Origin of the sequence: Myroides phaeus, assembly GCF_900099675.1 — a bacterium.
GTDB classification, from domain to species: Bacteria; Bacteroidota; Bacteroidia; order Flavobacteriales; family Flavobacteriaceae; genus Flavobacterium; species Flavobacterium phaeum.
The window spans coordinates 1-57,671 of record NZ_FNDQ01000004.1 but is presented as its reverse complement, the minus strand read 5'-3'; the positions used below and the strand labels follow the sequence as shown (position 1 = coordinate 57,671).

The 57,671-nt window shown below is 35.3% G+C and carries 50 protein-coding genes (1 of these 50 running past the window's edge); 36 read left to right on the top strand and 14 right to left on the bottom strand.

All coding sequences use genetic code 11. The annotated features are described in order from the left end of the window. The 5 genes from BLT46_RS03175 to BLT46_RS03155 all read left to right on the top strand — a co-directional run. On the top strand, nucleotides 1-3,777 hold the 3' portion of the coding sequence (locus BLT46_RS03175) for a translocation/assembly module TamB domain-containing protein (protein ID WP_245722930.1). It extends 696 nt beyond the left edge of the window; 3,777 of the gene's 4,473 nt are visible here — the last part of the coding sequence; its start codon lies off the left edge, out of view; it ends in the stop codon at nucleotides 3,775-3,777. A gap of 71 nt (nucleotides 3,778-3,848) precedes the next feature. Beyond that, the gene (pfkA, locus tag BLT46_RS03170; RefSeq protein ID WP_090406086.1) at nucleotides 3,849-4,835 is read left to right on the top strand and encodes a 6-phosphofructokinase; all 987 of its coding nucleotides are present in this window, start codon (nucleotides 3,849-3,851) and stop codon (nucleotides 4,833-4,835) included. Nucleotides 4,836-4,854: 19 nt separating this feature from the next. Continuing rightward, entirely contained in the window at nucleotides 4,855-5,856 is a 1,002-nt protein-coding gene (gene gap / locus BLT46_RS03165; RefSeq protein WP_090406084.1) for a type I glyceraldehyde-3-phosphate dehydrogenase, read from the top strand. Between the two features lie 13 nt (nucleotides 5,857-5,869). Beyond that, complete coding sequence (locus BLT46_RS03160; RefSeq protein WP_090406081.1) at nucleotides 5,870-6,715, top strand: BadF/BadG/BcrA/BcrD ATPase family protein; 846 nt, start codon at nucleotides 5,870-5,872, stop codon at nucleotides 6,713-6,715. A 12-nt stretch (nucleotides 6,716-6,727) separates the two neighbouring features. Continuing rightward, the gene (locus BLT46_RS03155) at nucleotides 6,728-7,096 is read left to right on the top strand and encodes a methylglyoxal synthase (protein WP_090406078.1); all 369 of its coding nucleotides are present in this window, start codon (nucleotides 6,728-6,730) and stop codon (nucleotides 7,094-7,096) included. Nucleotides 7,097-7,552: 456 nt separating this feature from the next. Here the strand turns inward: BLT46_RS03155 and BLT46_RS03150 are convergent, their stop codons facing one another. Continuing rightward, entirely contained in the window at nucleotides 7,553-7,933 is a 381-nt protein-coding gene (locus BLT46_RS03150; protein ID WP_090406075.1) for a RidA family protein, read from the bottom strand. A gap of 27 nt (nucleotides 7,934-7,960) precedes the next feature. Next, nucleotides 7,961-10,669 (bottom strand): putative LPS assembly protein LptD, encoded by a 2,709-nt coding sequence (locus BLT46_RS03145; protein WP_090406072.1) that lies wholly within the window; start codon nucleotides 10,667-10,669, stop codon nucleotides 7,961-7,963. A gap of 123 nt (nucleotides 10,670-10,792) precedes the next feature. Between BLT46_RS03145 and BLT46_RS03140 the strand changes: the two genes are divergently transcribed. The 8 genes from BLT46_RS03140 (at nucleotide 10,793) to BLT46_RS03105 (ending at nucleotide 19,985) form a co-directional block, all read left to right on the top strand. Beyond that, nucleotides 10,793-11,935, top strand: coding sequence for an N-acetylmuramoyl-L-alanine amidase (locus BLT46_RS03140; protein ID WP_090406069.1), 1,143 nt, complete (start codon nucleotides 10,793-10,795; stop codon nucleotides 11,933-11,935). A gap of 56 nt (nucleotides 11,936-11,991) precedes the next feature. Beyond that, on the top strand, nucleotides 11,992-12,951 hold the full coding sequence (locus BLT46_RS03135) for an MlaD family protein (protein ID WP_090406065.1): 960 nt from the start codon (nucleotides 11,992-11,994) through the stop codon (nucleotides 12,949-12,951). 55 nt (nucleotides 12,952-13,006) lie between these two features. Further along, nucleotides 13,007-14,332: a 4Fe-4S dicluster domain-containing protein gene (locus tag BLT46_RS03130; protein WP_090406062.1), complete on the top strand. Its 1,326-nt coding sequence runs from the start codon at nucleotides 13,007-13,009 to the stop codon at nucleotides 14,330-14,332. A 53-nt stretch (nucleotides 14,333-14,385) separates the two neighbouring features. Continuing rightward, nucleotides 14,386-15,177 carry a (Fe-S)-binding protein gene (locus tag BLT46_RS03125; RefSeq protein WP_090406059.1) on the top strand — a complete coding sequence of 264 codons (792 nt, stop codon included), beginning with the start codon at nucleotides 14,386-14,388 and terminating at the stop codon, nucleotides 15,175-15,177. Between the two features lie 5 nt (nucleotides 15,178-15,182). Next, nucleotides 15,183-15,668 carry an ABC transporter ATPase gene (locus BLT46_RS03120; RefSeq protein WP_090406056.1) on the top strand — a complete coding sequence of 162 codons (486 nt, stop codon included), beginning with the start codon at nucleotides 15,183-15,185 and terminating at the stop codon, nucleotides 15,666-15,668. Between the two features lie 85 nt (nucleotides 15,669-15,753). Continuing rightward, the gene (locus BLT46_RS03115; RefSeq protein ID WP_090406053.1) at nucleotides 15,754-18,633 is read left to right on the top strand and encodes a serine hydrolase domain-containing protein; all 2,880 of its coding nucleotides are present in this window, start codon (nucleotides 15,754-15,756) and stop codon (nucleotides 18,631-18,633) included. Nucleotides 18,634-19,094: 461 nt separating this feature from the next. After that, on the top strand, nucleotides 19,095-19,619 hold the full coding sequence (locus tag BLT46_RS03110; protein ID WP_090406050.1) for a hypothetical protein: 525 nt from the start codon (nucleotides 19,095-19,097) through the stop codon (nucleotides 19,617-19,619). 6 nt (nucleotides 19,620-19,625) lie between these two features. Beyond that, nucleotides 19,626-19,985, top strand: a complete 360-nt coding sequence (locus tag BLT46_RS03105) for a helix-turn-helix transcriptional regulator (protein WP_090406047.1) — start codon at nucleotides 19,626-19,628, stop codon at nucleotides 19,983-19,985. A gap of 73 nt (nucleotides 19,986-20,058) precedes the next feature. On the opposite strand, the gene BLT46_RS03100 is transcribed toward BLT46_RS03105, so the two are convergent. Next, nucleotides 20,059-21,504, bottom strand: a complete 1,446-nt coding sequence (locus BLT46_RS03100) for a hypothetical protein (protein ID WP_090406044.1) — start codon at nucleotides 21,502-21,504, stop codon at nucleotides 20,059-20,061. A gap of 526 nt (nucleotides 21,505-22,030) precedes the next feature. Between BLT46_RS03100 and bshA the strand changes: the two genes are divergently transcribed. After that, nucleotides 22,031-23,158 (top strand): N-acetyl-alpha-D-glucosaminyl L-malate synthase BshA, encoded by a 1,128-nt coding sequence (bshA, locus tag BLT46_RS03095; protein WP_090406041.1) that lies wholly within the window; start codon nucleotides 22,031-22,033, stop codon nucleotides 23,156-23,158. 462 nt (nucleotides 23,159-23,620) lie between these two features. On the opposite strand, the gene BLT46_RS03090 is transcribed toward bshA, so the two are convergent. The 3 genes from BLT46_RS03090 to BLT46_RS03080 form a co-directional block, all read right to left on the bottom strand. Then, nucleotides 23,621-24,712 (bottom strand): hypothetical protein, encoded by a 1,092-nt coding sequence (locus tag BLT46_RS03090; RefSeq protein ID WP_090406038.1) that lies wholly within the window; start codon nucleotides 24,710-24,712, stop codon nucleotides 23,621-23,623. Nucleotides 24,713-24,895: 183 nt separating this feature from the next. Then, entirely contained in the window at nucleotides 24,896-25,363 is a 468-nt protein-coding gene (locus tag BLT46_RS03085) for a hypothetical protein (RefSeq protein WP_090406035.1), read from the bottom strand. A gap of 87 nt (nucleotides 25,364-25,450) precedes the next feature. Further along, a complete protein-coding gene (locus BLT46_RS03080; protein ID WP_090406032.1) occupies nucleotides 25,451-25,669 on the bottom strand; it encodes a hypothetical protein in 219 nt (72 codons plus the stop codon). Nucleotides 25,670-26,040: 371 nt separating this feature from the next. On the opposite strand from BLT46_RS03080, the gene BLT46_RS03075 reads away from it, so the two are divergent. From BLT46_RS03075 to BLT46_RS03065, 3 genes are all read left to right on the top strand, one after another. Further along, nucleotides 26,041-27,573 carry a SulP family inorganic anion transporter gene (locus BLT46_RS03075; protein ID WP_090406029.1) on the top strand — a complete coding sequence of 511 codons (1,533 nt, stop codon included), beginning with the start codon at nucleotides 26,041-26,043 and terminating at the stop codon, nucleotides 27,571-27,573. Nucleotides 27,574-28,171: 598 nt separating this feature from the next. Then, entirely contained in the window at nucleotides 28,172-29,047 is an 876-nt protein-coding gene (locus BLT46_RS03070; protein WP_245722929.1) for an AraC family transcriptional regulator, read from the top strand. Between the two features lie 118 nt (nucleotides 29,048-29,165). Then, nucleotides 29,166-30,497, top strand: coding sequence for an amidohydrolase (locus BLT46_RS03065; protein ID WP_090406023.1), 1,332 nt, complete (start codon nucleotides 29,166-29,168; stop codon nucleotides 30,495-30,497). 542 nt (nucleotides 30,498-31,039) lie between these two features. Here the strand turns inward: BLT46_RS03065 and BLT46_RS03060 are convergent. From BLT46_RS03060 to BLT46_RS03050, 3 genes are all read right to left on the bottom strand, one after another. Next, the gene (locus BLT46_RS03060) at nucleotides 31,040-31,384 is read right to left on the bottom strand and encodes a DUF2853 family protein (RefSeq protein ID WP_090406019.1); all 345 of its coding nucleotides are present in this window, start codon (nucleotides 31,382-31,384) and stop codon (nucleotides 31,040-31,042) included. A gap of 68 nt (nucleotides 31,385-31,452) precedes the next feature. Then, complete coding sequence (menD, locus tag BLT46_RS03055) at nucleotides 31,453-33,105, bottom strand: 2-succinyl-5-enolpyruvyl-6-hydroxy-3-cyclohexene-1-carboxylic-acid synthase (RefSeq protein WP_090406016.1); 1,653 nt, start codon at nucleotides 33,103-33,105, stop codon at nucleotides 31,453-31,455. A 60-nt stretch (nucleotides 33,106-33,165) separates the two neighbouring features. Continuing rightward, the gene (locus BLT46_RS03050; protein WP_090406015.1) at nucleotides 33,166-33,759 is read right to left on the bottom strand and encodes a glutathione peroxidase; all 594 of its coding nucleotides are present in this window, start codon (nucleotides 33,757-33,759) and stop codon (nucleotides 33,166-33,168) included. 263 nt (nucleotides 33,760-34,022) lie between these two features. Between BLT46_RS03050 and BLT46_RS03045 the strand changes: the two genes are divergently transcribed. After that, on the top strand, nucleotides 34,023-34,868 hold the full coding sequence (locus BLT46_RS03045; protein ID WP_090406012.1) for a prephenate dehydratase: 846 nt from the start codon (nucleotides 34,023-34,025) through the stop codon (nucleotides 34,866-34,868). Nucleotides 34,869-35,176: 308 nt separating this feature from the next. Beyond that, nucleotides 35,177-37,096: an OmpA family protein gene (locus BLT46_RS03040; protein WP_090406009.1), complete on the top strand. Its 1,920-nt coding sequence runs from the start codon at nucleotides 35,177-35,179 to the stop codon at nucleotides 37,094-37,096. A gap of 1,034 nt (nucleotides 37,097-38,130) precedes the next feature. Here BLT46_RS03040 and BLT46_RS03035 read toward each other — a convergent pair. Further along, nucleotides 38,131-38,673, bottom strand: a complete 543-nt coding sequence (locus BLT46_RS03035; protein ID WP_090406005.1) for an NADPH-dependent FMN reductase — start codon at nucleotides 38,671-38,673, stop codon at nucleotides 38,131-38,133. A gap of 125 nt (nucleotides 38,674-38,798) precedes the next feature. After that, nucleotides 38,799-39,605 carry a hypothetical protein gene (locus BLT46_RS03030; RefSeq protein ID WP_090406003.1) on the bottom strand — a complete coding sequence of 269 codons (807 nt, stop codon included), beginning with the start codon at nucleotides 39,603-39,605 and terminating at the stop codon, nucleotides 38,799-38,801. A 193-nt stretch (nucleotides 39,606-39,798) separates the two neighbouring features. On the opposite strand from BLT46_RS03030, the gene pyrR reads away from it, so the two are divergent. From pyrR to BLT46_RS02995, 7 genes are all read left to right on the top strand, one after another. Continuing rightward, nucleotides 39,799-40,347, top strand: a complete 549-nt coding sequence (pyrR, locus tag BLT46_RS03025) for a bifunctional pyr operon transcriptional regulator/uracil phosphoribosyltransferase PyrR (protein WP_090406000.1) — start codon at nucleotides 39,799-39,801, stop codon at nucleotides 40,345-40,347. Nucleotides 40,348-40,373: 26 nt separating this feature from the next. Beyond that, nucleotides 40,374-41,300, top strand: a complete 927-nt coding sequence (locus BLT46_RS03020) for an aspartate carbamoyltransferase catalytic subunit (protein ID WP_090405997.1) — start codon at nucleotides 40,374-40,376, stop codon at nucleotides 41,298-41,300. A 48-nt stretch (nucleotides 41,301-41,348) separates the two neighbouring features. Then, nucleotides 41,349-41,690, top strand: a complete 342-nt coding sequence (locus BLT46_RS03015; protein ID WP_090405994.1) for a ribonuclease Z — start codon at nucleotides 41,349-41,351, stop codon at nucleotides 41,688-41,690. Between the two features lie 99 nt (nucleotides 41,691-41,789). Then, on the top strand, nucleotides 41,790-42,698 hold the full coding sequence (locus BLT46_RS03010) for a ribonuclease Z (protein ID WP_090405991.1): 909 nt from the start codon (nucleotides 41,790-41,792) through the stop codon (nucleotides 42,696-42,698). 11 nt (nucleotides 42,699-42,709) lie between these two features. Beyond that, entirely contained in the window at nucleotides 42,710-43,357 is a 648-nt protein-coding gene (pdxH, locus tag BLT46_RS03005) for a pyridoxamine 5'-phosphate oxidase (RefSeq protein ID WP_090405988.1), read from the top strand. A 7-nt stretch (nucleotides 43,358-43,364) separates the two neighbouring features. Continuing rightward, nucleotides 43,365-43,622, top strand: a complete 258-nt coding sequence (locus BLT46_RS03000; protein ID WP_090405984.1) for a hypothetical protein — start codon at nucleotides 43,365-43,367, stop codon at nucleotides 43,620-43,622. Further along, a complete protein-coding gene (locus tag BLT46_RS02995; protein ID WP_090405981.1) occupies nucleotides 43,612-44,172 on the top strand; it encodes a Smr/MutS family protein in 561 nt (186 codons plus the stop codon). Before BLT46_RS03000 ends, BLT46_RS02995 begins: the two co-directional genes overlap by 11 nt. 622 nt (nucleotides 44,173-44,794) lie before the next feature. Here BLT46_RS02995 and BLT46_RS02990 read toward each other — a convergent pair. Then, a complete protein-coding gene (locus BLT46_RS02990; protein WP_090405978.1) occupies nucleotides 44,795-45,205 on the bottom strand; it encodes a hypothetical protein in 411 nt (136 codons plus the stop codon). Between the two features lie 836 nt (nucleotides 45,206-46,041). Here BLT46_RS02990 and BLT46_RS02985 point away from each other — a divergent pair. Further along, complete coding sequence (locus BLT46_RS02985) at nucleotides 46,042-47,136, top strand: porin (RefSeq protein ID WP_090405975.1); 1,095 nt, start codon at nucleotides 46,042-46,044, stop codon at nucleotides 47,134-47,136. A gap of 174 nt (nucleotides 47,137-47,310) precedes the next feature. On the opposite strand, the gene BLT46_RS02980 is transcribed toward BLT46_RS02985, so the two are convergent. Beyond that, on the bottom strand, nucleotides 47,311-47,553 hold the full coding sequence (locus BLT46_RS02980) for a hypothetical protein (RefSeq protein ID WP_090405972.1): 243 nt from the start codon (nucleotides 47,551-47,553) through the stop codon (nucleotides 47,311-47,313). 290 nt (nucleotides 47,554-47,843) lie between these two features. Between BLT46_RS02980 and BLT46_RS02975 the strand changes: the two genes are divergently transcribed. From BLT46_RS02975 to BLT46_RS02945, 6 genes are all read left to right on the top strand, one after another. Then, nucleotides 47,844-48,395: a hypothetical protein gene (locus BLT46_RS02975; protein WP_090405969.1), complete on the top strand. Its 552-nt coding sequence runs from the start codon at nucleotides 47,844-47,846 to the stop codon at nucleotides 48,393-48,395. A gap of 806 nt (nucleotides 48,396-49,201) precedes the next feature. After that, nucleotides 49,202-49,540, top strand: a complete 339-nt coding sequence (locus tag BLT46_RS02970; RefSeq protein ID WP_090405967.1) for a DUF4878 domain-containing protein — start codon at nucleotides 49,202-49,204, stop codon at nucleotides 49,538-49,540. Between the two features lie 20 nt (nucleotides 49,541-49,560). Then, nucleotides 49,561-50,118: a YiiX/YebB-like N1pC/P60 family cysteine hydrolase gene (locus BLT46_RS02965; RefSeq protein WP_176770712.1), complete on the top strand. Its 558-nt coding sequence runs from the start codon at nucleotides 49,561-49,563 to the stop codon at nucleotides 50,116-50,118. Between the two features lie 197 nt (nucleotides 50,119-50,315). Then, nucleotides 50,316-50,855: a GRAM domain-containing protein gene (locus tag BLT46_RS02960; RefSeq protein WP_090405961.1), complete on the top strand. Its 540-nt coding sequence runs from the start codon at nucleotides 50,316-50,318 to the stop codon at nucleotides 50,853-50,855. Between the two features lie 948 nt (nucleotides 50,856-51,803). Further along, nucleotides 51,804-53,279: an anion permease gene (locus BLT46_RS02950; protein WP_090405956.1), complete on the top strand. Its 1,476-nt coding sequence runs from the start codon at nucleotides 51,804-51,806 to the stop codon at nucleotides 53,277-53,279. Nucleotides 53,280-53,448: 169 nt separating this feature from the next. Continuing rightward, nucleotides 53,449-54,459, top strand: coding sequence for a glycosyltransferase family 2 protein (locus tag BLT46_RS02945; protein ID WP_090405952.1), 1,011 nt, complete (start codon nucleotides 53,449-53,451; stop codon nucleotides 54,457-54,459). A gap of 76 nt (nucleotides 54,460-54,535) precedes the next feature. On the opposite strand, the gene rlmF is transcribed toward BLT46_RS02945, so the two are convergent. Then, on the bottom strand, nucleotides 54,536-55,444 hold the full coding sequence (gene rlmF, locus BLT46_RS02940) for a 23S rRNA (adenine(1618)-N(6))-methyltransferase RlmF (protein ID WP_090405949.1): 909 nt from the start codon (nucleotides 55,442-55,444) through the stop codon (nucleotides 54,536-54,538). A gap of 345 nt (nucleotides 55,445-55,789) precedes the next feature. On the opposite strand from rlmF, the gene BLT46_RS02935 reads away from it, so the two are divergent. The 3 genes from BLT46_RS02935 to BLT46_RS02925 are packed head-to-tail and all read left to right on the top strand — an operon-like array spanning nucleotide 55,790 to nucleotide 57,562. Continuing rightward, nucleotides 55,790-56,476 carry a hypothetical protein gene (locus tag BLT46_RS02935; protein ID WP_090405946.1) on the top strand — a complete coding sequence of 229 codons (687 nt, stop codon included), beginning with the start codon at nucleotides 55,790-55,792 and terminating at the stop codon, nucleotides 56,474-56,476. Between the two features lie 44 nt (nucleotides 56,477-56,520). Further along, nucleotides 56,521-57,054 (top strand): lipocalin family protein, encoded by a 534-nt coding sequence (locus BLT46_RS02930; protein WP_090405943.1) that lies wholly within the window; start codon nucleotides 56,521-56,523, stop codon nucleotides 57,052-57,054. A gap of 16 nt (nucleotides 57,055-57,070) precedes the next feature. Further along, complete coding sequence (locus BLT46_RS02925) at nucleotides 57,071-57,562, top strand: hypothetical protein (protein WP_090405940.1); 492 nt, start codon at nucleotides 57,071-57,073, stop codon at nucleotides 57,560-57,562. Nucleotides 57,563-57,671: the final 109 nt, after the last annotated feature.

Genomic DNA, 57,671 nt, shown 5'->3' with positions numbered 1-57,671 from the left:
CTTGGGGATATGAAGTATTTCGCAGATAAAGTGAATTGGAACTTTGAGATTAGAAATGCGTCTTTGAATACGTCTGATTTGAATGTGTTTACGGGGGTGTTTTCTGAGAATAAAAACGTGTTTGTACGTGGACATATCGATGGTGTGATGAACGACTTCTTTATGAAGAACGTGAACTTGGTGGATGAGAATACGTCTAATGTACGTGGGTTGTTCCACTTTAAAAACGTGTTTGATAAAGACAAGCCGTTCTGGATGAAGGCAAATGTGGATAGATTGTACGTTACGCGTAATAATTTGGTGGGCTTGATGCCGGAGATATTGGGTAGTTTACTGCCTGAGCAATTGTCTGCTTTAGGTAATGTGAACTTACAGGGGGATGTAGAGTTGACCAAGCGTACGTTGGATACAAATGTGCATATTCTGACGTCTATCGGTAAGGGTATTGCTATTGTTGAAATAGATAATTTAGATAATCCGGATAAGGCTGCTTATAAAGGGAACGTGATCTTGGATCAGTTTGACTTAGGGGAGTTTATCAATAACCACAATTTTGGGGTAACGTCGTTGAACTTAGATATTGACGGGGTTGGGTTTAACCAAAAATCACTGAATACTTCTGTAAAGGGAGACGTGTTCTCTTTTGTGTTCAACAAGTATAAGTACACTGGCTTGGCGGTGGATGGTTTTATGAAAATGCCGTATTACCGCGGATTAGTACATAGTCAGGATCCTAACTTGAAGCTGGACTTTAATGGGGTGATTGACTTGAGTGCGGAGGTGAAGAACTACGACTTTGAAGCAGATATCGATTATGCTGATTTGCACGCACTTCGCTTGGTAAATGATACGTTGGCTAAGTTTAGTGGGGCGTTTGAGTTTAAGGCAGCCGGGAATACGCTGGATGATTTAGCAGGAGAGTTTACAATTCACCAAGCGCATTACGAGAATAGTAAGGATATTTACATTTTTGACAACTTTACGTTGACTTCTTCGTTTAATGAGCAAAGAGAGCGCTTGATTTCTATGAGCTCTAAAGAAGCGATTGACGGGTATGTGAAAGGGAAGTTCTCTTTTGCAGACTTAAAGTCGCTGTTTACTAATGCCTTGGGTAGTTTGTACACGAATTACTCGCCTTATAAGATTAAGGAGGGACAGTATCTTGATTTTGATATTACGGTTCACAATAGGTTGATTGAGGTGTTCTTGCCACAATTAACGGTGAGTGCTTTGACTCACGTGGAAGGGGTGATTGATAACGATAACAATGAGTTTAAGTTAAACTTTAATTCGCCAAGCATTGGTATCGACAAGTTTTCGTTTTTCAATATTCTGTTGGATGTAAACAATTCTAACCCGCTTTATAATGCGTATGTGTCGATTGATAGTGTGAAGTCAAACGTGTATAAGATTACAGACTTTAACTTGATTAACCTTACGTATAACGATACGCTTTTTGTGCGTTCAGAGTTTAAAGGGGGGGCGAATAACAAGGATAAGTTTAACTTGAACTTATTCCACACGATTAACGAGGAAAACTTGTCTGTGGTTGGGTTTAAAAAGTCGGAAGTGTTCTTTAAGGATTTCTTGTGGAGTATTAACGAAAAAGAGAACAAAGAGAATAAGTTGGTTTTCAACAAGAAGCTGACAGACTTTATTATAGACGGATTAACGCTTTCACACAAAGGACAGGAGGTAAACTTAAACGGGGTGGTACGTGATTCGACGTATAAGAACTTTGATTTAGTGTTTACCAATGTGGACTTGGCTAAGATTACTCCGGATATTAGCAATATTGAGTTTGCTGGTAACTTAAATGGGGATATTCACTTCTCTCAGAAGAAGGACGTGTTCCAGCCGAGAGCTAATATCGGTATTGATTCCCTATTTATCAATAAAGTTTATACGGGGGATTTGAAGTTTAACGTAGATGGGGATGATCGTTTAGAGAAGTTTACGGTAGAGTCAAGTATCGTTGATAAAGATGAAGAGCGTTTTTATTTAAACGGAAACGTGGATATATTGAATAAACAGACGTATCTGAACTTGGAATCTGGGTTTAGAGGGTTTAGAGTGAAGGCGATAGAACCGCTATTGCAGACGATTGTGTCTGATGTGCGAGGAACGACTTCAGGTAAGATTACTATTCAAGGTACGGTGAGTAAGCCTGATGTGAATGGGCGTTTGCATTTGAACAATGCCGGAATGACGTCTAAGTTTACTGGTGTGGATTACAACTTTGAGGAGGATGCAGCACTGGACTTGACAGAGCGACAGTTTATTTTGCGCAAGGTGAAGATTATAGACAGTAAGTACAAGACCGAAGGGTTTGTGGACGGAGAAATATCGCATAAGATGTTTAACGATTGGTCGCTTAACTTGGGGCTTACATCTACTAACTTGTTGGCATTGGATACGAAGTTTGAAGAGGGGAGTTTGTACTACGGACAGGCGTTTATTAACGGGTCGGCTAAGTTGAGTGGTCCTGTTGAGATGTTGGCGATTAACATTAACGCTACGTCAAACAAGGGAACGGCTATTAAGATTCCGCTTAAAGAAGCTCAGAATACGGGTGAAAACAACTTTATTCACTTCTTGTCGCCTAAGGAAAAGCATCTGCGTTTAATTGGAAAAGACCAAGACTTGTATAAATACCGCAATAGTGGCATAGAACTTGATTTCGAGTTCATCGTTACGCCTGATGCGGAGATTGAGATTATCTTAGATAGAGAGTCTGGTCACGCTATGAAAGGAAAAGGGGCAGGATTTATCACGATGGAGATTAATACCCTTGGGAAGTTCAATATGTGGGGAGATTTCCAAGCGTATGAGGGAGAATACAACTTCAAATACGGAGGGTTAATCGACAAGAAGTTTGTGGTTAAAAAGTATGGTACTATCAGATGGGACGGGGATCCGTTGAATGCAATACTGGATTTACAGGCGATTTACCACACAGATGCTAACCCAAGTGTGATTATAGACAACTCAATTATCAATAGAAAAGTTCCAACGGATGTGGCTATTGTGTTAAACGGTAGTTTGAGTAATCCGGAGGTTGACTTTGAGATTAACTTCCCTAATGTTAGTTCGGTGGTAAAATCGGAGTTAGATTATAAGTTGAGCGATAGAGATACGCGTGAAAGACAAGCGATGGCGCTGTTGGCAACAGGTTCGTTCTTCTCTTCAGACAACTCATCGTCAACGTTAGCGGGTAGTTTGTTTGAACGTGCAAGTAGTATTTTTGACGATATTTTCTCTGATGAAGACGATAAGTTTAAAGTGGGACTTAACTATGCACAAGGAGAGCGTAATCCGTACACAACAACAGAAGGACGTGTTGGAGTAACATTCTCTACAAAAGTAAACGACCGTATTTCTGTAAACGGTAAGTTAGGTGTACCTGTTGGAGGAGTAGAGCAGTCGGTGATTGTTGGTGATGTTGAGGTGTTATTGCGCTTGAATGAAGCAGGTTCTCTAAGTGCGCGTTTCTTTAATAGAGAGAATGATATTAACTACATCGGTGAAGGGATTGGTTATACACAAGGTGTGGGGCTAACGTATGAGGTGGACTTTGATACGTTTAAGGAATTGCTGTCAAAAATCTTACATAGAGCGGATAAAAAGGAACGCGAGAAGAAATCAGATAAAAAACAAGATAATAATCGCTCTGAGGAGCTTCCTGATTCAGATTTTAACCGTGATTTCATTAAGTTTTATGAATCAAGACGCAAGCCTACGTCAAATGAATCAAGCACTTACCCTTTAACAAAATAGTAGCTTTTTTAAGAAACAATTTAATTGTTAAAATCGCAATTAATCACTAAATTTACTCAAAACGATAAAATATGACTAAGGGGATTAGAAAGATTGGTGTTTTGACATCTGGAGGTGATGCTCCAGGTATGAACGCTGCTATTAGAGCTATTGTACGTACTTGTGCTTTTCACGATGTTATGTGTGTTGGAATCTTTAGAGGGTTTCAAGGACTTGTGGAAGGGGATTTTGAGGTATTAGGGCCTCGTGATGTAAATTACATCATTAACAAAGGTGGTACAATCTTGAAAACAGCTCGTTGTTCTGCTTTTAAAACAGAAGAAGGTCGTAAAACAGCTTATGAAAATATAAAGAATGCACAGCTTGATGCTTTAATTGTGATTGGTGGAGACGGTAGTTTCACTGGGGCAATGGTGCTTAGTAAAGAATTTGATATTCCTGTAATGGGAATACCAGGTACAATTGATAATGATATTCACGGAACAAGCCATACAATCGGTTTTGATACGGCGTTAAACACAGTTGTTGATGCGGTGGATAAGATTAGAGATACGGCGAGTTCACACAAGCGTCTTTTCTTCGTTGAGGTTATGGGACGTGATGCTGGGCACATCGCTTTAAATGCGGGTATTGGTGCTGGAGCAGAAGAGATTATCATTCCTGAAGAAAATATGGGACTTGAGCGCTTGTTAGAGTCGCTTCAGAAAAGTAAGTTAACAGGAAAATCGTCAAGTATTGTACTTGTAGCTGAGGGTGAAAGACTTGGTAAGAATGTTTTTGAACTTGGTGCATATGTAGAAGAAAATTTACCTGAGTATGACGTACGTGTGTCTGTGTTAGGCCATATGCAAAGAGGTGGAGCTCCATCTTGTTTTGACAGGGTGTTAGCAAGTAGATTGAGCGTAAAGGCAGTGGAAACTTTGCTGGAGGGTAAACGCAATTATATGGTTGGTTTAATTAACGACCAAGTTGCTTTAACTCCTTTAGAGCAAGCTGTAAAAGGACACTCACAAATAGATGCTGAGTTACTTAGGGTATCTGATATAATTAGTATTTAATAATTAAAAAATTTTGAAGATGAAAACTAGAATTGGTATTAATGGTTTTGGACGTATTGGACGTTTAATGTTGAGAGAAGCAGTAAAATATAATAATGTTGAAATCGTAGCGGTTAATGATTTAATGACTGTAGAGCAATTAGCTTACTTAATTAAGTTTGACTCTGTTCACGGACGTTTTGACGGTACTGTTGAGGTTAAAGATGGAAATTTAGTTGTTAATGGACAAACTATCCGCGTTACTGCTGAGAAAGACCCTTCTTTATTGAAATGGGACGAGGTGAACGTTGATATTGTTGCTGATTGTACAGGTATTTTCAAAGATTTGGCTGGTGCTCAAAAACACATTGATGCTGGTGCAAAAAAAGTATTGATTTCTGCTCCGTCTCCTGATGCTCCTATGTATGTTATGGGGGTTAACCATAAAGAATTAAAAGCGACTGATACTATTGTTTCTAACGCGTCTTGTACTACTAACTGTTTAGCTCCGATTGCTAAAGTTATCAATGATAACTTTGGTATTGTTGAAGGGTTAATGACTACTATCCACGCTGCTACTGCAACTCAGTACACAGTTGATGGGCCGTCTAAAAAAGACTTTAGAGGTGGTCGTTCTGCATTAGTAAATATGATTCCTGCTTCAACAGGTGCTGCTAAAGCGGTTGGAAAGGTTATTCCTGAATTAAAAGGGAAATTAACAGGTATGTCAATGCGTGTTCCTACAGCTGACGTTTCTGCAGTTGATTTAACTGTAAAAGTAGCGAAAGAAACTTCTTATGAAGAGATTATGGCTGTATTGAAAAAAGCAAGTGAGAACGAGTTAAAAGGTATTATGGCTTATGTTGAGGATGATGTTGTGTCTCAAGACTTCGTTTCTGATCCACATACTTGTATCGTTGACTCTAAAGCGGGTATCGCATTAAATAGTACTTTCTATAAATTTATCGCTTGGTATGATAACGAGTACGGATACTCTGCTAAGATGATTGAAATGGCTATTTTAATGAATACTGTTAAGTAATTAAAGAGATTGAATGAAGATAATCGTTGATAGTGGTTCTACTAAAGCCGATTGGATCTTCTTTGACCAGAATAATAATGTAACAACTTCAGTAACAAGCTTAGGGCTTAATCCTGAAGTTGTTTCTTTAGATGAGTTCTTTACTCGCGTAAATACTGTTCCTGATATTTCAAAGAACAAAGACGCGGTTAAAGAACTTTATTTTTATGGTGCAGGGTGTGGATCTGATCGTACGAATAGTATTGTTAGGAACTTTTTTGAAGGGTATTTTACGAATTGTACAGCAATTCACGTTCACGAAGATACGTATGCGGCTATTTATGCTACGGTAGATCGTGGGGAAAGTGGAATTGTGTGTATTAATGGTACGGGGTCAAATGTTTCATATTTTGATGGAGTGAAAGTACACCAACGCATACAGTCGCTTGGTTTTATGGCGATGGATGATTGTAGTGGTAGTTCTTTTGGACGCTTGCTTTTGAAAAGTTATTTTCTGCGAATGTTGCCAATTGATTTGGCTATTGCGTTCTCGGCAAAGTATGATATTGATGCAGACGTTGTAAAGTACAACTTCTATAAAAAGGAGAATCCAAATGCTTATATGGCGTCTTTTTTGCCGTTTTTGATTGAGTATAAAGATCATCCTTATTTTCAGGAAATGATACGCGAACAAGTAGATTTCTTTGTTACTAATTACATCAAAAATAACCCAGAATACGTTGATGTTCCTGTGCATTTTGTTGGTTCAGTTGCTTACTTTTTGCAAGATGAATTTAGACAGGTGTTAGCAGATCACAATATCAAAGTAGGGAAGATTATACAGAAACCGTTAGATGGTTTAATATTGTATCACAAATAAAAAACGTAGGTTATGGAAATAGCAATTGTAGCACACGATGCTAAGAAAAAAGAGTTGTTGGATTTTATCAAGAAAAATCGCGATATACTAACAGCAGAGGGCATTTCTTTGATTGGTACTGGTACAACTGGTAGTATGGCTCAGGATGCTGGTTTTGAAGTTAGACGAATGCTTTCTGGTCCAATGGGAGGTGATGCGCAGATCGCTGGTCGCGTTGCTGAAGGTAAAACAGGTATGGTACTTTTCTTTAAAGATCCACTTGGAAAACACCCGCACGAACCAGATATCAATATGTTGTTGCGTGTTTGTGACGTACATAATGTGCCTTTAGCTACGAATGAGGCTTCGGCTCAGTTACTTTTAAATGCGATAAGTAAATAGGTGCTATTTACTTGAATATATAAACGCTGTGAATGCTTTTCATAGCGTTTTTTTGTGCTTATTTTTTAGGTGTTATTTTAGTTTACAACAAGTTTTTTGAATAGAGACAATGTTTTGAATACCTCTGTATATCGAATATAGCAGTAGTTTAACACGTGTTTTGATAGTACCATGTTCGACACTTCTACCACATTTGTCCCACACACTCTCGAAAATAAGCCTTTTTACCGAAGGTGTGTGGTAGAAGTGTGGTAGGAGTGTGGTATTTGATACGGTTAAAGCAAGATGCAAAGGCGATTATTACTGTATTTGTTTTAACAGGAGATGAATTGTCGTTCAGACTTGTATAGGGAGGAGCTGTTGGTTTTTTAGGAAAATAAGTTAACTGAAGGTGTATTTAAAAAGAAAAGCCCTTAAAACTTAATTTAAGGGCTTTTAGTATAATGTGTTGACTGCTTATTTACTTGCAATCATTGAAATCTCTACGTTTACATTACGAGGCAATTTTACTACTTGAATACACTCTCTTGCTGGAGCAGTTTCGATAGTGAAGAAGCTTCCGTAAATCTCGTTTACTTTAGCAAAGTCATTCATATCAGTTAAGAAAATAGTTGACTTTACAACGTTTTCAAAAGTTAATCCAGCAGCTTCAAGAATTGCTTCTAAGTTTGCCATTACTTGTTTTGCTTCGTCTTCAATTCCTGTTGTAACCAGTGTTTCTGTTGCTTGGTTAAAAGGAATTTGACCAGAGATAAAAAGTAAATCACCTACCATTACCGAGTGGTTGTATGGTCCGATTGGAGCTGGAGCTTTGTCTGAGTTTATAATCTTTTTCATCTTGTAAATATTTTCTTATTTGGTTAATTATCTATAAATCTTGTCTGGTGCTTTTCTCTTTTCCCACTTGATATCGCTCAACATTGAAGAACGAATACCGATGAAGAATCCCCAACTTTGGTAAGGTCCAATTGGAACCCAAGAGAAGTCCATACGCCAGCTCATCAAGTCTCTTTCAAATCGCAACTGTGTAAACGTTACTCCTTGTTGTACGAAGTCATAACCTGTTGAAACCCCAACTCTCCACTTAGGTGTTAATTCTACGTTTCCAGAAACCATCACTGAATTGTTTACGATTTCATTTTGACGAGACGAGTTGTTGTAGGTTAACGAATAAGCGAATGTTAAGTCCCACGGTAGTTTAGCGTTGAAGAAGCCTTCAAAATCTCTTTCTTCATCTTGATTGCCAAGCATACTCTTTCTGTTGTCTCCTAACTCCATTGAGCGACCAAATAAATCATCCGGACGTCCACCGTTGTCAACAGAGTTTTGGTTGTCTTTTGCAGCACCACCAAACATTGCATCTTGACTTGACATTGACCAGTTAACAGTTACGTTTGCACTTGTTAATCGGAATAAACTACCTCCGTTGTTGATGTTATATGTGTCAATACGACGGTTATTGTTGTCAAGTGCATACGGGTCTAACGTTGCTCCGAAGTTAATCTGCATTTTCTCTTTGAAAAGAGAAGTACCAGCGCTAACACGCATTGGAGACCATTTTAATGAGTCGGCAGACATATTATAACTTGTAGAGAAGTTTAAGCTGTTTAACAACATTACTTTCTTTGCTTCTCCTTTTTCGTTTTCGTCATCTCTAACTTTCGCTTCAAAGGTGTTACTCAATCCGAAGTTCATCATATTAGACATTGTCTTACCTGGCGCGCCAAATATACCTCCTTGGAATCGGGTGTACTCTTGCATTGTCTGTCCGGTTGCATCAATTGCGTAAGTGTCGTAATATTTTTCAAAGCTCGGTGTGTATGAGTATCCAACACTTGGGCGCATTACGTGGCGAATAGCCTGAAGTTTTGCGTCTTTGCTGAAGTTGAAAGTACCGTAGATTGTAGTTCCGATGCTTGCGTTAAAGTTATATGTTCTATAACTGTCAAAACCATTAACGCGTATATCTTCAACCTTGTTCTTTTCAGGATTGTACTCCTTTTTAATTGTGTTGAAATACCAAACCTCGTTGAAAGCTCCCCCTGCTGTAACAGAGAAATATTTAAACAACTTAAAGTTTGTAGAAATAGGAATACTATGTTGAAATCCGGTGTTTAAACTGTCAAACATTTCTCTTTTAAAGAAGAAATCTTCGTGAGTTCTAACGCGGTTTTCTCCGCGAACAGAGTAGGTAAGGTTTAAGTTCTTAATAAGACCTTTCTTAGCTCCAAACTTCGGTGCAAAAGGGAACACACGGTCCACGTTCACTTGTAAAGTTGGCAAGGTCATATTAATCTCCTTAGTATTTGTCGATTGTGAGTGCGTAGCCGTTAAAGACATATTCACTTGTGGCACTCCTTCAAACGTACGTTGGTAGCTGATAGAAGAACTCATCGTATTATTCATAGAAGCCCCCACGTTATACGTGTTGTTAGTCTGTCTAAAGTATTGGCTACTACCTAAGTTTACCGATGCAGAGAAACGCGAACTTGGATTAGCTTTACTATCCTGGTTGTGATTCCACTGAATATTGTACATTTTACTTGACGAATAATCAGGTAGTCCTTTTTCAGAGAAGATATTGTTTTCATACCTCACTAACACACGCCCATTGTACTTATATCGTTGAGCGTACGAACTATTTAAACGCAATCCCCAGCTTCCGTTGGTGTAGTAATCTCCTAAAACGTTTAAGTCCACTTTATCACTAATAGCAAAGTAGTATCCTCCGTTTTGAATGTAGTATCCTTGTTGGTTAGTGTCCCCAAAACTTGGGAATATAAACCCAGATTCAGCCTTCTCTGACATAGGGAAAAAGGCAAACGGCAATCCAAGAGGAGTAGGTACATCAGCAATCACCATATTCGTTACCCCTGTAATAACCTTTTTACCAGGTACAAGTTTAATCTTTCTTGTTTTGAAGTAATATTCAGGATCGTCAAGGTCTTTAGCCGTAGTAAAGATTACGTCCTTCATAAAGTAAACAGAGTCGTTTTCTTTCTTAGTCAATTCAGACTTAATTCTAAATTCCCCTTGAGAAGTACGCGACTTCCACACCAAAGCTTTCTTTGTTTTAGAGTTAAATCGGATAGAGTCAGGCTCAACAATCTGTTCCCCTTGCTTAAACACAGGAAATTGGTGCATATTACCCACACTATCTTTAATACCCCCAGCAGATATTTCATTTGTTTCGTAGTTAAAAACAATTTTACCCGCTGTAAGTTCGAAGTCTTGGTATTTTACTTCCGCCTCGTTATATAAAGTGATTTCTTTCTTCTTTAAGTCAAGTTTTTCGTAGTCCTTCGCCTTTCTATAAACCATATCCTCTAAAAGAGGCTTCTCTTTAGGCGTTAAAGTGTCAGTTTTGACATCTTTTTTCGGATCTTTTTTTGCCTCATTTTTAGGCACAGACGTAGTTGCTGTAGCGTTCTTAGTTGTTGCTACAGAGTCTTTTGGAGTAGAGGAATTAACCGGTACGTATTTTTTATTAAATTCTTGTGCAGTGCTTTTTTGAGAGAAAATGGCACTAAAAGTGAATAAAATAAAAACGATATTAAAAATATTTGTTCGCAAACCTATATATATGCTATTTTTGTAAAACTAAGCTCGTTTTTTAAAACGTGTCAAACTTACATATATTTTTTCTGAAAAATGTAATTTTTATTCAAATTATAAAACATTATAAATATCATTTTTATGAATTGCAGTCGTTCTAAACTGTTCGCATTACTAGCATTTTTATTGGTTTGTTTTTCTGTATCAGCACAGAAAAGCCAAAAGTTTAAAGTTGTATTAGACCCGGGACACGGGGGGCAAGATACAGGTACTAATCACAAGAAAAATGTTGAGAAAGACATCGTTCTTGCTGTGGCGTTAGAAGTAGGGAAGATTTTAGAAAAACAATCAGATATTGAAGTGTATTACACACGTAAAACAGACGTTTTTGTACCAGTAAGAGAAAGATCTGTATTGGCTAATAAAAATAACGGTAATGTATTCGTATCAATACACTGTAATGGAGTAAACTCAGAAGCAGCATCAGGAACAGAGACTTTCGTAATGGGTTTAAGTAAAAACAAATCTAACCTTGACGTAGCAAAAACGGAGAACTCGGTTATTATGATGGAGGACGACTATAAAACGAAGTACGCAGGGTTTGACCCATCGTCTCCAGAGTCTATTATTGGATTGACGTTGATCCAAGAAGACTACATCCACCAAAGTATTGATTTAGCAGGAAGAGTACAAGACGGTTTTACAAACGACCTAAAGAGAAAGAACAGAGGAGTGAAGCAAGGACCGTTTTGGGTATTACACGGCGCGTTTATGCCAAGTATCCTTATTGAGTTAGGATTTGTCTCTAACCCGGCAGAAGGAGCTTACCTTTCGTCATCAAAAGGTCAAAAAGAGTTAGCATCTTCAATTGCTAAAGGAATTATGGCTTATAAAGCAGCGTATTACGGAGGAGGAAGCGTTATTGTTGCAGATAAAAGTGAAGTAACACCAAGTAAATCTACGACAACTACAACAGCAACTACTACTAAGAATAATTCTAAAAATAGTACAGCAACAACAAAAAATAACAATAATGTCGAATTTAAAGTGCAAATTGCAGCGAGTGCGAAGGTATTAGCTCTAAAACCACAGAATTTTGGTGGACTAAAGGGGGTTACTATGCAGAAATCAGGTAAGTTAAACAAGTATTTCTACGGTAGCACAAGCGATCATGCAACAGCTAAAAAACTAATGCAAGAAGCTAAAGCAAAAGGACATAAATCAGCATTTATCGTCGCTTATAAAAACGGAAAGTCTGTAAGCGTAGAAGAAGCTTTAAAATAATATCGATTGCGTAAAGAATAAAAGTTTATTTTTGCGTGTATTAAAAAGAACAAGTTTTGAAAATATCAAAAGAAATTAAGACAGCTATTTTAGTATTAGGGGCAATTGCACTATTTATTTGGGGATATTCTTTCTTAAAAGGGAATAACATTTTCGATAACAGTACTAAATACTATGTGGAGTATGACAATGTAGAAGGCTTAACAACATCTTCTAATGTTACAATCAACGGTTTAGTAGTTGGTAAAGTCTCTAAAATCAGTTTAGACAACAAAACAGGAAAACTAAATGTAGAGTTATTAATGACTCAAAAAGTAGATATTGCTAAAAGCAGCGTTGCTACAATCTATTCACCAGGATTAATTGGCGGTAAAGCAATTATGATTAATCCACAGTTTGGTGATTCAAATTTTGCTGAGTCAGGAGACTTTATTAAAGGAGACTTGCAAAAAGATATGACCGACAAGTTAACAGAAGAAATATTACCTTTAAAAGACAAAGTAGAGGCAGTATTGGCTAATGCTAACGAAATGATCCTTGCTTTAAACAGCATTATGGATGAAAAAATGCAAGCAGACTTAAAAGGTGCAGTTCACGAATTAAACGGAACATTAGCTGGAGCAAACAAGATGATTGCTACATCAGGACCTAAGTTAGACGGTACATTGAACAACTTGAATACAATGAGTACTAACTTTGCAGCACTATCTTCAGATTTAAAAACTTTGGATATTCAATCTACGTTTACTAAATTAGACAATGCAACTACCAATATGGATAAAATTATGGCAGATATCCAAAGCGGTAAAGGGTCAGTTGGTAAATTGTTGAAAGATGAAGAACTATACGCTAATCTTACAGGGGCATCAAAAGAATTAGAATTGCTATTAGGTGATTTGAAAAACAATCCAAAACGTTATGTTCATTTCTCATTATTTGGTAAAAAGGCGACACCTTACCAAGGAAAAGAAGGAGAAACAGTAATTGTAGTGGAAGAGAATAAAGAGAATAACTAAACCAAACAAACCAACAAAGATCAACTAACAATTTTTTGAAACAATTATTACTACTATGCAGTATTTAGGCCAAGTATTATTTTTACTTCTATTAGTTGTTGGTTTTGGCTTTTTCATTAAAAATATAAAGAAGCTAATCCGCAACATTAAATTAGGACGTGATATTGATCGTTCTGATAACCCAAAAGAACGCTGGAAAAATATGATTCGCGTTGCTTTAGGGCAATCGAAAATGGTTAAAAGACCTATCCCAGCAATTCTACACATCTTTGTATATGTAGGTTTTGTGATTATAAACATTGAGATGTTAGAAATCATTATAGACGGTTTATTTGGTACCCACAGAGCGTTCTCGTTCTTAGGTTCAGGATATAACTTCTTAATAGGATTCTTTGAAATACTTGCATTCCTTGTAATATTTGGAGTTGTGGTATTTTGGATTAGAAGAAATGTAATCAAGCTTAAGCGTTTTAACCAACCAGAAATGGAAGGGTGGGCTAAGCGTGATGCTAATAATATTATTTATATTGAAACAATTTTAATGTGTTTCTTTTTAATAATGAATGCAGCAGATTACTTCTTACAAACGCAATCGTATACACACTATAACGAAGCAGGAGCATTCCCAATCTCAGGATTTATTAGTCCTATTTTTGACGGAATGAACCTTGGAACAGTAGCTTTTATAGAGCGTTTTTGTTGGTGGGCACATATTATAGGGGTGATGTTCTTTATGAACTACCTTTATTATTCAAAACACCTACACATTTTCTTGGCGTTCCCAAACACGTATTATGCGAACTTAGAACCACAAGGAGAATTCGACAACTTAGAGTCTGTTAAAAAAGAAGTACAGTTGATGATGGATCCGAATGCAGACCCATTTGCAGCTCCAGCAGAACCGCAAGGTGAGCCAGAGAAATTTGGTGCGCAAGACGTAATGGATTTAAACTGGGTTCAGTTGATGAACGCATACTCTTGTACAGAGTGTGGTCGTTGTACATCATCTTGTCCGCAAAATATTACAGGGAAGAAATTATCTCCACGTAAGATTATGATGTCTACACGCGATCGTTTAGAAGACGTAAGTAAAATTATGGACGCTAATAATGGTCAGTTTGTAGACGACGGTAAAACGTTGTTAAATGATTATATTACAGCAGAAGAGCTTTGGGCTTGTAATACTTGTAATGCATGTGTGGAAGAGTGTCCGATTGACATTAGTCCGTTGTCTATTATTATGGATATGAGACGTTATTTGGTAATGGAGCAAAGTGCTGCGCCAACAGAGTTAAACAATATGATGCAAAATATTGAGAACAATGGAGCACCTTGGCAGTATAACCAAATGGATCGATTAAACTGGAAAGACGAAAACTAATTAACTAACAATCATAATCCCTTAGGGAGATTATCACAATACATTCAAATATTATGTCAGAAAATTTAGTAGTGCCTACAATGGCTGAAATGATGGCAAAGGGCGAGCAACCAGAAGTTTTGTTTTGGGTTGGTTGTTCAGGGAGTTTTGACGATAGAGCAAAGAAAATTACAAAAGCATTTGTAAAGATATTAAATAAAGCAAAGGTTCCTTTTGCAGTTCTTGGTACAGAAGAAGGATGTACAGGAGACCCAGCAAAGAGAGCAGGAAACGAGTTTGCATTTCAAATGCAAGCAATGATGAATATCCAAGTTTTAGACGGATATGAAGTAAAGAAAATCGTTACTGCTTGTCCGCACTGCTTTAATACATTAAAGAATGAGTATCCTGGATTAGGAGGAAAATATGAAGTAGTACACCACACAGAGTTTCTTAAATCGCTTTTAGACGATGGAAGATTAACAATTGAAGGAGGAAACTTCAAAGGAAAGAGAATTACATTCCACGACCCTTGTTATTTAGGACGTGCGAATCAAGTTTATGAAGCACCACGTCAATTAATTGAAAAATTAGACGCAGAGCTTGTAGAAATGAAGCGTTCAAGACAGAATGGTTTTTGTTGTGGAGCTGGAGGAGCACAATTGTTCAAAGAGCCAGAACACGGAAGCAAAGAAGTTCACGTAGAGCGTACAGAAGAAGCGTTAGGAACTAAGGCTGAAATCATTGCTGCAGGGTGTCCGTTTTGTAATACAATGTTGACAGATGGTGTTAAGTTTAAAGACAAAGAACACGAAGTAAAAGTACTTGACGTGGCAGAGTTAATTGCAAATGCAGAAGATTTATAAGAGTTATGTACATACCATTTGAAGAAATGCCTGACCATTCTCGAGTTTGGATTTATCAATCAAATCGCAAATTCTCAGATGAGGAGGTTCAAGAAATAGACAAAGTTTTAGCAGACTTTACACAAGAGTGGGCTGCTCACGCAACACCATTACAAGCATCATACACTATTAAGTATAACCGATTTATCATCCTTGCAGTGGACCAAGAAGTACACGCAGCATCTGGATGTTCAATTGACGCATCAGTTGGAATGATTCAATCATTAGAACAAAAATACGGTGTTGACTTATTAGATAAGATGAATGTTACGTATAAAACAGGAGATTTCATTGCTTTTAAAACTTTATTAGAGTTTAAAACAATGGTAAAATCTAAGTCTGTTTCTGCTAACACTATTGTTTTCAATAATTTAGTAAATGATTTAGGAGAATTCAGAGAATACTGGGAAGTACCAGCAGCTGAAAGTTGGCATTCACGCTTTTTTAAGTAGATTGTAATCTCTAAATTTACAATATCAAAATCATCATCAAATTGTTTTTTGATGGTGATTTTTTTTTGACATAATAAAACAGCTAATGAAAAAACTCACATTATTACTACTTATGGCAGCGTCAACTGCTATGGGACAGAAAACCGTTGATAAGGTTAGGCAAACGCAATGGGTTGACAGCGTTTATAATACGCTTAGTTTAGAGCAGCGCATTGGCCAATTGTTTATGGTGGCGGCTTATTCAAACAAGAATGAAGCACACACACAAAGTTTAGAAAAGTTAGTAACAGAGCAACATATAGGGGGACTTATCTTTTTTCAAGGTGGTCCAGTGCGACAAGCGAATATGACTAATCGCTTACAAAGTATGAGTACACTGCCTATGCTAATTGGTATTGATGGTGAATGGGGATTAAGTATGCGTTTAGATTCGACATACAAGTTTCCGTACAATATGACATTGGGAGCAGTGCAAAATATGGATCTGATAGAAGAGTTAGGTGTTGCTATGGCAAAACAAGCAAAACGCTTAGGTTTGCAGTTTAACTTTGGTCCGGTATTAGACATTAATATCAATCCGCAAAACCCAATTATTGGTGTGCGTTCTTACGGAGAAACACGTGAGATAGTTACGGATAGAGCGATTGCTTTTACGAAAGGATACCAAAGTCAGAATGTATTTGCAACAGGTAAACACTTTCCTGGACACGGAGATACATCGACTGACTCACATCACAAACTACCTGTAATCAACCACGATAAAGGTAGATTAAACAAAGTAGAGTTGTGGCCATATAAGAAGATGTTTGACAACGACTTGTCAAGTGTTATGGTTGCTCACTTGAATATTCCTGCGTACGAACCAGATAGCAATGTACCAAGTTCACTTTCTTATAATATCGTAACCAAGTTGTTAAGAGAAGAAATGGGCTTTGAAGGGTTGATTTTTACTGATGCTTTGAATATGAAAGGGGCATCAAACTATCTGAAACCAGGGGAAGTAGACTTAGCTGCGTTTAATGCAGGAAATGATTTACTGTTGTTTTCTGAAGACGTACCTACTGCGTTGACAAAAATTAAAGAGGCATATAGTAAAGGAGAAATCACTGAACAGCGTTTAGCCTATTCAGTTAAGAAGATATTAGAATACAAGTTTAAGTCGAATATGACTAAGTTTGAACCCATTGATACAACAACTTTAGTGGCAGACTTAAACGGGGCTGAATATGATGATTTAAACCAAAAGTTGTATAACGAGGCGATAACTGTTGTTAAGAATGACGATAAGTTAATCCCATTTAAACACTTAGAAAAACAACGTATCGGGTATGTGAAGTTAGGAGATGACGATGGTAGTACATTTTTAGAGATGTTGAAGAACTATGCAGATGTGCGTAAAGTTGATCCAACAGATTTAGATGAAATCAGTAAGTTTTCGACTATCGTGATTGGTTACCATAAAGTAGACAACCCTTGGCGTAATCACAACTTCTCAAATGAGGAGAAACAACAGATTGCAGCTATAGCTAAGAAAACAAATACGGTATTGGTGTCTTTTGCAAAACCATATGCTTTATCTGGTTTGCCTACGTTTAACGGTATAAAAACAGTTGTGATTGGTTATCAGAACAACGCATTTGCACACAAAGCTGCTGCACAAGTGGTATTTGGAGCAATTGGATCAAAAGGGAAGTTGCCTGTGTCTATTAATAGTCAGTATGAAGTAGAAACAGGTATTAAGACTAAGCCAATCCAACGCTTGGGGTTTTCAAGTCCGGCAAATGAAGGGATGGACCCAGCTGTGTTGGCAAAGATTGATAGTATTGCCTTGCGTGCTATCGAAAGAGAGCTAACACCAGGGATGCAGATATTGGTTGCCAGACACGGAAACGTTGTTTATCAAAAGTCGTTTGGTTACCATACGTATGATAAAACAACAGCAGTAAAGGACACCGACTTGTATGATTTAGCATCCTTAACGAAGATATTGGGTAGTTTACCTATTTTAATTAAGATGTACGACCAACACAAGGTTACGATGGAGTCAAAGTTGGGTAATATGGTACCTGCGTTTAAAGGTACAGACAAAGCGAATATAACATTCAGAGATTTGTTGACTCACCAATCTGGGTTACCAGCGTGGATTCCGTTTTACAAACGTACGTTAGATGAGAATAAAAAACCAGACGTTAGTTTGTACAGTTATTTTTATACGCCAGATTATCCTACGCAAGTATCAGAGAATTTATTCATTAAAAAAGGGTACACCAACGAAATCTTAAAGCAAATAGCAGAGTCGCCCTTAGCAAAGAAGAAAGACTATAAGTACAGTGACTTAGGGTTTATTTCGTTGAAAGAATTTATCGAATCGAAGTACAATAGTCCGTTAGACAAGGTAATTCAAGACGAGTTTTTCTTAAAAATGGGAATTACACATTTGACTTACTTACCATTGCAAAAGTTTGATATTGAGTCAATCCCACCAACGGAAGTTGACAATTACTATCGCTATACAACAGTACAAGGATACGTTCACGATATGGGAGCGGCAATGCAAGGAGGAGTAGCAGGACACGCAGGATTGTTTGGTTCAGCGTTGGATGTGGCAAAGGTAATGCAGATGTACTTGAATGAAGGAGAATATGGAGGAGAGCGTTTCTTTTCTAAATCAACATTTGACACGTTTAACGACTGTGTTTATTGTGAAGCAGGAAGTAGAAGAGGAATTGGTTTTGACAAACCACAACCAGCAGGTAAACCAGGACCAACATGTGGTTGTGTGTCTATGACAAGTTTTGGACATACTGGGTTTACAGGAACAATGGCGTGGGCAGATCCAGAGAAAGATTTAGTTTATATCTTCTTGGCCAACCGTACTTATCCGGATGCAACAACAAATAGGCTGTCTAAAGAAAACGTTAGAGAAAATATTCAGACTGTTATTTACGAGTCAATCGTGAAATAGTTATTTACAAGATTATAGAGAAAAGAGGAGTTAGTAATAGCTCCTCTTTTTTTGTGGTCTTAAGGGATTGTGGTAGTTGTTTGTGAAATTTCCATATTTCAGAATATTTCTGAAGTAAAGGTAAATATGGGAATTATGACGCAAGAGTTGATTTGTGTTTATTGGCGTAGTTGGTCAATCGGTTAGACATTAAAAAAAGGAAAAAATAGAAACTTCCATATTTCAGAATATTTCTGATGTAAAGGTAAATATGGGAAATATGACGCAAGAGTTGATTTGTGTTTATTTGACAATTAGTCACAATGTTATAGATTTAATAGTAGTAGTAAAGAAAGCTGTATAAATAGGATAAGTACTCTGTGTGAAACCATAATGCTTTGATTTGTGGTGTTTTGTGTAATAAGATAGTAGTATATTGTATTAAGTTAAGTGTCTTTAAAATAAACTTATAAGTTGATTATATGAAAATAATACCTATCTTTGCACCATACATTTATACAGTGAACTATTCAACAACAAGTATAAATGCCTATAGAAGTTTAATGGAAACTTGGACTGACCAAGAAAAGATATTACAATTTTTAAAAGAGAATAGACAAGACATCAATCCTAAGAGTAATATTTATGCTATTGCATATTCAATTGCAGAGGAAAGTTATCAAATAGAAAGGAGTTTACTTGCTATAGTGAATTTAGAACCTGTTTGTTTAGATAAGTTTTTTAGACAATTAGATAATCGTGAATTTCGCATTGTACACTTGTCCTTAAGGAAAGGTAAAACACGTTATCTAAGACTCTATGCCGTCAGGATAGACTCATCAACATACGTAATAACAGGAGGAGCAGTTAAGTTGCCTTTGCAACATCTAATGCAAGATAGAGAATATACAAGTATTGAACTGTATAAACTACAGCAGGTTAAATTGTTTTTAGAAGACAATGGCATATTTGATGAAGACTCTTTTTATGAATTTTTAAATATTTAAACAAGCATGACAAATAAAGAAAAGTTTTTAACACTTGTATCTCCTGATGAAGGAAATACTGCAGCGTGGATTACTGAGCGTCAAGCTAATCGTGAATTGCATCGGACATCTCAAAAGATAGCGTTATTGATTCTAAAGCGATTGTCAGATTTGAATTGGAAGCAAAAAGACTTGGCTGAACGAATGAATGTTAGTCCACAACAAGTTAGTAAATGGGTAAAAGGAAAAGAGAATTTCAGAATTGAAACATTGCTTCATTTAGGAGAAGTGTTAGGAATAGCTTTGTTTCATATTCCACCTATAGCGGATGATTACAATTTAGCAGAGTCTAATGTTTCCTTGCTAAATGAAGGGGACAAAGAGTAAGTATTACATCTTCAATGACCGTATATAAACAAAAAAGCATAACCGAAATGGTTATGCTTTTTCATTTGTATTATTACTTACAAGCCTTAATATATGCTTCAATAAGTTGTATTAATCCATCTTTAGAAACAGTATTATGATCTTCATATTTTAATGCACTACAATTCATATACTTGTCAAAAAGTTTTTTAGCATCCTCTGGTTTTCTCGTACCGAAAGTAGCCTTATCTCCTAAGTAGATAGCACTTTTCTGACCTTTGATAAACAAGTAATAATCATTAGGAGTCTTAATATGGTGTAACACATAGTTGCCATCCTTTTCAAAATCAACAAGTAAGAATTTATTTGAACCACCAAAAAGATCTAACTCTCCATTCGAATTGTTAAGTCCACCATCACTTGAAGTACTTAAACCAAGGAAACGATCCTTATGTACTCCAAATTCAACATTATCCTTCGCTTTAAACGACATCTTTTTATTCCCTACTTTAATAGAAACAGAGTTTCCATAACTTGTAAGGTCTGCAATTCCTGAGTTCTTGCTTTTATTTTGTACAGACTCGAACTCAATAGTAACCAAACCTTCGTGTTTAACACCTTTTTTATCAATTACATACCCTTCAACATCATAGATATTTAATGAGTTTTGCTTGTTTTCCTCTACTTTTTGTTCGTGTTTTTCTTGTCTCTCAGCATATTCAGCATTCTTGTAATTGCTAATTTGCTGCGTCATATCACCTAACTTATATCCATTAGCATAAAGTCTTGCAATAATAGCTTGGTTAGCTTTTGCAGGTTCAGCCTTATCCATAAAGTAGTTAAGGTCATATAAATCAATTGCTTTAGAGTCAAACGTATTAATTTTTACACCGTTTCGAGCATTAGTTATCATACCTTCATCATACTTAACTGTAGCAATCTCATTTCCTTTAATATCAAAGATTGTAGCCGTATGCTTCGTGTAAACTTGTGTTTCAGATAACGTTTTAATCGTACCAATTTTCTCATCACCACGTAGTACATTACCAGCAACAGTAATTGTAATTTTATCTTCTTTAATAAGGTTTTGTTCCTCTGTTTTTTGCTGACGACGTGTATTGTCTATTTCTTTCCACTTATCAGATATTTCTGTATTAGCAGTTTTAAATAGCGCTTCAACATTCTCTTTATTAAAACCAGTTTCAGGAATTAAGCCTTGTGTACTGTGAAAAACGGCATTAACAAAAGTCTTCTCTCTACTCAAAGAAACAGACTTATTCAAGTTTTCAAAATCGTGAATATTACCATTTTCACCAGTTAATTGTAACCAGAATTTGTCAGAATCAGCATTATTTACTATTTCTGCCCAAAAATACATTTGCCCGTCTAAACTACTAATCTTGTAGCGGAATTTCTCACGTTCAATCTTTGCAACAGGAGTCTTGTTTACATTTATCACATTTTTTTTAATGTTGATGTCTTGTGCTTGTGTTCCAATAGCAGCTAATGCAACTAATGATGTTGTTATGTACTTGTTCATATTATGAATTTTTATCAAAAATAGAACTTAAATATTAGTGTAATAATTGTGTTTTTTATTGCATTTTTTGTTTGTTGATTCTTTTGGTTTTGAAATTTTTTAATAAATTTTTATTTACTCAATAATTTATTGACTTTTATTGTAGAAAGTTTATGCACCTGTTAAGTTTTGCTCATTGAAAAAAAGTGTCTTTTTCTTGAAATAACCTAAAAAAAGGCTTTAATAGCGATGAATAGGAGAGTTTACAAGATAAAACGTTCAACGATATTTAGGGTAAATAGGGGTATTGACAACTATTTAGTGTTAAAAAAAAGTATGTATTGTGTGAAATACCATCAGAATAAGAAAGACAGCCTATCACAGGCGTAGAGCGTTCTAAATAAGCCTGTAAGTTTAAATAAAAGCGCTTACAATAAGGAGTGATAATGTTAAATGTGAGTATAAAAATTAAAGAACTTCTATAATTCGGCATTCCTTTTGAATAATAGATTTATATTTAGAGTTCAAAAACATGTTTTAAATATTTATGAAAATAGCAATCGTATGCTATCCAACATTTGGAGGTAGTGGAGTAGTCGCTACTGAATTAGGATTGGAGTTAGCAAAAAGAGATCACGAAGTGCACTTTATCACTTATAGTCAACCCGTTCGTTTGGCATTGCTAAATCCCAATATATATTACCACGAAGTAAACGTACCAGAATATCCTTTGTTTCACTATCAACCGTATGAACTTGCCTTGACAAGTAAATTGGTAGATATGGTTAAGTTGTTTAAAATAGACGTTTTACACGTGCATTACGCTATTCCTCACGCTTATGCTGGTTTTATGGCTAAGCAAATGTTGATGGCAGAGGGAATTAACTTACCTATGATTACAACATTACACGGTACGGATATTACGCTTGTGGGAAATCACCCGAATTACAAAACTGCGGTGAGCTTTAGCATCAATAATTCAGACTTTGTAACGTCTGTTTCTGAGTCGCTTAAGCAATCAACACATTCGTTATTTGGTACAAAAAAGGAGATTCACGTTATTCCAAACTTCATTGAAGTAAAAGAGTTTGACCCTGGCGATACACCGTGTAAGCGTAGTGCTATGGCAAGTAAAGACGAGTTTATCATTACCCATATCAGTAACTTTAGAAAGGTAAAACGCATTGATGATGTTGTGTCTATTTTTTACGGAATCCAAAAGGAAATACCAGCTAAGTTGATGTTGGTGGGTGATGGACCAGAAAAGGAAACAGCAGAACGTATGGCATTGGAGTTAGGTATTTATGACAAAATCATCTTCTTTGGAAATAGCAATGAGATTGAGTCAATCTTATCTTATTCTGATTTATTTTTGTTACCATCGGAAACGGAGAGTTTCGGACTTGCAGCTTTGGAGGCAATGGCAATGGGTGTACCTGTGATTTCGAGTAATACAGGAGGACTACCAGAGGTTAATGAAGACGGGGTCTCAGGATACTTGAGCGATGTTAGAGATGTGGATAATATGGTGAAAAACGCGTTGAAGATATTGAAAGACAAGGATACTTTATGTAGTTTTAAAAAGAACGCACGTGAGGTGGCTAAGAAATTCAGCATAGATAAAGTGTTGCCACTGTACGAAGAATTATACGAAAAGGCAGTTAAAGGCCAATAGATATACCGAAAGGGATGCTCAATAGAGTGTCCCTTTTTTTTGGGGAAACGTAAAACGTTATGTGTGAAGCGTAAAACGTCTTTGTGGATAAGGATTACGCAGGTTTGTTTATAAATAAACAATATTGCGGGTGAATAGTAATTGACCCCTACATCGGTGGTGTGGAATACGTGAAGCGTGATACGTGATGTGTGAAGCGTAAAACGTCTTTTTGGATAAGGATTACGCAGGTTTGTTTATAAATAAACAACATTGCGGGTGAATAGTAATTCACCCCTACATCGGTGGTGTGGGAAACGTGAAGCGTAAAACGTCTTTGTGGATAAGGATTACGCAGGTTTGTTTATAAATAAACAACATTGCGGGTGAATAGTAATTCACCCCTACATCGGTGGTGTGGAATACGTGAAGTGTGATAGGTGATAACGCAGTAAATATATACCACCTGTTACAACTTACAAACTACAAACTAATCTTTTTACCATAAACAACATTGTTAATCTTCGCATAGCTGATTCTACTCTCAACCCCATATTTTTCAGATAAGTAAACAGGGAAAAAGCTCAATGTTTTAGTATAAAACAATCCGTTTGTAGTATATTTGTGAATAGTAGGAAATGTTCTACCCCCCACCTTTATATCCGTAACCCCTTCAAGAATAAGCCCCTCATTATCGTTAAACGCTTTTTTACGAGTGTAGGTTTTAGCAGGAATAGACGTATTGTTGTCAAACACAAACAAGTTGTTATCCAAGAAAACAGTTTGCTTTGTTACAACAGCAGACTTAGAGTTTCTCAACTCAATAACAATCCCCTTTTTACCGTTGCTCTCCACTTCTTTAACTACCTTAAAATCGTTGATATACGTATCCTTGCGCGTAGCTTTACCCGTTATAGCATCATAAGCTATTGCGTTGTACACCACTTGTAACTCATCGCCAACCTTGTTTAACTGCTTATTAGACGTTTGTTTGTTGGTGCGAATACCCTCAGCGAGTTTAGTAAAGAAATCACCAAACAACTGCTTGATATTCGCATTATCATTATCCTCCTCAATAGCCCATTGATGAGGAACAGACAATTTTACAGATGCTGTAGGATTAGCCAAGTCGGAATAAGTACTCACCGCATTGTTTCCCAACGTTAAATCGTCAATTGCAGAAGATAAGGTTACTTTAATCGTCGTCTTTTGACCAAACAACAACCCCTGTTGCGTATCCACATTAGTTTTAAACGAATGCAACTTAGTCAAGTTGTCATTTAACTTCTCATACATATTCTTGTCAAACGACTCATAATAGAAAAGTTCCTTGCGCGTTAAGTCTTTCTCGAAGTTTTTTATACTAGTAAGGTTATACTTTTTAAAAGATTTATTATTGATGATAGTATCCTTCTCAAACGTACGCCAAAGCAAGTCCCCATTAGCATATTCCATATTATCTAAGTCCATTACTTCATAAGCAAAGAGAGGAGATTTTTTTAAGTCATTTACGTTATTTTGAGAGAATGTCGCTACTGTAATCAGTAAGCTTATAGTATTGAAAACGAATTTCATATTCTTTATAATCAGGTATTTTCTCTAAAGTAGGTATTCTTTTTTGTTGTTATAGTAAGGCATTGTTGTTTTTAGATATATTTAACACGATAATACAGCAAGAAAGATGTGCTATTTACACAAGCTCACCAAAGAGTATAAAAAAAGCACCTCATAAAGAAGTGCTTTTGTATCATAAGATAATTACTCGTTTACTTTTTCATATGTACCTCTTAAAGAAGCACCACCCGAACAGAAGTAGTACAAGATACTGTTATCTGCTTCATCTTTAGCCTCAATAGCAAGCGATTTATCAGTAAAAGTAAACGTTACTTTTTTACCCTCTAACTCCGCTAAGTACGTTTGGTCGCCAATTTTTTTTGCAACCGCATCAAGAGTACAAGTTGGTTTTTTGATATCCTCACGAGAGCGAATAGCAATTGTAATCTCGTCAGCAGCAGTAGAAGTAACCATCACTTTTACCCAGTCATATCCTTCTTCGCGTTGTGTATATCCTTCAGAAACATAAGCCCCATCTACCATCAACACCTTTTCATCTACAACCACAGTTTCAGCTTGTTGTTGTGCCGTTTTTTTAGCAGAATCTTTACACCCTACCATTGCAGTGCTTATCATTGTCAAAGCACCAACTATCATTAACATTCTTTTCATGCGTTTACTTTTTTATTTTGTCAAAAGTATTCTGTTTTCAGGCAATAGACAAGTTAGAATAAGAAAAAAGTAGGCATTCTACAAACGTTATTTAGTTACATCAATAATATTCTCTGCGGTAGTTTTTCTAAAAGTAAGCAAAGACAAGATTACGCCAGAGAAAATAATAGGCAAAGCCCAATTTGCGTGTTCATCTTTTAAGGCAACACTTACCCCAATTGCCATTCCCAACAAAAAGAAGCGAAAAGCAATGAGTAATACCGCTTTTTTAGTAAAAATAAGTTGTCCAATCTGAATGTCTTTCATAGTGTTATTACGTTTAAGGTTTATTTGTCAGTTGATTAAACTACAATAAACATAAAAAGCAAGAAAAATTCAAGTCCTTACAGTAACTTTTCTTACAAGCGTTTTTAGCAGATAATACAACTTGTGTTTTCTTTTCAAGCGAGGTTACCCTTGATATATAGGCAATTGGTCTAACAGCAAAAAATATACTTACACATCGATAAATCTAAAAACTGCAAGCCATCAAACCAAAGGCTTCTCGATGTTTCGTCTTAATCACTAACTTTAATACCTGTTTTCACATTGAAATAACACTTATACCAATGTTAAATAACAGGAGAAAAGGGGAGTATTGCTGTATTTTTGCAGTCTTTTTTAAACAATAGAACACTATGAAAGAATTGTGGGCTGAAGTTCAGTCACTTCGAAAATACGGATATAAAAACGAGATATTTGCCGGATTAACCTCTGCAATGACAATGATTCCGGAGTCGCTATCTTTTGCCATTTTAGCAGGATTGTCGCCTTTAATGGGATTATATGCCGCTTTCTTAATGGGAATAGTAACCGCTTTCTTTGGCGGAAGACCCGGAATGATTGCCGGTGGAGCAGGGGCAACTATCGTCGTAATGATGGCGTTAATCAGTACAGAAGGAGTACAATATTTGTTAGCCGCAGTTATATTAGCCGGAATTATACAGTTTTTAGTGGGAGTATTCAAGCTCGGCAAGTTTGTGCGCCTTATTCCACAACCAGTTATGTATGGATTCTTAAACGGATTAGCCGTTATTATCTTTATGGCACAGGTGAAGCAATTTTCCGTTGTTGTGGACGGACAAACGCAATGGTTGTCAGGAATGCCATTATTTATTATGGGTGGACTAACCTTGCTTACCATTGGAATTGTACTGGGATTACCTAAAATTACAAAAGCAGTTCCCTCGTCATTAGTAGCAATATTAGTACTAACCGCAGTCGTTTTCTTTTTGCAAATCGACACCAAACGCGTAGCAGACATTGCATCTGTAAGCGGTTCGTTACCCCAATTTCACTTGCCAAGTGTTCCCTTTACTTTAGACACACTTAAGATTATCCTGCCGTACTCTGTGGTTATGGCAGCCGTTGGTTTGATAGAGTCCCTATTGACGTTAAATATGGTAGATGAAATCACTTATACCAAAGGAGACACCAATAAAGAAGCCAGAGCACAAGGTTATGCTAATGTAATCAACGGGTTCTTTGGCGGAATGGGAGGATGTGCTATGGTAGCCCAAACGTTAGTTAACCTTAATTCAGGTGGTCGTACACGTATATCAGCTATCTTAAGTGCCGTTACCATTTTACTGGTTATTTTAGTCGGAGCCCCCGTTATTGAGCAAATACCAATGGCAGCATTAGTGGGAGTAATGATGATTGTGGCTATTACAACATTTAAGTGGTTTTCGTTTAAACTCATTACTAAAATGCCTAAAGCCGATGTTATTGTCGGAATAACCGTAGCAGCTATCACAATTATACTACACAATCTGGCTTTAGCAGTGTTTGTAGGAGTAATCATTTCTGCCTTAGTATTCGCTTGGGACAACGCTAAACGCATTCGTGCACGTGTATCTATTGATGAAAACGGAGCGAAGGTATATGCTATCTACGGACCGTTATTTTTTGGATCAACAACTACTTTCTCAGAAAAGTTTAACCCATTAGAAGACCCAGAAGAAGTAATCATTGACTTTAAGGAGTCGCGCATTGCTGATATGTCGGCTATTGAGGCAGTGAATAAATTGACAAAACTGTACGCCTCACACCATAAAAAAGTAATCCTACGTCATTTGAGTTACGACTGTTATCACTTGTTAGACAACGCAAAAGATATGGTGGAAGTAAATATTGCCAAAGACCCTACCTATAAAGTAATGGGAGATTAACCTCACAAATAGTTAGCAAATTATTTATGAAGATATGAAAGAAAGAAAATAGAGAATATATCATAATGAACTCCTAATACGCTGTGGTTGCTTTTACACTTTTTTGTTTACAGTATGTAAAAGGAAACAATAATCTAATGAAAATGATTAGCATTAGAAATTGTGCGATAACATAAAAAAAGAACAAAATTGCGCTAACAATTTGTGTTTTAACAAAAAAAGCGTTTTATTTGTCAAGAGTAAAGTTCACAAAAAAGCTTGTTTTTTTGTTTCTGAAAAGCTGGTACCCCAGTAATAGCAAAGGATGAGGAGAAGAAAAACAAAAAAGAAAAGCATTTATTTACTCCACTTAGAAACGAATAATTAATTCATTTACTAAATTAATATCACTTTAAAGCTCATTCTTCGGAATGAGCTTTTTACTTTCAACACGAATAACCGGAAGCACTTTTTTAGGGTTATTAATGTGTTTTTACTTCATATAAATTCTCATTATGAGAATGTTTGTTATATTTAACTAAATATTGTTCATTAGATATTTGATTTTATATACTTTTATTCGAAACATATTTACTTTATTTTTTAAATCTTACTACAATTGGCTAATACTACAAAAATAGAGACCTTGTCAGCTTCAAATATTTTGGGAGAAGCTACTTGGGACATTACATTATTTAAACACACGGAGAAAGGGCGAAATGATTTGATAACGCCACATAAACATGATTTTTACCTTGTTTTCTTTGTTGAAAAAGGAGGAGGAGTTCACGATATTGACTTTAAAACGCATAATGTGAATGACTATCAAGTTTATTTTTTAAGACCACAACAAGTACACTATTGGATGTTAGAAGAACATACGGTTGGGTATCAAATGATGTTTTCTTCAATGATCTTAAAAACGCTTAATGCTACTTATAGTGCCTTGCCATTTTTTCAATTAGGTGCACCAAACTGCTTACAATTGAAGAAGGATAGTTACGAAAAGTATAAAGCACAATTAGAAGCGTTAGAAAAGAGCTTGAAAGGAAAGAAAGTGTTAGATAAAGAGATTTCTTTATTGAGTTTTCACTTGTTGTTAAAATACTTACAAAAAGATTACTTAAGCTCTTATTCAAATATCGATTGGAATACAATGGACAAGAGTATCTTGGCTTTTGAGAAGCTAATTGAGCAAAACTTTAGAGTACACAGCAACGTTGCTTTCTACGCGGAGGAATTAAAAATTACAGCAAATTATTTAAATATACTGTGTAAGAAATACTTGGGAATTACGGCAAGTTCACTTATTATGGACCGTATCTTATTAGAAGCAAAGCGACTTTTAACAACGACTAATGTGTCTGTAAAAGAGATTGCTTTTTCTCTGTCTTTCAATGATACCAGCTATTTCAATAACTTTTTTAGACGACAAATGGGAGTGACTCCAGGGGAGTTCAGAACAAATTATAAAAATTACAATAAAGAGGAATAAAACCTCAATATGGCTTGGGCGTTGGCTTTTATCTTTGTGATTGTTGCAATGGAATAAATAACCAGGTTTTGAACAAGTTACTTTAGACCACCACCACAATCTATAAATTCAAAAGACGATGAATAGGAAACAATTTTTAGGGATTACGACTGCCGCTATGGGAGGATTGTTTGTCCCTTCAAATGGCTATTCTCAAAAGAAACAACAACAAAAATTAGAAGACGTTAATGAATTCGCCTTGTTGAATGTTCGCTTAGAAAACAACTTTGTTTACAATGACAATGGTCAAGTAAATGGAACTCAAACGGAGTTGTATGACTTGTATATTGTTGATGGCCTTATAAAGTCAATTGACAAAGCAGGAGTAAAGACGTTTTCTATAGCTACAATAGACGCAGGCGAATTGTTAATGTTGCCAGGATTAAGGGATATGCATATCCATATTGACAAGACGTTTTTTGGTGAACGTTGGTACGGAGAACCCAGACCGGGTAATTCTGTCAAGGATATGATAGCACTTGAACAGCGAATATTACCGGGATTATTAGAGAAATCAGTTGAAAAAGCCGAAATGGCAATTGACCTGATGAATAGTCAAGGAACGTATTTTACAAGATGTCAAACAAATATAGACCCTACAAGTGGGTTGAAGAGTTTGGAGCATCTACAAGTTGCCTTATCTAACAAAAAAGAGGGCATTCAAGCAGAGATAGTTGCCTTTCCACAACACGGTATTCTGTATTCAGATTCAGAAGCATTGTTGCGTGAGTCTGCTCAAATGGGCATTGACTACATTGGAGGATTAGATCCGACCACGGTAGATGGGAATATGGAGAAATCACTTGATAGTATGTTTCAAATTGCCTTAGACTACAACAAAGGCGTAGATATTCACCTTCACGAAGGAGCATCTACGGGACTTCCGGCTATTGAATACATCATTAAAAGAGTAAGTGAAAACAAAGCATTACAAGGACGTACCTACATTAGTCACGGCTTTGCATTGGCACAAATAGAACAAAGTAAACTGGAAAGCATTGCCGAACAGTTCAATCACTTTGGTATTGGGGTAATTACAAGTGTGCCTATTGGGCGGATGACAATGCCAATACCGACTTTGTACAAACACAAGGTAAAAGTGATGACGGGAACCGATAGTATCATAGATCACTGGCAACCATTTGGAAGCTGTGATATGCTTGAAAAAGCAAAGTACTGTGCGGAATTATACGGATGGACAGACGATTATCACTTGAGTAGAGCGTTGCAAATAGCAACAAAAGACCAAGTGTTACCCCTTTCAAACAAAGGAGAGCGTCAATGGCCCAAGGTAGGAGATGAGGCGAGTTTTGTATTGGTAAAAGCAAGTTGTTCTGCAGAAGCAGTAGCGCGATTACCACAACGAGAACAAGTCTTTAACCAAGGGAAAATGGTTTATATCAAAGAATAGTTGTCTCTTGAAAAGAGAGTAAGCTATTTAAGTAACAGAGAATTTTTTTTTCATAGCCCAATTTTATATTTTTTTAATTAACGAAGAGTTAGCCCTCGGGCGAATTCTTGTTCTTAGAAATATTTTTTAATAGCATCTTGATTTAGTGTGTTTTGAATCTTAATTATTAAAATTTATATTTCTAAACTAAGCCAATCCTTCATAGGGTTGGCTTTTTTGTTTTTAAACGTGTTTTGTTTGGGAACGATTTGGGAACGCATTGGAACTTGTTCGGAAAAAGGGGGTGTTTTCCGAACAAGTCTTGCATTATTCCGCAACTGTTCCGAAAGAAGTTCCTAACAAGATATTTATTGTGCTGAAAAACAATACATTGTATTCTGCTAAGTTACTTGGCAAAATACAAGACAGCTTAATAAAATAATAAAAACAGCCCAAGAAGTATGCTTAAAAAGATAAAATAAATTCATTAGAGCATATAAACTTCACAATAAAGCATAAAAAAAGCCACTAAAATTAGTGGCTTTTCTTGGTACACAATAGTACTATTTATTATAAACACTTTCTTTTTTGAAGTGAACTGTTAGTAAGTAATATACTACAGCTCTGTATTTATTTCTGTTAGATTGACCATATTGGTCCATAACTTTAGCAATAGCTTCATCTAATTTAGCATCGTCTTTTAAACCTAATTTCTTGATTAAGAAGTTGTTTTTAACTGTTGCTAATTCTGATTCAGAAGAACTTGCTACTGTAGAAGAATCCTTGTTGTAAATAGAAGGACCACATCCGATAGTTACTTTCTCTAATAATTCCATGTTTGGAGTTACACCACATTTCTCTTTAAGATCTGCAGCATACTTTTCAATAAGTTCGGCTCTTTTACTCATATAACTTTTTTTTTAACGACTACAAGGTACTGAAAATTACAATATGTACAGACTAATTATTGTTAAAATTACATACTGCGAAAATAGTTGCTTAAGACCTCATTATTTATCTGTGTAGGCGTGAATACCTCTAAAATACAAGGTTGATTATTAGTGTTCCAAAATTGATGAGACACCTCCTTTAGCTGTGCTTCATTCTCAGCCGTAAGGTAATTAAAGCCATACATCTTCGCTAAATGCTCTGCGGTATGATTGTGAGTAGTCTCAAAAAAGGTATTAAATATTTCATTCTCCTTATGTCCTGGCAATATTCTAAAAATACCACCACCGCGGTTATTAAGCAATACAATCTTAAAATTGCTCGGAATATAGTTGTTCCACAACCCGTTGCTGTCATAAAGGAAGCTGATATCTCCAGTAATCAATACCGTTGGCTTGTTAGAAGCAACTGCAGCTCCAATAGCCGTAGAAGTACTTCCGTCTATGCCACTCGTTCCTCTGTTGCAAAATACTTCAACAGATGAGTCTATTTTAAGCAATTGCGCATAGCGAATAGCAGAACTATTGCTTATTTGCAATTGGGTATGTTGTGGCAATTGGTCAAACAACACCTCAAACACCTTTAAATCAGAGAACGGTATTGTTTTTAAAAAAGCATTGTGTTTAGCCAAACGCTGCGTTGCAATACCCAACATCCACGCCTGATAAGAAGAAGCAAGAGGTTGCGTATTGTTTTGAAGCATTTCAAAGAATACCTCAGGCGTTTCGAATACCGTTCTATTTAAAGCGGTGTACGTGTCGTAATGGCGTAGCGTGTCTATGTGCCAGTGTTGTCCTGGTTTATATTTGCGCAAGAAAGCCTTGATGCGTTTACTAACAACCATTCCCCCAAACGTAACCAAAATATCTGGTTGCAAGTTTTCAAAGTCCTCTTGAGAAAACGTGGTGATAATACGGTCGATATGCTCAATAAACATAGGGTGGTGTAGGTTAGACGTCGTTTCAGTTAGCACTACCACAGAAGGGTCGTTCGCTAACCAATTGACAATAGCCTCACTCAGTACGTGTGGCGTATTCACACCTACAAGTACCAGTTTCTTTGCAGATTTATTCCAATCCTCTACATAAGGAGTATAATCTTTAAAAGCAGGAGGAAGCTCCTCCATATCTATAATCGTAGGCGTAACCGTTAAAGCGTCTACAGTGTTGTACAACGGTTCTTCAAAAGGCGCGTTGATGTGAACAGGACCCTTTTTAGCAATTGCCGTATTAATCGCATTGTTGATCAGCATATCATTCTCTACATTAGCCTCTTCGTGAAGGTTAGCGCTATAAAGGATGTGGTTTTCATATACATTGCGTTGGCGAATTGTTTGTCCGTCTCCGATATCAATTTTTTGAGTAGGCCTATCAGCAGAAATAACAATCAAGGGTATTTGGCTATAAAAAGCCTCTGCTACAGCCGGGTAGTAGTTTAAAAGGGCAGAACCCGAAGTACATACTAAAGCGATGGGAAACTGCTCTTGTTGTGCTATTCCCATTCCAAAGAAAGCTGCACAGCGTTCGTCAGCGATACTATAACACGTAAAAAAAGGATCACTTGCAAACCCGATTGTAAGCGGGGCATTGCGTGATCCTGGAGATATTATAATACGTTGTATATTTTTTGCTTTACAGATTTCAATAATGCTTTGTGCTAATTCTATTTCTGGATAAGTCATAATTACAAACTAAAACCCAAATATACGAACAAACACGGCAAAAACCGTCGTTAAGCAATCTTATTTTGCTCTTACCCAATCTTTAATTTCAGGGTCAGTTGGCAAGATACGTGGGTTTACAACTTTTACTAAATGACCTGTTTCGTCAATTAAGTATTTTTGGAAATTCCACTCTACTTCACTATCCGCATAACCATTCTTTGATTTTTTAGTCAAAAACTCGTAAATCGGAGCCATATCAGCACCTTTTACAGATATTTTAGACATCATTGGAAAGCTAACTCCGTAGTTTTGCTCACAGAAAGTAGCGATTTCTTCATTACTTCCAGGCTCTTGTGCCCCAAAGTTATTAGCAGGGAAACCAACAATTACGAAGTTGTCTCCACCATATTCGTTATACAAGCTTTGAAGTTGTTTGTACTGCGGAGTTAATCCACATTCAGAAGCTGTGTTTACGATTAAGATCTTTTTTCCTTTTAAAGAAGCAAAGTCAAACTCTTCTCCATAAAGGTCTGTTACCTTAAACTGGTAAATTGTTTTCTTGTCTTTAGGCGTTTCTTTCATGTTTATAGTTGTTTTTAAATTGGTAAGGTCAGTATAGGCAAACGTTGGAACAGCAAAGGCAAGAGCCGCTATTAACATTAGTTTTTTCATAAAATTATTAGTTTTAATAAGGTTCCAAATTACGAATTGATTTTGATATAGGCGTAGAATTTAACGGATTTATAAAAGAAAGGATAAAATAACAACTCTTTTTACAAAGAAAAAGAGGAGGATTGCTATCACTTGAAAATGAGGATAAAACGTTAAAATGAGTAGCCTTTAATTAATAGTAAAAATAAGTTATATAAAAAGCTGTTTTTTCTGTGAATCTTTTAACTTTGGTAACTTGATTTAACCAGAAAAAAGAATTAATTATGAAATCAGTTGTCATTCAAGGGATTAAAGGGTCTTTTCACCATGAAGCAGTGAACCGATTTTTTAAAGAAGAAGCAGTAGAGATTGTGGACAGTCCTACGTTTAACTCACTTGTTAAACAAGTAGTTAGCGAACAAGCAAATTATGGTATGATGGCGATTGAAAACTCCATAGCGGGGTCTATTTTGCCAAATTATTCCTTGATGACGAAGAACGACCTGTATATCTGGGGAGAGGTTAAGTTGCCTATAAAGCACAATTTACTGGCTTTAGAAGGGCAATCGTTAGCCGATATTTCAGAGGTACGTACGCACCCAATGGCGTTGTTACAATGTGAAAACTTTCTTGATCAATATGAAACGTGGAAGCGATTAGCAATGGACGATACAGCTACGTGTGCGCGTAATATCAAGAATAACCAATATAAAGGTGTGGCATCTATTGGGTCAATGTTGGCGGCAGAGATGTATGGCTTAGAAGTGTTAGCAGAAAACATTCACGATGTATATGACAATTATACTCGCTTTTATCTGCTGAGCAAGCAACCAAAGCAAGTAGAAGGGTTTAACAAGGCAAGTTTGTATTTCTATACCGATCACCAAAAGGGGAGTCTAAACCGTGTTTTAGAGATATTTGCCTCTCACGATTTAAACCTAAGTAAGATACAGTCGGTTCCACTTACAGGAAGCGTGTTTCAATATTCGTTTCACGCCAATGTAGTATTGGTTAATAACGACTACGAGAAGTATTACCAAGCCTTGGAAAAAGTACGTCAAGCAACCCGTTTTTTCAAGGTTTTAGGCGAGTATATGGAAGACCAGATTCCGTCTGACTATCAGTATTAACGGAAGAAAATTATAGTAAAAAAGGTGTGAGTTTATCACGCCTTTTTTTGTGGCTTATGCTGAGGTAGGTTAATGTGCTTTACTGTAAAGAGTCTTTCTACCTAAAAAAGCCTTTATAAGAAATTAGGGGTTCTTCAAAACTACTTAAAAGAGCCATTAAAAACGATTTGCTAAGAAATAACGCAACTAATTTTAAAAAAAGACGTTAGCATATATAAGGTTAAGCGAATTATAAATAGTATTTTTGATTAGAAATCATAAAAAGTAGCGAAGGGTAAAATCTTTGTTGTGAAAATTAAGATGTGTATATGAGAATTTTATTGATAACACTATTATGTGCTTTCAGTATGTCTGTTCAAGCCAAGGGGAAACCCAGTTTGAAAAAGGCAGACAAGTACTATAAGAATACGGAGTATACAAAGGCAGCGGAGGAATATAGGCGATTGGTGAGAGGTGTGAGAACTGATAATTACATCTTTTTGCAATTAGCGGATTGTTATGACCGATTGTCTAAAGACATTGAAGCGTCTCGTTATTACGGCAAGGCGATTGTAAAGGATCCTGACGTTCCTGCTGAGGTATATTATAAGTATGCTAAGGTTTTGGAGAGAAATGGGCGATATGTTGTTGCAAAAGAAGTGATGCAACAATTTGCAGCAAAGGCAGCAGGCGATTCAAGAGCAAAGGATTTCTTAGCTAATCCAAATGCACACGATTTGTTGGCGGACTTAGAACCGAGGTATTCGTTTGCTGAGTCGGGAATGAACGACCGTGTTTACGATACATACGGTGCGTGGATGAATGCAGGAGATACCATTTATATGGTTTCTAATCGCACCAAACACGAAAAGAAGATTCCGCGTAAACTATTTGAAGTACGCGAAAAATGGGAGGGAAAACCCAATACAGATATTTACTTTGCAAGTTTTAAAGGGAAGGCAGAGCCTACTTTTGAAGTGAACCACGTGAAAGGAAGAGTAAATAAACGCTTTCACGATGGAATGGCGGTAAGTTCGCCAGACGGGCAGCGTTTTTACTTTGCGTCTGAGGCGTATAGAAATAGAAAGTTTAGAAGCAATAAAGAAGTAAAACACCGCGACAGACTAATGAGTTTGTTCTATGCGAAGTTGAAAGGAAAACAGTGGAAAAAGATTAAGCCGTTGCCTTTTACAAAAGCAGGATATATGTACACTAATCCAACCATAAGCAGTGACGGTAAATATTTGTACTTCGCTTCCAATATGCCAGGCAGTTTGGGTGAGTTAGACTTGTGGCGAGTAGCATTGTTAGAAGATGATGAGTTTGGACAACCCGAAAACTTAGGTCCGGCTATTAACTCAGGTACTCGAAATGATTATCCTTTCTTGGCAGAAGACAACAAGCTTTACTTTACATCAGACCGTTGGGGTGGTTATGGAGGAATGGACATCTATGTGGTTGATATGAATACGCCAGGTAGTAAGCCAGTCAATGTGGGTGCGCCAATTAATACAGTTAAGAATGACTTTGCTTTTTCATACTATCCGTCAAAAGAAGTAGGGCTATTTTCGTCAGATCGCATTGGTCGTAAAGACGTTTACAAAGCGTTACCTGTGTGTAATATCGAGTTTTCTGTATTGGCAAAAAACAAGCAGTTTAACAAACCCGTAGCCGATGTACAAGTAGAGTTTATCAATGATAGACGCAATGTAGAAGGGAAGGTTTACACGCGAAAGAATGGGGTAGCACGTGAATTTATAACCTGTAAGGGGAAATATAAAATTAAGGTGTCTCATCCAGATTACTTAGATGAGGTAATTGAAGTCGTAGGAAATGATACCGAAGGAGTACAAAGCATTGAAGTAATGCTAAGGCCGTTAGATGAGTTGATGATTGAAGAAGATAAGATTAGCTTAGCAGATATTCAGTTTGCTTTTGACCAAGTAGATATTACAGAAGAAAGTAAGGAGGAGTTGAATAAGTTAGTTAAGGTGATGAAGCGCTATCCAAATATGCGTATTAAGGTTAATTCACATTCAGACAGCAAAGGGAAAGCAGAGTACAACTTAAAGTTATCTCAAGCCAGAGCAAAATCAACAGTAGAATATTTGATTTCGCAAGGCATAGAAGCAGACCGCTTAGAGTATCAAGGTTATGGATCACAAGAGTTGAAAGTGATTTGTGAGCCTTGTTCGGAGTGGGAGAATGCACAAAACAGAAGATCAGAGTTTATTATTTTGAGTAAATAAGCTGTGTGAAATATAGTAAAAAGAGGGTGTTCCAAAAGGTCACCCTCTTTTCTTTTTGGGTGTTTTTAGCTCTCCTTTTTTTAAAAGGTAGCGTACACAAATATTCATAAAGTAGTTTATATGTTTATCTTTTAGAAGCGTATTTTTTGAAAACAAATGCTTTTAAAAAGGAGTTGAGCATCGCTTTTTGTAAACAATGTATTGTCTTTGAATTGTGATTTTTATGTTAATAGATCACTTTAAAGGTTTTTTTAGGAGTAGTAATGGTTTTAATACAATATATTTAAGTTAAATTATTGTTAAATATTATTTTTATAATCATAAATTGTGAATGAAATAGATTAACATAGTATGCAGGAATAAATTATATTTTATATAGTATAAATAGGTTATCTATAGCATAAAAATTAGGTCATTTATAACTCTGGTATAATAACTCTTTTATAAAGTTATTTTTAAGTGCAAATAAAACAATAATGAATAGTAAAAAAAGCGAATTTAAAAGGGCTGATAAATCGCGATATGCAAAGGCTTTGTTTTTAGTGTAAGTTGTTGAATTTGTTTGTGATGTAAATCTATAATACATTTGGTAAGTACAAAATAGGTACGACAAAACAACCCAAGAATTAAAAAATAAAGATTAGCTTGTAGTTATGATTATTACAATTATTTTTCAGCACATAGCCAGTGTAAAAGAAATGTAGTTCCTTTTTATTGTAATGAACATTATACAACATCAGAGAACCAGAATAATTATATTCTGTTTTGTAATAGCTCTTTATAATAGACTTAATAACTCTGTGTTAAAGAGCTAATTACAGTAATGAGATCCTTTCTTTGGTTTGTTTAATTGTATAAAACAAAAGCTAACAAGCTGAAATCAAGAAAGAGTGCCTAATTAAAGTAAAAATGCTTGTTTTAAAATTGGAAAGAATTCCAATATAATTTTACATTGTTCACAAAAGAGAAGAGGAGATGCTTCTCTTTTTTTGATAAAACAAAGCCCCTATTTGTACAAATAGGGGCTTTGTTTTTTATCGCTGTTGGCTTTCTATTAGTAAGTTTGCCATCATACTCATTTTCTTCTTGTAGGCATCCGCAATGTCGTTGTTTTCGTATAAGTCCGAATTACTCATTGGGATAGAGTACGGCAATGACCAAGCGCGCAATGCCTTAGCAATATTATCTAACGCTTGAATACCTTGCATCGCTTGGTTTCCAGCAGACCAACAAGTAAATCCCACGACTTTATTCGTTAGGTAAGCAGGTTGATCTTTTGCTGTAATTTCAAGCCAGTCAATAGCATTTTTCATAACCCCTGTCATTCCCCCGTGATATAGTGGGGTCAACCAAATCATTACATCAGCTTCTCTAAAAGCGTCTGCGAAATTGTGTACCGTCTGTGGTACGTTATCCATTAATTTAGCTTGAAATATAGGGATTTGAAAATCTGATAAGTGAACTTGTCGTACTTCTACGTTAGCCTTTGTGAATTGATCAGCGTAATACTGTGCAATACGTCGCGATGTGCGGAATGCTTCTTCGTCTAAAGAACCATTAAAAATTAAAGCTTTCATAAAACTATCTTGAATATTTGCGCACTAAGTTAAAACATTTATTCGACAGAACACGGTTGTCCTATCTGCTTATTGTGATTAGACTACTGTGTTCTCTTTTTATTGTCTTTGTTTATAGTCAGTTATCAATCTTCTTTTTTTACTAAACCAAACATCATAACCAGTTGGTTGTGTTTGTAAAAGTTTACTGTTTGTTCTGCAATGTCAAAGTGAAAGAAGGTATTGTCAAATTTACTGATAAACGCTTTCTGTGGAGCTGTATATGGTTTAGTGAAGTTAGTTGTGAACTGTATAGGTTCAAAGTAAAACGTACTATCTGTAGCATTGATTTGCAACCTACTTTCAAAAGGAACACCATCTATCGTACCTGTAAGCAGCTGTTGAGCAAAGTCAAAAGCAACAGTAATAGTAGTGTTTACGTCAGTATTGCCATCAAGTTGAATAAGTTGCCACATAAATTTAGATAAGAACTGCGTCATTCGATATTTGTGTTCACTATAAAACTCTTGAAAGTGCTCAATATTCTCAATAAAGAACAGACTCTCGTTGCTCGCATTTAGGTATAGTTTGCGTTTAGTTAATAATTTCAACACATCCTTTTCAATTGGAGAAAGAGGTTTATTATTCTGGTTTGAAGGAATACATGGTTTACCTGTCTTAATACGAATATTGCCGTTGATTATATTTATTTTAGGAACAGGAATAAGAGCAACAATTGTTTTCTCTTGTCCCACAATAACAGGTTCACTAACTCTTGTCAAGATAATTTTACTTCCGTTAAACTTTAATTGTAGATCCTTTTCCTTGTCTTGTACAACCCATTGTTTTTTAGAGATGTCGTCAAAAGATATTCTTTTGTTGTTTTGCTGTGTTTGTGCCACGCCAAGTTGGCTTGTAAAAACGAACAATAAAAATAACAATATTTTTTTCATAGCGGATAAATTTCAAATAATACGGTATTCAATTTATTTATAATAGATTACCTAACGCATTTACTCAAAAGTAGGTTTTTTAAAACAATTAAGAAGATTAAAAAAAGCATTATTTACGATAGTTTTTTTAATAAAGTTAGTGGTAAACCATATTTAATTGTATTTTTACCCCCCAAACACAACTCTTTTTTATATGACTCCAAAAGTATTACTTACTTCAAAAGAGATTGACATTATTCTACATCGTTTGGCTTGTCAATTGGTAGAAAAACATCTTGATTTTTCGAACACTCTTCTTATTGGTATTCAGCCACGTGGAAAATATTTAGCAGAACGCATTAAAAATATTTTAAAGAATGAATATGGTATTGCAGATATTCCGTTAGGGTTCTTAGATATCACGTTTTTCCGTGACGATTTTAGAAGAAATGAAAAACCTTTAGAAGCGAATAAAACACAAATAGATTTCTTAGTCGAGGACAAGAAAGTGGTATTTATTGATGACGTACTTTATACAGGGCGTAGTATTCGTGCCGCACTCACGGCTATTCAGTCTTTTGGTCGTCCTTTAGACATTGAATTACTTGTATTGATAGACCGTAGATTTAGCCGTCATTTACCTATTCAACCTGATTATAGAGGAAGACAGGTGGATGCTTTTGACGACGAAACTGTACGCGTACATTGGTCTGAAGATGGACTGAATGATAATGTATTCTTACAAGAAAGCGAAAAAAACTAACTACCTAAACTACTGATTAAAGTAAAATGAAAGAACTAAGCGTAAACCACCTTTTAGGAATTAAATATATTAACAAAAACGACATTGATTTAATATTCGAAACAGCGGATCACTTTAAAGAAGTAATCAATCGTCCGATTAAAAAAGTTCCTTCCCTTCGAGATATTACTATCGCTAATATCTTTTTTGAAAACAGTACTCGTACTAAATTATCTTTTGAATTAGCCCAAAAACGTTTATCTGCTGATGTTATCAGTTTCTCTGCCGCACAGTCGTCTGTGAAGAAAGGAGAAACACTTATTGATACGGTTAATAATATCTTGGCAATGAAAGTAGATATGGTTGTTATGCGTCATAACAATGCTGGAGCAGCACACTTCTTATCTAAAAACGTGAAGGCGAGTATTATTAATGCGGGTGATGGAGCACACGAACACCCAACACAAGCGTTGTTAGATAGTTATTCTATTCGCGAGAAATTAGGAGATGTAGCAGGAAAGAAAGTGGTTATTGTAGGAGATATTCTTCACTCGAGAGTTGCCTTGTCTAATATCTTTGCTTTGCAAATGCAAGGAGCTGAGGTTAGAGTATGTGGGCCTAAAACATTAATTCCGAAACATATTGAAAGTTTAGGGGTTAAGGTAGAGTCAAACTTGAGAAAAGCGTTAGAGTGGTGTGATGTTGCAAATATGTTACGTGTACAAAACGAGCGTTTAGATTTTAGTTATTTCCCTACAACAAGAGAGTATTCTCAACAATTTGGATTAGACAAAGCGTTGTTAGATTCATTAAATAAAGAAATTGTAGTAATGCACCCTGGTCCAATTAATAGAGGGGTTGAGATTACTTCAGACGTTGCAGATTCGCAACAATCAGTTATCTTAGACCAAGTTGAAAACGGAGTAGCTGTACGTATGGCAGTTATTTACCTTTTGGCTTCAAAAATTAAATAAATTCGTTAATTTAGCTTTTTGTTAGATTAATAAAGTAAGTTGAATACAATGAAAATAAAAGAAAAGGGACATACCATTGTTGTTAGTAGTAATGAAGCTGAGGTAGCTGCTTTTTTAGAAAAGCTTAGTCAGCAATACGAAAGTAATTTTACAGCACATAACCTTATCATTGACTTGACACATTTGGGGGCTAAAATAGCCGAAGAAGATATTGAGTTGTTTGAAGAGTTAGCTATCAGCCATATGGAAGAGGCTAATAAATCTTTTGTTATTGTAGTATCAGCCATTGACTTTAACGAGTTTGATGGCGACTTAATTGTAGTGCCAACCTTACAAGAGGCGCACGATTTGATTGAAATGGACGAAATCCAAAGAGATTTAGGATTTTAAATATATAAAAAGGGCTTAAAGTAATTTAGGCCCTTTTCTTTTTGTGTGCTGTTGCTGTTTTTTGTAAATTACAACCTGAAATTTGAAATAAGCAGTACATTGAAACTTACCATATTAGGCTGTTATGCCGCTACACCCCGAACTATTACAAACCCAACTTCTCAAGTTTTAGAGATGAATGGACATATGTTTTTAATTGACGCAGGTGAAGGAACGCAAGTGCAGTTGAGAAAAAAGAAGCTGAAATTCCAACGTATTAACCACATTTTTATCTCTCATTTACACGGAGATCACTTTTATGGGTTAATCGGTTTAATCTCTACGTTTATGTTGCTAAACCGCAAGGCGGACTTACACGTTTACGGTCCTAAAGGGATTAAGGAGGTTATTTTACTACAACTTCGATTATCTAATTCATTTACCGGATATAATTTGTACTTTCACGAACAAACAAGTAAGGAAAGTAAAGTAATCTTTCAAGATGATAAGGTTATTGTACGTACTATTCCGTTAGACCACCGTGTTTATACAAACGGATATTTGTTTGAAAGTGTACCAGGAGAACGCAAGTTGCGCATTGGGGCAATTGAGGACTTGGGAATTGACCGTTGTTATTACCAAAAGATTAAAAACGGTGGAGATATTACACTTGACAGTGGTGAGGTGATTAAAAATAAGGATATTTCGTATGATCCAGATCCGACAGAGAGTTATGCTTTTTGTTCAGATACAAAGTACTCTGAGGCTGTAGTTCCGATTATTAAAAACGTAAAAGTGTTGTATCACGAGAGTACGTTTTTAGATTCAGAAGAACATTATACAGAGCGAACAAAGCATTGTACGGCTAAAGAGGCGGGTAGAATTGCAACATTAGCCAATGCGGGAACATTGGTTATGGGACATTATTCTACGAGATATAACGATATTAAATTGTTTAAAAAAGAGGCGGAAACTGTTTACTCTGGTCAGATATTATTAGCTGATGACGGTAAGGAGTTTGACCTATAAAAGAGATAAGTATGAGCGATTTAGGTGATTACAGAAAATCGTATGAGAAGAACGTATTGTTGGAAAGTGATGTGGATGAGAATCCAATGATGCAGTTTAGAAAATGGTTTTACGAAGTAGAGGATTTTGGAGGAGTAGATGAGGTGAATGCAATGACCGTTTCTACAATAGGACTTGATGGCTTTCCGAAGTCGAGAGTGGTACTGTTGAAATCGTATGACGAGAACGGTTTTGTGTTTTATACTAATTACGACTCAGAAAAAGGGAAGGCTATATTGGCGAACCCACACATATGTTTATCGTTTTTCTGGGCATCAATGGAGCGTCAGGTAATTATCAAAGGGATAGCTACGAAAGCAACAGATGTACAGTCAGATAATTATTTCTACTCACGCCCTTTGGGGAGTCAGTTAGGGGCAATTGTATCTAATCAGAGTGAGGTTATTCCCTCGCACGATGTGTTAGAACAAGCGATAGCAACGTTAGAAAAAGAAGCAGAAGGAAAAGAAGTAAAACGCCCTGAAAACTGGGGAGGTTTTGTGATAAGTCCTGTATCAATGGAGTTCTGGCAAGGACGTCCAAATCGACTACACGACCGTATTCGATATACATTAACAGAAGACCAATTAGACTGGAAAATAGAACGTTTAGCTCCATAAAAAAGATATGAAAAAAGTAAAAATATTATTATCTATCGTTACCTTATTCTTTATGGGATGGGCTTTGGTGGAACAATACGAAGAGCATCCAAAAGTATGGGTACAGGTAATTGGAGTGGGATTGTTTTTCTATTCAATGATGCGCTTGATGCAAAAAACACCAAGTAACACACACAATAGACAACATCCGTTTGAAGAAAGAGATCTAAATGGAGAAGAAATAGATGAATCAGAAACATTAGACAAGAAAGAAGATGCTAAATAAAGGAGATTTTGTACAGGTACTTGACGAAGATGAAGAGGGAGTGGTTACTAAAGTGTCTGGTAATGATATAACGATTGAAACAAAAGACGGCTTTATCTTGAATTATCAAGCGAATGAGTTGTTGAAAATAGCGAAAGAAGATGAAGTAGATATGCGCTCGGCAAGTACGCGTAGTTCTATTAACGCTGCTTTACAAGATAAGGTTGATCCAATCAAACGCTCGTTTACAAAGGAAAAGCGCTCTCGTAAAGATGAGTTTATTATGGAAGTTGATTTGCATATTGAGAAATTGACAAAAGACCATAAACGTATGGAGAAGTACGATATGCTCACACTGCAATTAGAAACCGCAAGGGGGCAAGTAGAGTTTGCAATTCGCAATCGGATACCTCGTATTGTGTTTATTCACGGTGTAGGTGAGGGAGTTTTGAAAACGGAGTTAGAGTTTTTGTTTAGTCGCTATCCAGAAGTAGTTGCTGAAGATGCAAATTACCAAAAGTATGGTTTAGGAGCAACGCAGATTTACTTCAAACAGAACGTAAATAGATAAAAGAAATAAGTGCAACTTGTTGTACAACCAAATAAAAGCCTTAGAAAGTGTGTAAACCTTTTTAAGGCTTTTTTGTTTGTATTAAGTTGAAGTAAAGATTGATAGATGTTGTAATCGGCAGTTGTTTAATTTGGAAACAGAAGAAGTGTGCTGTGTACAATAATTATAAAGTCTGGCAGCATTTATTGCTATCTGCCAAGTAGCAAGTGAACAGTACTCTATCCAACTGGTATGCTTTCTATTCGCTATAATGAAAATAGGGAAATGGCAATAGGATTTGTATGTTTTCGGATTTAGTACAACTTACTTTGTGAGCAGGTATTCTTGTTTGCAATGCAATAAGTATGTTGAAAGAAGAAGAGTATTTTAGTGATAAGACCTAAAATAAATAGTCTGAGTAGTTGATGTGCTGTATTGTTAATCATTCAGGCATAAATACAAAAGTATAAACATAAAAAAAATCACTTAATATATCGAAATATAAAAAGTGATTCCTCATTAAAATTCATACTAATACACAACATTTTAAAGATACACATAAATATTTATAAAACATACCTTTTCGGTATTATTTTAGAAATTGGGTGTAAAAAAGCATTGTTTATGAAGCGATATAAAAGTCTTACTTAGTCTTGTCTGCTTCTAATCGTATCTCTCTATACATTGTATTTTCACTGTTCTTGATTTTTTTAGGGAGACTTCTGAATAGAAGTACACCATTTTCTACATCGTCGATATACTCATAATCATTGTCGTAAAACTCATAGTAGTCTTTTCCGTTTTCAGTGTGTGAGTACTCAAATAAACACTTACCAACAGTCTGCTTATCTGTTAATCCCTCCAATAAAAAGGCGTGTTCTTCTTCGTAATAGTACAGATTAGCATTTTGTAAAAAGACCTTCTTGTCTAATTTCACTTGGTTGACATAAATGATTTCATAAGCAGTAGATACTCCATCTTCTTCCTCTGTTGTTTGACCAAAAGAGAGAGAAGTAAACAAGGCAAAAAGTGTGATATATACTATTCGTTGCATATTGTCTATTTTCGTTTAAAAATATTGAATATTTTCCACAAGCGAAAAAATCAAGGGCATATTCTTTCAAAGTAGATGTGTTGCTATTGCGCTGTGTCACTTCATACGGATTGATAATGTTTATGTTATTTATTAGAGGAGTTGGCTATTTAAACATAAGAAGCGGTGTATTGCGATTAATGTTGAACTTCGCTTGATTTAGGTAATCTACGCCTGTGTATTGAGAGCATTGCGTTGTAGAACGACAAGTAAGAACGATAGCCTTAAAGAGGAGGATTAAATGAAGTAGCGACTATAATTTTAGAAAAAGCGAGATAAATGCGCTCTAATAAACGTTGTTTATTTTTTGGACGTGGGGGTTGTAAAAGGTAAGGTTGTTTTGTTAGGAGCAATTTATGTATGCTTAGCAAAGGTGTTTTGTTACAAAATGTCAATTCTATTGTGAGAAAACTATTTAATTTGTAGCTTTGCGCCACATAGATTACGCAGGCTATACCCACTATGCGATGCATAGAGTCTGTTATTTTACCCAACTTTACAATGGCGCAATTAGCTAAACCCCCTGGGAATCTGTAAGCGTTCTACCCAAGCGCACGGTTCCTGTAGTAAGCCCATACAACAAGCTTCTACACAAGAGGTAGATACGAATCTCGTATTGTTACCCTCTTTAATTTTACAGTAGTACGAATTTTAGTAATCATACGAAAGCATTGTATTTGCAGTGCTCTTGCTTTTGTGCGCTTTATAATTTGTGAAAACTGTACTTTAGAAACATAAAAATATGTTAATACTATCAAGGTATTTCGTATATTAAACTTTTTAAAACTAACCTATTTATGAGAATTAAGTATTTATTTTGCTTTTTCATATTTAATTCCCTATCTGTTTTCGCACAAGAAACTGAGAAAGAAGAAGAAAAGCTATTCGGGTCTATAACCCCCACTACAACAGTTTCTGGTGGTAAAGGAAAAAATAAAATAGACGTGTTTTTAGACAGTAAATTTGAGAACTACACTAAATTCACCAGTCAAAACACCTCAGACAGCAAGTTTCGAACTGTGCAATCGCGTGTTTACGTAAAGGGAACTTACGACGATAAGTTGACCTATTCATTGCGTTACCGTTTAAATGAGAGTGTTGCATCAAAGGCTTTGGAGTTTGCCTTTTTGGAGTATAATATCAACGACAATTGGACCGTAAGTGCGGGTAAACAATTCATCGCTTGGGGGTCAACCGAGCTATCATACAACAGTGCTGAGCTGTATATGTTTACCAATATCATCGCCTCATCTCAGTTGTTTAGTCCCGGAGCGAGTGTAACTTATAAACGTGCAGGGCAATCTTATAAATTGCAAGTGGTCTCACAAGGAGAGCAATTCGTTGCAGAGGAGTATAAAAACAAAGCTTACGGAGGATTGTTTTTATGGGAAGGAGAGTTGTTTAACAAGCACTTGAAAACCCGTTATGGCTATGGGTTGATGCAACACGATGCCAAGAAATACTACAGTTGGATTACAATTGGAAACCGATTGACGTTTGACAAGTTGATGGTAGAGATGGATTGGGTGTATGGAAGTTACAACTTGAACGACGTACAATTAAATAGTCATAATCCAGATACAGGTTTAGCCTACGTACGAGATAACGTAACCAGTGCCACGTTTAAGTATAAAACAAAGAAGCTAACCCCAATTGTTAAAGCGATGTATAACTACAGAAGTGATTTAGACAATAACGTGTCCTATGCATTGTCAGGAGTATCAGCAGCAGTAGAATACTATCCGTTTGAAAAAGCACCATTTCAAGCCTTACGCTTATATGCTGCTTATAACTTCTATAATTACGATTACAAGAAATACGATATAAAGCCAGCAGATAAAAATGAGCATCAAATAGCACTTGGTGTACGATGGATGATTCCTTTGTTTTAATTAAAAACGAAGGACAATCAATTAAAAGGGGGTATAGGTCTTTGTACGTAAAGCAAAAAATAAGATAATCTATGATAAAAAAAAACACTGACGTATTTTTCGTCAGTGTTTTTTTATGCCTATTGTTTAATGCTCACAAGGTTTATAGCGATGGGCTAACAGAAGGTTAGTTAATTACTCCGTATCCTTGTTTTTGTAGTCAGTATTTTCGTTGAAAAACTCGTTATATATTTTTATACTTTCAATAGGATCTGGCATACCCATTGGAGCGTTGTCACGTTCATAATGTTCTATTAGTATATTCAGAACCTCTAACTCGTCTGCTTCAGGGCTATTAACTTCAGCGCCTTGTAGGAGTTTAGTTCTAATCAGTGCAATGTGATAATCTTCTTCAGTTCTTATAGGTTTTATTCTCATAGTGGTTTTTTTAAGTGGTTAAAGCTTTGTATCATACAAACTTACAAAGTTAAAGATACAGATAAAATATACGAGTAGGCTGTAGTTTTTGAAAGTTTTAATATATCAAATGTTAATTTAAAAAAACAAAAGAGCACTAATAGTATAAATAAAGGAATAACTATTGATTTATTTCTGCAATAAGAATTTACAATATTTAGATTTTTTAGAAATAAAAAAGGTTAAATGTGATAAAATGTAGATAAGTATTATAAATTAATTAGTACCTTAAACTTACCAAAAACAAGATTATGAAAACTAAAAAAGACAGTAGAATAGGGCGTAAATTAGCTATGCTATTATTTGTTACTTCATTAGTAACATTAGTATTAATATATATTAGTCCGCAATGGCTTGCGGAATTTTTAGACTTCCTCTATGGCATTATTGGGGCACTGATTTTAGTGAATGTTATTTATTTAGGAAGGTTAGTTTTTAAGATAATTAAGAGTAGAGGAGACCGTAAGAAACTGTATAATACTTGTATGGTTATGTTGATAAACATACCATTTTTATTGTCATTTATGTTTGTAGGATTTGTGATTAAAAGCAATTTACGTATTACGTTTACAAACAAAACTGGAGTTCCTTTAACTAATATAAAAATGACAGGATGTGAAGACTTTACAATACCTTCTTTAGCAAAAGGACAAAGTAAGACGATTTGGGTGGATGTAAATAATGACTGCTCTGTAAGTATTATCTACGAAAAAGAAGGGGCTGTCATAGAGGAAAAAGTAGTCGGTTATGCTACTCCTGGCTTTGGCGAGCGTGTAAAATATGCTATTGGGGGACAAAAATAAGCGTGTGTTTAGATACTTTTATAGTAGTCAATAGATAAAATGCGCTTTTTTCAGACACGTTAACCCTACTAAAACATTGTATTTATTGCTGAAAAGTAAGAAAGTCGTGCTTAATATTACTTTTTTTTTATTCTTATATAGTTGATAGTTAAAACATTAAAAAATAATTTAAAAATACTTGTTAGAAACGCTTGTGCAGACGGGATTTATGCGTAATATTGCAACCGTTAGCAGCTACTGTTATAACTGCTGATTTTTTCCCTGATTAGGCTTCCAATTCTAATCGGGGATTTTTTTTTGGAGTAAATTTTCACATACTCTTTAAACTTTCAATAATAGCTATGTTTCTTGGCTATATTCCACCAGCGTTAAAGCAAATCAATGCAAGTTTTATAGTAGAATAGGTATGACCTCAGGAGTGTACTCTTAATATTTTTCACTTTTAAAAAAAATATTTTTAAGAAGTTTTTTTTTGGAAAATAAATGTAAGTGTTTGATGATTAGTATTTAATGTGAATGCTAACAGTTTTTTTAAAATAAATTTAGATAGAAAGTTAGTAGGATGAGGTTTTCCGTAAAGAGGTTCGCATTATGTGTGTTAAATTCGCCTTAGTAAGGAACAAGAAAATATTTAATTATTGTTTTTGTTTTCATTTTCAATATGTGTGTAATTGAATTATAATAGTATTGAAAAGGAAGTAGATTAAAGTAAGTGTTAAGAAAGAGCTATCTGAAAAGATGGCTTTTTCTGTTTTATTGTTTTAACAAAAAATTATATCTTTAAAGAGATTTTAAAAAATGCTAAAATGAAAAAAATAATTGCAATTGCAGGAGCAGCACTTTTATTTGTGTCGTGTTCAAATGGTCCCAAAAATACAGTGCAGAACTTTACTGAGAATATGGCTAAAGGGAAAGTGGATGAAGCTAAGAAATACGCTACAGAATCAACAGGGAAATTAGTTGACTTTGCAGCTTCAGTAGGAGGTACGCCTATTGAGCCTAATTATAAATTTGAGTTTATAAAAGATTCTATCGTTGATAACAAAGCGTGGGTAAAATTTAAAAACCAAGAAGGGAAAGAAGAGGAGATGCAAGTAGTGAAGATTGATGGTAAATGGTTGGTACATATAGACAGCAAGAAATAAATTGCTTAAAAGGGCTTTATTTGCTTTTTATTGTGCTTTCCATAGGATGTACTTCTTCTAAGAAAGTAGATGATAGTTTACGACTACCAGCAACGTTGAATAAAGGAGATATTGTTGTTCGTCAAGGCAATGGGTATTTTTCCAGTTTTTTTAGGAAACTCGGTTCACACGAGAAGAAGTATTCTCACATTGGGTTGATTGATAAAGTAGGTGATAGTTTATTTGTTATTCACATTGAAGCAAGCGAACTCACTGGTCAAGGGGAAGTACTAAGAGAATCAATTACAGCATTTTTAAAGGATATAGATGCATATGCTTTTTATGCGAATATGCTATCCGCTTCACAACAACAAGCAGTGGTAAGTCAAGCTACAGCGTATTACAAAGCTAAAGTAGCATTTGATTTAGAGTTTGACAGTGCGAATGACGATAAGTTGTATTGTTCAGAATTAGTTGCTATGAGTATTAATAAAGCGCTGGATTCGACAGTGATTCGACCAACTTTACAATACAAAGAAGTGCTTTTTTATGGATTAGACGACATTTACAATGCGTCAATTTTCCAAAAAATAGAGTAAATTATAAAACAAGGATTACTGATTGTAGTATAAAATATCACGGTGGTTATATCTTAAACCACCGAAAACGTTGAGTTTTTTAAGTTTGAGAAGGGGTGTTCGAAATGTCGAATATCCCTTCTCTTTTTTGCTATTTTATTATAAATTAAATAGTTGTATTTCTTTATATTTGTTAAAGAAATCTAAAGCACAACAAGATGAAGATCGGAAAAGATAAGATTGAGGTAAGTCTCCTAGCAAAGACTATTTCTATTGTTATGACTATAGTGGCTTATGCTATAGCATTAGTGGTTATAGATTTAATTTTTGACGAATTAGGTACGTTTAGGTCTTATGCCATACAATCTGTTTCTTTTGGTATTTTTTGGTTTCTATTATTTGATTTTACAATGAACAAGTTTTCTAAAAAGGTTGACAAAGAAATAGAACTTGATTTAGAAGAAGGTGAAGAGCTAATAGCCTATGGAGTTGCTAACTTGTTTCGTAATTTAGAGGGGAAGTTGTTTTTGACCAATAAACAGCTTGTTTTTAAATTATTTCAAGAAAATCTAAAAACAGGAACTACTAAACTGACTTTAGATAGAATTGAAAGTATAGAAAAACGAAAGACGATGTTTATTATAAATAATAGTTTATTGGTACGTACAATAAATGGTCATGAGTTTAAGTTTGTAGTAAACGATCGTGACGAATGGTTTAAAGTGTTGAACGAGAGTTTGACTTTAACGAAAATATAATTTCTTAGGAGAGATGTACTCCTGAACATACGTTTTATAAACGCAAAACCCTTGTAATTTTACAAGGGTTTTGTGTTTATATACCTTTGTGAGTACAAATAAAGGAAGTGTATTAGATGCTATTTGAGAGAAATAAGAGGGTGTAGGCTTGCGTTTACGCATAAATATCTTTTTTGAATAGTCTTTTTTGTGCCATTCTACGTCATAATGAGCTTAAAAAACCACAAAATAGAGTTGTTTTAGTATAAAAAAAGGTAATAAATGTAAAAAAACAACAATTCTAAATAATACCTTTAACTTCTATTCTATTTATAAGCCTTTAGTAGCAAGGTAGTTAAAAAGGAGTGTTTTTCTTATAATTTTCAATATAGTTTATTTTATTATATAAGACATAATATTTTTCGCATATTGTACCCTTGGTTTCATTGTTTTTTTGTAATTTTAATAATGAAATAATTAAGGATGGGTTTGGTTTTAAATGTTTGTTTTTCAGTGTGTTGAAAATTATAATCTTTAATGTTTTTGCATAGAATTATTTCTGTTTTTTTACATCAAACTCATTTGAGTAATTACGGTCAAAAAAGGCTTGATATCAGCGTTTTTTTGAGTTGTAATTCAATTATTTTAAGCAAACGAATAAAAAAATATAAAAATCTGTTAAGGATAAATATGTTTGGCTTGTTTGTTGCTATATAATGAAAAAAGGTAAAAAGATAGAAGTAAGAACCTATTGCCAAAGCCTATTTGTGATTAAGACTTCATAAAGTCCCTATTGCCTTTAGTACAACCTTTGTTAGCAAAAGAGTACGTACAAGGTGTTTCCATTTCCTCTGAAATGCGATTGTTGTTTAATGCAATGTTTTGGTTAATTAGATTCTTGTTGTTTAAAATAGACAACAGTTTCTTTCTATTTAAAAGATTGTATTTAAGACAAAAATTGAGAGTAAGATGGCAAGTAAATTAGACCCCATTAAACCAGTACCAGCGTTAGTCGCTGTCGCGTTAACATTAATTATTTGGTTTTTAGTTCCAGTTCCTGAAGGAGTAAGTCCAAATGCTTGGCATTTGTTGGCATTATTTGTAGGAACAATTGCAGCGATTATTGGAAAAGCCCTACCTATTGGAGGGGTTTCCATTGTAGCTATTGCATTAGTAGCCATAACAGGAGTTACTAATCCTGGCAACTCAAAAGCAGCATTAGCAGATGCGTTGAGTGGTTTCTCAAACGACCTTATTTGGTTAATTGGTATATCAATTATGATTTCCATCAGTTTGAGTAAAACAGGATTAGGAGCACGTATTGGTTATTTTTTAATATCATTATTTGGTAAAAAGACATTAGGTATTGCCTATTCAATGGCTTTTGCAGAGACTATCTTAGCTCCTGTAACACCAAGTAACACAGCGCGTGGAGGAGGAATTATTCACCCTATTATGCGTTCAATTGCTTCAAGTTTTGGTTCTAAACCAGAGCGTGGTTCTACAGAGAAAATCGGTAGGTATTTAGCGTTAGTAAACTACAACACTAACCCAATTACATCAGCGATGTTTATTACAGCAACAGCACCAAACCCGTTAATTGTAAGCTTGATTTATGATGGGACATCCCCAAATCAACACATTTCATGGATGACTTGGGCAGCTGCAGCGTTTGTACCCGCAATTGTATCATTAATCGTGATGCCGTTGGTTATCTTTTTCCTTTACCCACCAGAAATTAAAAAGACACCAGACGCACCAGAGTTTGCAAAAGCGCAGATTAAAGATTTAGGACCTTTTTCATTGGCTGAGAAAATTACATTAAGTGTATTTATCTTGTTGTTAATTATGTGGGCAGGTGTACCAGCGATGATATTTGGTAGTGCCTTTGTGATACAACCAACTACAGCAGCTTTTGTGGGATTAGCTATTTTAATCATAACAGGAGTGTTAAGTTGGGATGATATCTTGAAAAACAAAGGAGCTTGGGATACAGTAGTATGGTTTGCTGCTTTAGTAATGATGGCGAGTTTCTTAGGTAAATTAGGTTTGGTATCTTGGTTAGCAACTACAGTTGGAACAGGTATTGACCACTTAGGAGTAAGCTGGATTGTAGGTGTGATTATCTTGTTATTAGTTTATGTGTACTCACACTACTTCTTTGCAAGTACAACAGCACACATTACAGCGATGTTTGGGGCGTTTTTCGCAGCAGGTATCGCATTAGGAGCACCTCCAATGTTGTTAGCTTTAGCATTAGGTTTCTCATCATCTTTAATGATGTCATTAACTCACTACGGAACAGGTACTGCTCCAATTATCTTTGGATCAGGATATACTACACTGGGTGAGTGGTGGAAAACAGGATTTGTTATGAGTGTTGTCAACCTGCTTATCTGGATTATTATCGGTGGAGCTTGGTGGAAATTCTTAGGATTCTGGTAAGATATATAGACAATAAAAGCTGTGATATTCTCACAGCTTTTTTTTTAAGACTATATTTTACTGAAAATGTATGCTACTAAATAAGAAAATAATAAATATGTTTGCAATAAAATAATCCAAAAGAGATACTAAGTGAAAATCTTAGTATAATCATCAGAAAAGAAAAGTAATGTCGATAATATCCGTAATTATACCTGCTTATAATGTAGAAAAAACAATAGAGAAATGTATTGATACTTTATTGAATCAAACTTTTATTGATTTTGAATTAATAATTATTAATGATGGTTCTATAGATAAGACGAAAGAAATATGTGAGGCTTATGCTTTAAAGGATTCTCGTATTGTTGTTATTAATACAGAGAATAGAGGAGTTTCAATGGCAAGAAATAGAGGATTAGAAGTTTGTAAAGGCGACTTTATAGTGTTTGCGGATAGTGATGATTATGTTTCTGAAAATTACTTAAGTAGTCTTATAACAGACTATGAACAGACAAATGTAGATTTAATTATTCATGGATTTAATACAGTTGGTTTTGATTATGATGTAGCAAAAGAAATGGCTCCTCAAATTGTTTCTATAACTGACTTTAAAACTTTATTTGACGAGTATAAGTTACATAAAACTGGTTTTTTATTTGGAAAGTTATTTAAGGCATCGATTTTAAAAGAGCAGGCTATATTCTTTGATAAGAATATAGTGCTTCATGAGGATACTGTGTTTATTTTAAGTTATTTAGAGCATTGTAAAGAGGTGTTTTTTAATAATAAAAAAGAATATTATTATGTATATCATCCAAATTCATTGTCAAGAAAAAAACAACGTTATACATCGATTAAAGCTGTTTATATAGCTTTTTTAAAGTACTATTTTCATTGTATTGATATTGCTAAGCTAAATCAAAACAGTGAGGATTTAGTTTGTTTTAAAGATTACACAAATGGTTTGCTAAGAACGATGCTTTCAACATTTTATAAAAGTGGATATTCTAAAAAAGAGCGCATCAGTATGTTAAATAGTTTACCTAAACGTGGAATAGAACTATTTAAAGATTATACCTACAAATCAGCTGTTAAAAACTCTGTTTTAAAGTTATTAAAAAAGAATAAAATAGAAGCTTTTGATTTTTGTATGTCTCTTATGTATTTTAAAGGAACTTTAAAACAATGGTCTAAGTAGGAAATTAATTATGTAAAAATAGATTGTTATAGATATAAAAAAAGCTCATTAGTTAGTTCAAATGAGCTTTTATATTTTAATATTTCCAAGCCAAGATACGGCTAACTTTATTTCCTTGTTCCATTGTAATTACGCGAACCTCTTTAGCTTCTGCCTTTTTCAATAGGTTTTGCAATGGTTTTAAGTGGTCTTTATTAGACACCAATGTTGTAAACCAAATAGCCTGTCGTTTAAAATGTTTACTCTCGTAAATATAGTTTGTAATAAAAGCTTTTTCACCACCGTCACACCACAATTCATTGTTTTGTCCACTGAAGTTCTGTACAGGTCGCCCGATAACTTCTTTACCAATATTTTTTAGTTTTTGAGTAGTTTTAGCCATAACCTCTTCGCGCGATTTAAAGAACGGAGGATTACAAATTACCACATCAAAGTACTCTTTCTCTTGAATAATGTTTTTCAAGATGTTGCGTTTGCTCGGTTGGAAGCGAATATTTACGCTTTTTTTCAAATGCGGATTGTTGTCTATAATATGCAAAGCAGTATCAATCGACTGTTTTTCAGATTCCGAAGCTACGAATTGCCAACCATATTCAGCCACTCCAATAATTGGATAAATAGCATTAGCACCAATACCTAAGTCTAAAATTTTCACTGCTTTTCCGGTCGGAATCTGCATATTATTCCCTTCTGCCAACAAATCAGCGATGTAGTGAATATAGTCAGCGCGACCAGGAATAGGAGGACATAGGTTTGTTTTAGGCATATCCCAAAACTTTATCTTGTAATCCTTCATTAAAATAGCCTTGTTTAACAAGCGTACTGCCTCCGGATTAGCAAAATCAATAGTATCAACCCCTGATGGGTTTTTAATAACGAAAGCCTCTAATTCAGGAACATAGCTTTTTAGCTTGTCAAAGTTGTAAAGCTCTTGGTGTTTATTTCGTTCGTGTAATTTCTTTTTAGTTGCCTTTGCGTCTCTCATTATTTTACTATTTGCTGCAAAATTAGACTATTTCTGTGGTTTTTCTATAGTAATTCTGCAAAGATAGAGCAGTTGTTTTTTGTTCGTTATCGTTTGTGTCTGTGTAAATGTTAGACGCGATACTTCGTATCTCCACTGATAGATAGGGTTGTAATTATGCGTTAGGTATTTTCCTAATAGCGTTTCACGCATCACGTTTTACGTATTATGTTTCACGCATCACGTACATCGACATTTGTTTTACACATTACACATTACAGATTTCGTTTTTAAAATAAAAACAAACGATGATAGACTCTTTTTAGGCTAAGATTATATATTTGCAATTAATCAAAAGGAAGAACAATGTTTGAAATAACGCTATATCCCACTTATTCAGAAGTATTTGCTACGAGTGAATTAGAGGGAGTCTTTTATCCTTTGTGCACAATCACCACTGCGTTAAATGAGCAGCTACACTTTGTATCTCACAACGGAATGTGGATTGATGAGGAGGTAAATTCACAAGAAAATAACAGGCAGTTTACCCGATTTTCCATACAAGATGGCAAGTATGTATTTGCAGGAGAAACCTCTGTTTATAAGGGATATGAAGTAGCAAAGCAAGTATATCCGATTATAGCAGCCGATTTTACAGCTAATGGCATTGCGTATTTAAACAGCAAGAAGAAAATAGGAGAGTATATAGATGAAATACTGTCGAAGTTGTGTGATTTAAACCTTGGGGACTTTGATGTAGAGTATTACCTGCAAACGTTTTACGAGTATTCAATCAATAAAGCAGACTATCAACGCAGTGGGAAGTTTGGTCGTTTTAGACAAGTTATTGACGGTTGGGGTAAGGCCGATGAAAGCGATTATGTGTACACTGATTTAGAAGGTCTTGACACGCATTGTGCTGCTACGGCAAGTGGTCAGTTTGAAGCCATTGGTTACACAATAGGTAGTGAGTTTTTTACAGATGGTAACGACAATTGTTTGTATTACGACAAACAGAATAAAAACGTGTTACTTGTAAATCACTACGGATAATCCGTTACATACGAAGAGATTAGTTCATTTAATAAGTAGACATTATGAAAAAAATACATTTAAGTTTATTATTAGTTTTTAGTGCAGTTATATTGTTGTTTAGTTCGTGCCAACAAAAAGCAGAACAAGCTCAACCAATTGAAAACTTTGAAGTTAAGCGTTATTTGGGAAGTTGGTATGAAATAGCTCGTTTTGACTTTAAGTTTGAAAAAGACTTGAATAATACAACGGCGAATTATAGTTTAAATGAAGATGGGACAATACGCGTTGTAAATAAGGGATATAATCCTTTTACAGAAGAGTGGAAAGTAGCAGAAGGAAAGGCAAAGTTTGTTGGAGAAGAAAATATCGGACAATTAAAAGTGTCTTTTTTTGGTCCTTTTTACTCAGGTTACAACATTTTAGCGTTGGATGAAAATTATCAGTTTGCATTGATAGGGGGGAAAGATTTAGATTATTTGTGGATTTTATCACGCGCAAAAACGATTCCTGATACAATCAAAGAAGAATACCTGAAAATAGCTGAGCGTACTGGCTACGATACAAGTAGATTATTGTGGATTGAACACAACAAATAAGAAACATAATTTGACGATGGTAGAACACGTTTATTTTAAGACAATAGAACAAGATTGGGCAGGATATTCAACTTCCGTTTTGTTTTCACACTCTTTCTTTTCAGAAGAAGTAACAATCTTTTTGGGACCAGCGTATGATGAGGAAGGAGAAGAAGTAGAAGTGCCTCCAACAGAGGTAGAATTGACCGAAATGGCGCAAACATATCAGTTGTTTGTTGAAAACATAGATTTGTATTTAAAAGCGATACAAGAGAGAGCATACGAATATTATCGTGCTTATTATGCACATTATTATGAAGACGAAGCAGAGTCAGGAGAACCCCCTTTAGGAATAGATGCGATAGAAAAACACAATCCACATATCAGAGAATTGCTGTATATCCGTTTATTAGCAGGAGGTATTATAATATTGCCTATCAGGTATGCTTTAGATAATGAACACGGCTTAGAGTTTAGATTTACAAACGGAGAAATCACCGATGTAGGAGGAATAGACGATACAGATTAAAACAAAAGAGAGAATGGACTGACCCCAAAAAGTTGGACGAAGTTATGCAATCTTTTTAATATAATGAGCTCGGTATTCTACCGGGCTCATTCCATTTAAATTAATGCGA

Bases quoted from the DNA above. Each gene is read 5' to 3' on its own strand.
- BLT46_RS03020 (WP_090405997.1), top strand. From the start codon at position 40,374: ATGAAAGAACTAAGCGTAAACCACCTTTTAGGAATTAAATATATTAAC.
- BLT46_RS03140 (WP_090406069.1), top strand. From the start codon at position 10,793: ATGAATTGCAGTCGTTCTAAACTGTTCGCATTACTAGCATTTTTATTG.
- BLT46_RS02945 (WP_090405952.1), top strand. From the start codon at position 53,449: ATGTCGATAATATCCGTAATTATACCTGCTTATAATGTAGAAAAAACA.
- BLT46_RS03065 (WP_090406023.1), top strand. From the start codon at position 29,166: ATGAATAGGAAACAATTTTTAGGGATTACGACTGCCGCTATGGGAGGA.
- BLT46_RS03150 (WP_090406075.1), bottom strand. From the start codon at position 7,933: ATGAAAAAGATTATAAACTCAGACAAAGCTCCAGCTCCAATCGGACCA.
- BLT46_RS02925 (WP_090405940.1), top strand. From the start codon at position 57,071: ATGGTAGAACACGTTTATTTTAAGACAATAGAACAAGATTGGGCAGGA.
- BLT46_RS02985 (WP_090405975.1), top strand. From the start codon at position 46,042: ATGAGAATTAAGTATTTATTTTGCTTTTTCATATTTAATTCCCTATCT.
- pdxH (WP_090405988.1), top strand. From the start codon at position 42,710: ATGAGCGATTTAGGTGATTACAGAAAATCGTATGAGAAGAACGTATTG.
- BLT46_RS03075 (WP_090406029.1), top strand. From the start codon at position 26,041: ATGAAAGAATTGTGGGCTGAAGTTCAGTCACTTCGAAAATACGGATAT.
- BLT46_RS03080 (WP_090406032.1), bottom strand. From the start codon at position 25,669: ATGAAAGACATTCAGATTGGACAACTTATTTTTACTAAAAAAGCGGTA.
- gap (WP_090406084.1), top strand. From the start codon at position 4,855: ATGAAAACTAGAATTGGTATTAATGGTTTTGGACGTATTGGACGTTTA.
- rlmF (WP_090405949.1), bottom strand. From the start codon at position 55,444: ATGAGAGACGCAAAGGCAACTAAAAAGAAATTACACGAACGAAATAAA.
- BLT46_RS03105 (WP_090406047.1), top strand. From the start codon at position 19,626: ATGACAAATAAAGAAAAGTTTTTAACACTTGTATCTCCTGATGAAGGA.
- BLT46_RS03110 (WP_090406050.1), top strand. From the start codon at position 19,095: ATGAAAATAATACCTATCTTTGCACCATACATTTATACAGTGAACTAT.
- BLT46_RS03160 (WP_090406081.1), top strand. From the start codon at position 5,870: ATGAAGATAATCGTTGATAGTGGTTCTACTAAAGCCGATTGGATCTTC.
- BLT46_RS02935 (WP_090405946.1), top strand. From the start codon at position 55,790: ATGTTTGAAATAACGCTATATCCCACTTATTCAGAAGTATTTGCTACG.
- BLT46_RS03100 (WP_090406044.1), bottom strand. From the start codon at position 21,504: ATGAACAAGTACATAACAACATCATTAGTTGCATTAGCTGCTATTGGA.
- BLT46_RS03030 (WP_090406003.1), bottom strand. From the start codon at position 39,605: ATGAAAAAAATATTGTTATTTTTATTGTTCGTTTTTACAAGCCAACTT.
- BLT46_RS02990 (WP_090405978.1), bottom strand. From the start codon at position 45,205: ATGCAACGAATAGTATATATCACACTTTTTGCCTTGTTTACTTCTCTC.
- BLT46_RS02980 (WP_090405972.1), bottom strand. From the start codon at position 47,553: ATGAGAATAAAACCTATAAGAACTGAAGAAGATTATCACATTGCACTG.
- BLT46_RS03115 (WP_090406053.1), top strand. From the start codon at position 15,754: ATGAAAAAACTCACATTATTACTACTTATGGCAGCGTCAACTGCTATG.
- BLT46_RS02930 (WP_090405943.1), top strand. From the start codon at position 56,521: ATGAAAAAAATACATTTAAGTTTATTATTAGTTTTTAGTGCAGTTATA.
- BLT46_RS03060 (WP_090406019.1), bottom strand. From the start codon at position 31,384: ATGAGTAAAAGAGCCGAACTTATTGAAAAGTATGCTGCAGATCTTAAA.
- BLT46_RS03000 (WP_090405984.1), top strand. From the start codon at position 43,365: ATGAAAAAAGTAAAAATATTATTATCTATCGTTACCTTATTCTTTATG.
- BLT46_RS03040 (WP_090406009.1), top strand. From the start codon at position 35,177: ATGAGAATTTTATTGATAACACTATTATGTGCTTTCAGTATGTCTGTT.
- BLT46_RS03090 (WP_090406038.1), bottom strand. From the start codon at position 24,712: ATGAAATTCGTTTTCAATACTATAAGCTTACTGATTACAGTAGCGACA.
- BLT46_RS03050 (WP_090406015.1), bottom strand. From the start codon at position 33,759: ATGAAAAAACTAATGTTAATAGCGGCTCTTGCCTTTGCTGTTCCAACG.
- menD (WP_090406016.1), bottom strand. From the start codon at position 33,105: ATGACTTATCCAGAAATAGAATTAGCACAAAGCATTATTGAAATCTGT.
- BLT46_RS03120 (WP_090406056.1), top strand. From the start codon at position 15,183: ATGTACATACCATTTGAAGAAATGCCTGACCATTCTCGAGTTTGGATT.
- BLT46_RS02950 (WP_090405956.1), top strand. From the start codon at position 51,804: ATGGCAAGTAAATTAGACCCCATTAAACCAGTACCAGCGTTAGTCGCT.
- BLT46_RS03125 (WP_090406059.1), top strand. From the start codon at position 14,386: ATGTCAGAAAATTTAGTAGTGCCTACAATGGCTGAAATGATGGCAAAG.
- pyrR (WP_090406000.1), top strand. From the start codon at position 39,799: ATGACTCCAAAAGTATTACTTACTTCAAAAGAGATTGACATTATTCTA.
- bshA (WP_090406041.1), top strand. From the start codon at position 22,031: ATGAAAATAGCAATCGTATGCTATCCAACATTTGGAGGTAGTGGAGTA.
- BLT46_RS03045 (WP_090406012.1), top strand. From the start codon at position 34,023: ATGAAATCAGTTGTCATTCAAGGGATTAAAGGGTCTTTTCACCATGAA.
- BLT46_RS03085 (WP_090406035.1), bottom strand. From the start codon at position 25,363: ATGAAAAGAATGTTAATGATAGTTGGTGCTTTGACAATGATAAGCACT.
- BLT46_RS02995 (WP_090405981.1), top strand. From the start codon at position 43,612: ATGCTAAATAAAGGAGATTTTGTACAGGTACTTGACGAAGATGAAGAG.
- pfkA (WP_090406086.1), top strand. From the start codon at position 3,849: ATGACTAAGGGGATTAGAAAGATTGGTGTTTTGACATCTGGAGGTGAT.
- BLT46_RS03155 (WP_090406078.1), top strand. From the start codon at position 6,728: ATGGAAATAGCAATTGTAGCACACGATGCTAAGAAAAAAGAGTTGTTG.
- BLT46_RS03130 (WP_090406062.1), top strand. From the start codon at position 13,007: ATGCAGTATTTAGGCCAAGTATTATTTTTACTTCTATTAGTTGTTGGT.
- BLT46_RS03015 (WP_090405994.1), top strand. From the start codon at position 41,349: ATGAAAATAAAAGAAAAGGGACATACCATTGTTGTTAGTAGTAATGAA.
- BLT46_RS03035 (WP_090406005.1), bottom strand. From the start codon at position 38,673: ATGAAAGCTTTAATTTTTAATGGTTCTTTAGACGAAGAAGCATTCCGC.
- BLT46_RS02975 (WP_090405969.1), top strand. From the start codon at position 47,844: ATGAAAACTAAAAAAGACAGTAGAATAGGGCGTAAATTAGCTATGCTA.
- BLT46_RS02960 (WP_090405961.1), top strand. From the start codon at position 50,316: ATGAAGATCGGAAAAGATAAGATTGAGGTAAGTCTCCTAGCAAAGACT.
- BLT46_RS02970 (WP_090405967.1), top strand. From the start codon at position 49,202: ATGAAAAAAATAATTGCAATTGCAGGAGCAGCACTTTTATTTGTGTCG.